At 30.1% G+C, this 57,671-nt stretch carries 66 protein-coding genes and 1 pseudogene (1 of these 67 running past the window's edge); 63 read left to right on the forward strand and 4 right to left on the reverse strand.

The window, feature by feature from the left end:
• Nucleotides 1–424 precede the first annotated feature (424 nt).
• The 31 genes from C7U55_RS09415 to C7U55_RS09560 all read left to right on the forward strand — a co-directional run bounded on the left by C7U55_RS09415 (nt 425) and on the right by C7U55_RS09560 (nt 27,533).
• Nucleotides 425–649 (forward strand): hypothetical protein, encoded by a 225-nt coding sequence (locus C7U55_RS09415; RefSeq protein WP_106988356.1) that lies wholly within the window; start codon nt 425–427, stop codon nt 647–649.
• Nucleotides 650–654: 5 nt separating this feature from the next.
• On the forward strand, nt 655–807 hold the full coding sequence (locus C7U55_RS13580; protein ID WP_155522386.1) for a hypothetical protein: 153 nt from the start codon (nt 655–657) through the stop codon (nt 805–807).
• A gap of 178 nt (nt 808–985) precedes the next feature.
• Nucleotides 986–1,819 carry a phosphate ABC transporter substrate-binding protein gene (locus C7U55_RS09420; protein WP_106988357.1) on the forward strand — a complete coding sequence of 278 codons (834 nt, stop codon included), beginning with the start codon at nt 986–988 and terminating at the stop codon, nt 1,817–1,819.
• A gap of 19 nt (nt 1,820–1,838) precedes the next feature.
• Entirely contained in the window at nt 1,839–2,768 is a 930-nt protein-coding gene (pstC, locus tag C7U55_RS09425; protein ID WP_106988358.1) for a phosphate ABC transporter permease subunit PstC, read from the forward strand.
• Complete coding sequence (gene pstA, locus C7U55_RS09430; protein WP_106988359.1) at nt 2,761–3,627, forward strand: phosphate ABC transporter permease PstA; 867 nt, start codon at nt 2,761–2,763, stop codon at nt 3,625–3,627. The genes pstC and pstA overlap by 8 nt, the downstream gene beginning before the upstream one ends.
• Before the next feature lies 1 nt (nt 3,628).
• Entirely contained in the window at nt 3,629–4,384 is a 756-nt protein-coding gene (gene pstB / locus C7U55_RS09435; RefSeq protein WP_106988360.1) for a phosphate ABC transporter ATP-binding protein PstB, read from the forward strand.
• A gap of 12 nt (nt 4,385–4,396) precedes the next feature.
• Nucleotides 4,397–5,056 carry a phosphate signaling complex protein PhoU gene (phoU, locus tag C7U55_RS09440; protein ID WP_106988361.1) on the forward strand — a complete coding sequence of 220 codons (660 nt, stop codon included), beginning with the start codon at nt 4,397–4,399 and terminating at the stop codon, nt 5,054–5,056.
• Nucleotides 5,057–5,152: 96 nt separating this feature from the next.
• Nucleotides 5,153–5,719, forward strand: a complete 567-nt coding sequence (locus C7U55_RS09445) for a hypothetical protein (protein ID WP_106988362.1) — start codon at nt 5,153–5,155, stop codon at nt 5,717–5,719.
• Between the two features lie 446 nt (nt 5,720–6,165).
• Complete coding sequence (locus tag C7U55_RS09450) at nt 6,166–8,148, forward strand: penicillin-binding transpeptidase domain-containing protein (protein WP_239985189.1); 1,983 nt, start codon at nt 6,166–6,168, stop codon at nt 8,146–8,148.
• A 152-nt stretch (nt 8,149–8,300) separates the two neighbouring features.
• Nucleotides 8,301–8,867 (forward strand): hypothetical protein, encoded by a 567-nt coding sequence (locus C7U55_RS09455; RefSeq protein ID WP_106988364.1) that lies wholly within the window; start codon nt 8,301–8,303, stop codon nt 8,865–8,867.
• Between the two features lie 59 nt (nt 8,868–8,926).
• Nucleotides 8,927–9,619 carry a LytR/AlgR family response regulator transcription factor gene (locus tag C7U55_RS09460; protein WP_106988365.1) on the forward strand — a complete coding sequence of 231 codons (693 nt, stop codon included), beginning with the start codon at nt 8,927–8,929 and terminating at the stop codon, nt 9,617–9,619.
• Nucleotides 9,616–10,788, forward strand: coding sequence for a hypothetical protein (locus C7U55_RS09465; protein WP_106988366.1), 1,173 nt, complete (start codon nt 9,616–9,618; stop codon nt 10,786–10,788). Before C7U55_RS09460 ends, C7U55_RS09465 begins: the two co-directional genes overlap by 4 nt.
• Before the next feature lie 112 nt (nt 10,789–10,900).
• A complete protein-coding gene (locus tag C7U55_RS09470; RefSeq protein WP_106988367.1) occupies nt 10,901–11,581 on the forward strand; it encodes a response regulator transcription factor in 681 nt (226 codons plus the stop codon).
• Nucleotides 11,582–11,583: 2 nt separating this feature from the next.
• Entirely contained in the window at nt 11,584–13,275 is a 1,692-nt protein-coding gene (locus tag C7U55_RS09475) for a sensor histidine kinase (protein ID WP_239985190.1), read from the forward strand.
• Between the two features lie 138 nt (nt 13,276–13,413).
• Nucleotides 13,414–14,178 (forward strand): DeoR/GlpR family DNA-binding transcription regulator, encoded by a 765-nt coding sequence (locus C7U55_RS09480; protein ID WP_106988369.1) that lies wholly within the window; start codon nt 13,414–13,416, stop codon nt 14,176–14,178.
• 104 nt (nt 14,179–14,282) lie between these two features.
• Complete coding sequence (locus C7U55_RS09485) at nt 14,283–16,616, forward strand: glycyl radical protein (protein WP_106988370.1); 2,334 nt, start codon at nt 14,283–14,285, stop codon at nt 16,614–16,616.
• Nucleotides 16,579–17,508 (forward strand): glycyl-radical enzyme activating protein, encoded by a 930-nt coding sequence (locus C7U55_RS09490; RefSeq protein ID WP_164488717.1) that lies wholly within the window; start codon nt 16,579–16,581, stop codon nt 17,506–17,508. The genes C7U55_RS09485 and C7U55_RS09490 overlap by 38 nt, the downstream gene beginning before the upstream one ends.
• A gap of 15 nt (nt 17,509–17,523) precedes the next feature.
• On the forward strand, nt 17,524–18,204 hold the full coding sequence (locus C7U55_RS09495) for a fructose-6-phosphate aldolase (protein ID WP_106988371.1): 681 nt from the start codon (nt 17,524–17,526) through the stop codon (nt 18,202–18,204).
• Nucleotides 18,205–18,320: 116 nt separating this feature from the next.
• Entirely contained in the window at nt 18,321–19,337 is a 1,017-nt protein-coding gene (locus C7U55_RS09500) for an alpha-hydroxy-acid oxidizing protein (RefSeq protein WP_106988372.1), read from the forward strand.
• Nucleotides 19,338–19,464: 127 nt separating this feature from the next.
• Nucleotides 19,465–20,127, forward strand: coding sequence for a helix-turn-helix transcriptional regulator (locus C7U55_RS09505; RefSeq protein ID WP_106988373.1), 663 nt, complete (start codon nt 19,465–19,467; stop codon nt 20,125–20,127).
• A gap of 12 nt (nt 20,128–20,139) precedes the next feature.
• The gene (locus C7U55_RS09510) at nt 20,140–21,780 is read left to right on the forward strand and encodes a putative manganese-dependent inorganic diphosphatase (RefSeq protein ID WP_106988374.1); all 1,641 of its coding nucleotides are present in this window, start codon (nt 20,140–20,142) and stop codon (nt 21,778–21,780) included.
• A gap of 1 nt (nt 21,781) precedes the next feature.
• Entirely contained in the window at nt 21,782–22,051 is a 270-nt protein-coding gene (locus C7U55_RS09515; RefSeq protein WP_106988375.1) for an RNA-binding S4 domain-containing protein, read from the forward strand.
• 87 nt (nt 22,052–22,138) lie between these two features.
• The gene (locus tag C7U55_RS09520) at nt 22,139–22,333 is read left to right on the forward strand and encodes a hypothetical protein (protein WP_106988376.1); all 195 of its coding nucleotides are present in this window, start codon (nt 22,139–22,141) and stop codon (nt 22,331–22,333) included.
• Between the two features lie 38 nt (nt 22,334–22,371).
• Nucleotides 22,372–23,073 (forward strand): PD-(D/E)XK nuclease family transposase, encoded by a 702-nt coding sequence (locus tag C7U55_RS09525; RefSeq protein WP_238046899.1) that lies wholly within the window; start codon nt 22,372–22,374, stop codon nt 23,071–23,073.
• A 78-nt stretch (nt 23,074–23,151) separates the two neighbouring features.
• Entirely contained in the window at nt 23,152–23,445 is a 294-nt protein-coding gene (gene yabP / locus C7U55_RS09530) for a sporulation protein YabP (protein ID WP_048924712.1), read from the forward strand.
• Complete coding sequence (gene yabQ, locus C7U55_RS14255; RefSeq protein WP_106988378.1) at nt 23,445–23,846, forward strand: spore cortex biosynthesis protein YabQ; 402 nt, start codon at nt 23,445–23,447, stop codon at nt 23,844–23,846. The genes yabP and yabQ overlap by 1 nt, the downstream gene beginning before the upstream one ends.
• Nucleotides 23,828–24,121: a septum formation initiator family protein gene (locus C7U55_RS09540; RefSeq protein ID WP_048924710.1), complete on the forward strand. Its 294-nt coding sequence runs from the start codon at nt 23,828–23,830 to the stop codon at nt 24,119–24,121. Before yabQ ends, C7U55_RS09540 begins: the two co-directional genes overlap by 19 nt.
• 34 nt (nt 24,122–24,155) lie before the next feature.
• Nucleotides 24,156–24,911, forward strand: a complete 756-nt coding sequence (locus C7U55_RS09545) for an alpha/beta hydrolase (protein WP_106988379.1) — start codon at nt 24,156–24,158, stop codon at nt 24,909–24,911.
• A gap of 1 nt (nt 24,912) precedes the next feature.
• Nucleotides 24,913–25,740: a Cof-type HAD-IIB family hydrolase gene (locus tag C7U55_RS09550; protein WP_106988380.1), complete on the forward strand. Its 828-nt coding sequence runs from the start codon at nt 24,913–24,915 to the stop codon at nt 25,738–25,740.
• The gene (locus C7U55_RS09555; RefSeq protein WP_106988381.1) at nt 25,733–26,392 is read left to right on the forward strand and encodes a uracil-DNA glycosylase; all 660 of its coding nucleotides are present in this window, start codon (nt 25,733–25,735) and stop codon (nt 26,390–26,392) included. The genes C7U55_RS09550 and C7U55_RS09555 overlap by 8 nt, the downstream gene beginning before the upstream one ends.
• Complete coding sequence (locus C7U55_RS09560) at nt 26,385–27,533, forward strand: bifunctional folylpolyglutamate synthase/dihydrofolate synthase (RefSeq protein ID WP_106988382.1); 1,149 nt, start codon at nt 26,385–26,387, stop codon at nt 27,531–27,533. The genes C7U55_RS09555 and C7U55_RS09560 overlap by 8 nt, the downstream gene beginning before the upstream one ends.
• A 4-nt stretch (nt 27,534–27,537) precedes the next feature.
• Here the strand turns inward: C7U55_RS09560 and C7U55_RS09565 are convergent, their stop codons facing one another.
• Nucleotides 27,538–27,870, reverse strand: coding sequence for a spore coat protein GerQ (locus C7U55_RS09565; protein WP_106988383.1), 333 nt, complete (start codon nt 27,868–27,870; stop codon nt 27,538–27,540).
• Between the two features lie 9 nt (nt 27,871–27,879).
• Nucleotides 27,880–28,299, reverse strand: coding sequence for a cell wall hydrolase (locus tag C7U55_RS09570; protein ID WP_106988384.1), 420 nt, complete (start codon nt 28,297–28,299; stop codon nt 27,880–27,882).
• 189 nt (nt 28,300–28,488) lie between these two features.
• Between C7U55_RS09570 and C7U55_RS09575 the strand changes: the two genes are divergently transcribed.
• From C7U55_RS09575 to C7U55_RS09665, 20 genes are all read left to right on the forward strand, one after another.
• Nucleotides 28,489–29,616: a glucose-1-phosphate adenylyltransferase gene (locus C7U55_RS09575; protein WP_048924705.1), complete on the forward strand. Its 1,128-nt coding sequence runs from the start codon at nt 28,489–28,491 to the stop codon at nt 29,614–29,616.
• Nucleotides 29,617–29,630: 14 nt separating this feature from the next.
• Complete coding sequence (gene glgD / locus C7U55_RS09580) at nt 29,631–30,743, forward strand: glucose-1-phosphate adenylyltransferase subunit GlgD (protein WP_048924704.1); 1,113 nt, start codon at nt 29,631–29,633, stop codon at nt 30,741–30,743.
• Nucleotides 30,743–32,170, forward strand: a complete 1,428-nt coding sequence (gene glgA, locus C7U55_RS09585) for a glycogen synthase GlgA (RefSeq protein ID WP_106988385.1) — start codon at nt 30,743–30,745, stop codon at nt 32,168–32,170. Before glgD ends, glgA begins: the two co-directional genes overlap by 1 nt.
• 84 nt (nt 32,171–32,254) lie before the next feature.
• A complete protein-coding gene (locus C7U55_RS13980) occupies nt 32,255–32,377 on the forward strand; it encodes a type IV pilin protein (protein WP_164488719.1) in 123 nt (40 codons plus the stop codon).
• Nucleotides 32,374–32,700, forward strand: a complete 327-nt coding sequence (locus C7U55_RS09590; RefSeq protein ID WP_164488718.1) for a hypothetical protein — start codon at nt 32,374–32,376, stop codon at nt 32,698–32,700. Before C7U55_RS13980 ends, C7U55_RS09590 begins: the two co-directional genes overlap by 4 nt.
• A complete protein-coding gene (locus C7U55_RS09595; protein ID WP_106988386.1) occupies nt 32,666–32,899 on the forward strand; it encodes a hypothetical protein in 234 nt (77 codons plus the stop codon). Before C7U55_RS09590 ends, C7U55_RS09595 begins: the two co-directional genes overlap by 35 nt.
• Nucleotides 32,900–33,002: 103 nt before the next feature.
• The gene (locus tag C7U55_RS09600) at nt 33,003–33,524 is read left to right on the forward strand and encodes a hypothetical protein (protein ID WP_146139617.1); all 522 of its coding nucleotides are present in this window, start codon (nt 33,003–33,005) and stop codon (nt 33,522–33,524) included.
• A 252-nt stretch (nt 33,525–33,776) separates the two neighbouring features.
• Nucleotides 33,777–35,114, forward strand: a complete 1,338-nt coding sequence (cysS, locus tag C7U55_RS09605; RefSeq protein WP_106988388.1) for a cysteine--tRNA ligase — start codon at nt 33,777–33,779, stop codon at nt 35,112–35,114.
• Nucleotides 35,114–35,503, forward strand: coding sequence for a Mini-ribonuclease 3 (locus C7U55_RS09610; RefSeq protein WP_106988389.1), 390 nt, complete (start codon nt 35,114–35,116; stop codon nt 35,501–35,503). The genes cysS and C7U55_RS09610 overlap by 1 nt, the downstream gene beginning before the upstream one ends.
• Before the next feature lie 31 nt (nt 35,504–35,534).
• Nucleotides 35,535–36,257 carry a 23S rRNA (guanosine(2251)-2'-O)-methyltransferase RlmB gene (rlmB, locus tag C7U55_RS09615; RefSeq protein WP_106988390.1) on the forward strand — a complete coding sequence of 241 codons (723 nt, stop codon included), beginning with the start codon at nt 35,535–35,537 and terminating at the stop codon, nt 36,255–36,257.
• Nucleotides 36,258–36,275: 18 nt separating this feature from the next.
• Nucleotides 36,276–36,866, forward strand: a complete 591-nt coding sequence (locus tag C7U55_RS09620; RefSeq protein WP_106988391.1) for a sigma-70 family RNA polymerase sigma factor — start codon at nt 36,276–36,278, stop codon at nt 36,864–36,866.
• A gap of 58 nt (nt 36,867–36,924) precedes the next feature.
• Nucleotides 36,925–37,074 (forward strand): 50S ribosomal protein L33, encoded by a 150-nt coding sequence (rpmG, locus tag C7U55_RS09625; protein ID WP_048924696.1) that lies wholly within the window; start codon nt 36,925–36,927, stop codon nt 37,072–37,074.
• A gap of 12 nt (nt 37,075–37,086) precedes the next feature.
• Nucleotides 37,087–37,326, forward strand: coding sequence for a preprotein translocase subunit SecE (secE, locus tag C7U55_RS09630; protein WP_048924695.1), 240 nt, complete (start codon nt 37,087–37,089; stop codon nt 37,324–37,326).
• 3 nt (nt 37,327–37,329) lie between these two features.
• On the forward strand, nt 37,330–37,884 hold the full coding sequence (nusG, locus tag C7U55_RS09635; RefSeq protein WP_048924694.1) for a transcription termination/antitermination protein NusG: 555 nt from the start codon (nt 37,330–37,332) through the stop codon (nt 37,882–37,884).
• Between the two features lie 43 nt (nt 37,885–37,927).
• Nucleotides 37,928–38,719 carry an HAD family hydrolase gene (locus C7U55_RS09640; RefSeq protein ID WP_106988392.1) on the forward strand — a complete coding sequence of 264 codons (792 nt, stop codon included), beginning with the start codon at nt 37,928–37,930 and terminating at the stop codon, nt 38,717–38,719.
• Nucleotides 38,720–38,776: 57 nt separating this feature from the next.
• Nucleotides 38,777–38,944, forward strand: a complete 168-nt coding sequence (locus tag C7U55_RS09645) for a hypothetical protein (protein WP_106988393.1) — start codon at nt 38,777–38,779, stop codon at nt 38,942–38,944.
• Between the two features lie 51 nt (nt 38,945–38,995).
• Nucleotides 38,996–39,226: a hypothetical protein gene (locus C7U55_RS09650; RefSeq protein WP_106988394.1), complete on the forward strand. Its 231-nt coding sequence runs from the start codon at nt 38,996–38,998 to the stop codon at nt 39,224–39,226.
• 86 nt (nt 39,227–39,312) lie between these two features.
• Nucleotides 39,313–40,008: a glycerophosphodiester phosphodiesterase family protein gene (locus C7U55_RS09655; protein WP_106988395.1), complete on the forward strand. Its 696-nt coding sequence runs from the start codon at nt 39,313–39,315 to the stop codon at nt 40,006–40,008.
• Between the two features lie 119 nt (nt 40,009–40,127).
• The gene (gene adhE, locus C7U55_RS09660; RefSeq protein ID WP_106988396.1) at nt 40,128–42,773 is read left to right on the forward strand and encodes a bifunctional acetaldehyde-CoA/alcohol dehydrogenase; all 2,646 of its coding nucleotides are present in this window, start codon (nt 40,128–40,130) and stop codon (nt 42,771–42,773) included.
• Nucleotides 42,774–43,074: 301 nt separating this feature from the next.
• The gene (locus C7U55_RS09665) at nt 43,075–44,679 is read left to right on the forward strand and encodes a CTP synthase (RefSeq protein WP_106988397.1); all 1,605 of its coding nucleotides are present in this window, start codon (nt 43,075–43,077) and stop codon (nt 44,677–44,679) included.
• 74 nt (nt 44,680–44,753) lie between these two features.
• Here C7U55_RS09665 and C7U55_RS09670 read toward each other — a convergent pair whose 3' ends face one another.
• Nucleotides 44,754–46,424, reverse strand: a complete 1,671-nt coding sequence (locus tag C7U55_RS09670; protein WP_106988398.1) for a glutamine--tRNA ligase/YqeY domain fusion protein — start codon at nt 46,422–46,424, stop codon at nt 44,754–44,756.
• A 118-nt stretch (nt 46,425–46,542) separates the two neighbouring features.
• On the opposite strand from C7U55_RS09670, the gene ispF reads away from it, so the two are divergent.
• From ispF to C7U55_RS09695, 5 genes are all read left to right on the forward strand, one after another.
• A complete protein-coding gene (ispF, locus tag C7U55_RS09675; RefSeq protein WP_106988399.1) occupies nt 46,543–47,025 on the forward strand; it encodes a 2-C-methyl-D-erythritol 2,4-cyclodiphosphate synthase in 483 nt (160 codons plus the stop codon).
• A gap of 2 nt (nt 47,026–47,027) precedes the next feature.
• Nucleotides 47,028–48,452, forward strand: coding sequence for a glutamate--tRNA ligase (gene gltX, locus C7U55_RS09680; protein WP_106988400.1), 1,425 nt, complete (start codon nt 47,028–47,030; stop codon nt 48,450–48,452).
• A 154-nt stretch (nt 48,453–48,606) separates the two neighbouring features.
• Nucleotides 48,607–49,422 carry an immunoglobulin-like domain-containing protein gene (locus C7U55_RS09685; RefSeq protein WP_106988401.1) on the forward strand — a complete coding sequence of 272 codons (816 nt, stop codon included), beginning with the start codon at nt 48,607–48,609 and terminating at the stop codon, nt 49,420–49,422.
• Complete coding sequence (locus C7U55_RS09690; RefSeq protein ID WP_227213781.1) at nt 49,419–50,003, forward strand: rhomboid family intramembrane serine protease; 585 nt, start codon at nt 49,419–49,421, stop codon at nt 50,001–50,003. The genes C7U55_RS09685 and C7U55_RS09690 overlap by 4 nt, the downstream gene beginning before the upstream one ends.
• Entirely contained in the window at nt 49,991–50,449 is a 459-nt protein-coding gene (locus tag C7U55_RS09695; RefSeq protein WP_106988402.1) for a DUF188 domain-containing protein, read from the forward strand. The genes C7U55_RS09690 and C7U55_RS09695 overlap by 13 nt, the downstream gene beginning before the upstream one ends.
• A 10-nt stretch (nt 50,450–50,459) precedes the next feature.
• On the opposite strand, the gene asnB is transcribed toward C7U55_RS09695, so the two are convergent.
• Nucleotides 50,460–52,046, reverse strand: coding sequence for an asparagine synthase B (gene asnB, locus C7U55_RS09700; protein WP_106988403.1), 1,587 nt, complete (start codon nt 52,044–52,046; stop codon nt 50,460–50,462).
• Nucleotides 52,047–52,502: 456 nt separating this feature from the next.
• Here asnB and C7U55_RS09705 point away from each other — a divergent pair, with 456 nt between their 5' ends.
• The 7 genes and pseudogenes from C7U55_RS09705 to C7U55_RS09730 all read left to right on the forward strand — a co-directional run.
• Entirely contained in the window at nt 52,503–52,679 is a 177-nt protein-coding gene (locus C7U55_RS09705) for a DUF4250 domain-containing protein (protein ID WP_083991827.1), read from the forward strand.
• Nucleotides 52,680–52,735: 56 nt separating this feature from the next.
• Nucleotides 52,736–53,938 carry a threonine ammonia-lyase gene (gene ilvA, locus C7U55_RS09710; protein WP_106988404.1) on the forward strand — a complete coding sequence of 401 codons (1,203 nt, stop codon included), beginning with the start codon at nt 52,736–52,738 and terminating at the stop codon, nt 53,936–53,938.
• A 154-nt stretch (nt 53,939–54,092) separates the two neighbouring features.
• A pseudogene (gene tnpA, locus C7U55_RS09715) lies at nt 54,093–54,552 on the forward strand (IS200/IS605 family transposase).
• Nucleotides 54,553–54,698: 146 nt separating this feature from the next.
• Nucleotides 54,699–54,875: a hypothetical protein gene (locus tag C7U55_RS13585; protein ID WP_155522387.1), complete on the forward strand. Its 177-nt coding sequence runs from the start codon at nt 54,699–54,701 to the stop codon at nt 54,873–54,875.
• A gap of 105 nt (nt 54,876–54,980) precedes the next feature.
• Nucleotides 54,981–55,196: a hypothetical protein gene (locus C7U55_RS09720; RefSeq protein WP_106988405.1), complete on the forward strand. Its 216-nt coding sequence runs from the start codon at nt 54,981–54,983 to the stop codon at nt 55,194–55,196.
• A 747-nt stretch (nt 55,197–55,943) separates the two neighbouring features.
• Entirely contained in the window at nt 55,944–57,233 is a 1,290-nt protein-coding gene (locus C7U55_RS09725; protein WP_106988406.1) for a hypothetical protein, read from the forward strand.
• A gap of 333 nt (nt 57,234–57,566) precedes the next feature.
• Nucleotides 57,567–57,671, forward strand: the 5' portion of a protein-coding gene (locus C7U55_RS09730; RefSeq protein WP_106988407.1) for a SpaA isopeptide-forming pilin-related protein. Its footprint extends 4,815 nt past the window's final position; only the first 105 of its 4,920 coding nucleotides appear in the window; the start codon lies at nt 57,567–57,569; the stop codon falls past the right edge of the window.

Below are 57,671 nucleotides of genomic sequence, written 5' to 3' on the forward strand. Positions count from 1 at the left end.
ATCGTCATCAAAAAGTCCAAGATTTCTGATTGTACGATGTTTAACCTTTCCATCTTCACGATAAGATTCAACAATTGAGATAAAAGAGGTATTTGGACGACCTCTATTATTTTTTACAACTTTTACAAACATAACATCACCATCCTATACTACAAATATATAATAAATATATTTAAATTAAAAGTAATAAGATTATATACCCTATACTACATAAAAAGAAATATGAGATACTATTATAAAAAAAGGATAAAAATAAAAAGACATGAACCTAAGATTATATCTTAAGTTCATGCCATTGGTGGGACGTAGTTCTCACTTTTTTGTATAACTGATAGTTATAGTGGTATGAGATATCAATAATGTACTTTTATGGGAGTATGGATAAAATAATATTAGATAGAAATTTGATTAAAGGAGCCAGGTTATGAATGAGTCTTCAAAAGTAAATGATATTTTAAAGAATCCGTTATTTAAAGGTATAGGACAATTTTTATTTCCTGCAGATTTTTATTCGATTACAAATAATATGACCCTAAAAGATGTAGACTATTTACTTCCTTATCATAGTCATATTGAAGTAAGTACAACTTTAGAAGTATTAGAATATTTAGAAAAGCAAAAACAAAAAAGAGATATGAAAAAATTCTAACCCTTATGGAACCTAAAGAGTGGTATAAAGCAAGTGAACTTATAAAAGATTTAGATATTAAAGAAAGAAGAACAAGAGAACTTTTAAATGAACTTGAAGAAAAAGGAATGTTTGAAGAAAAAGGAGTTACTAAGGGTAAACGTTATAGGAAAAAATAATAAAAAGTGAGTTCGTGTTTATAAACATGGACTTTTTTCATTTTACATAAACTTAACATAAACCATACGTTCTTTTGATTTTTGAAAGTGTTGAAAAACACTATGATAGGAGTGTCTTAAGAAAAGGAAACAAAAATAAATAATATCTTAAGAGAAAACAAAGGAAGGTAAATAAAAAATGAAAAAGAAAGTATTAAGTGTTTTAATAGTTTTCATGATGTGTCTTGGTTTAGCCGGATGTGGCGGAGGATCAAATAGTGCATCAGATGACATTAGTGGAAAGGTAAGTTTAAACGGATCAACTTCAATGGAAAAATTCGTTAATGCCTTATCAGAAGGAATTAAAGAAAAATATCCAAACTTACAATTAGAAGCACAATTTACAGGATCTGGTGCAGGTCTAGAAGCAGTTGCTTCAAAAACAACAGATATCGGAGATTCTTCTCGTTCTTTAACAGATGAAGAAAAAGAAAAAGGAATAGAAGAAAATATTGTTGCTATCGATGGTATTGCAACAATTACAAACAAATCTAATAAAGTAACAAACTTAACAAAAGATCAATTAGCAAAAATCTATACAGGACAAATTACTAACTGGAAAGATTTAGGTGGACAAGATGAAGCAATCGTAGTTATTGGACGTGAAGCTGGTTCTGGTACGCGTGGAGCATTTGAAGAATTATTAGGAATTGAAGAACAATGTCAATATGCTCAAGAATTAAATGAAACTGGTGCTGTTCTTGCTAAAGTTGCTAAAACTTCTGGATCAATCGGCTATGTTTCATTAGATGTATTAGATGATACAGTTTCTCCTCTTCAATTAGATGGTGTTGAACCAAGTGAAAAAACTGTAAAAGATGGAAGTTATGCTTTACAAAGACCATTCGTAATGGCTACAAATGGAAAAATTAGTGAACAATCTAAACAAGTTCAAGCAGTATTTGATTTCATCAACAGTGATGATGGACAAAAAATCATTGAAAAAGTTGGATTAGTAACACCAAATAAATAAAAATAAAGAGGGAAGTATTATGGAAAAAAAGTTATCAATTATTACCCATAAGAAAGCAAAATCCCTAGTAGAAAAAACAGCCGCGATGATCTTTCGTGGCTGTGCTATTATCTCTGTTTTAGCAGTTGTTACTATTACAGGATACATGATTATTTCAGGGACACCTGCCATTTTTAAAGAAGGAATTACAGGTATTTTGTTTTCTACAACATGGGCGCCAACAGCAGCTCATCCTCAATATGGGATTGCCTATGTTATTTTAACTTCTATCGTAGGGGTTTTCCTAGCAATCTGTATAGGAGTACCTATTGGTTTATTTACAGCAATCAACCTTGCTGAAATTGCACCAGTAAAACTTAGAAAAATATTAAAATCAGCAATTGAATTACTTGCAGGGATTCCGTCTGTTGTCTATGGATTATTAGGAATTCTTATTGTTAATCCAATGATGTATAAATTAGAATTAATGATTTATCATGGTTCTAAAACACATCAATTTACGGGTGGAGCCAATTTATTATCTGCCATTATCGTACTAGCAATTATGATTTTACCTACACTTATTAATATTTCAGAAACTGCTTTAAAGGCAGTCCCTGATGATTATCGTAAAAGCTCATTAGCTCTAGGTGCAAGTAAAATGCAAACAATTTTTAAAGTTGTTGTACCAAGTGCTAAATCAGGTATTATGTCAGCGATAGTACTTGGCGTAGGACGTGCTATTGGAGAAGCGATGGCTATTTTGTTAGTAGCCGGAAATGCAGTATCTCTTCCACTTCCATTTAATTCGGTACGTTTTTTAACAACAGCCATCGTTTCAGAAATGGGATATGCCAGTGGTACACATAGACAAGTTTTATTCACAATTGGACTTGTACTGTTTATCTTTATCATGGTTATTAACTTAGTCTTAACATATGTTTTAAAAAGAGGTGACTTAGATGAATAATACAATCTTAGAAAAAAAGAAACGTGTCAGTGATCAAGTTCTTTATGCACTTATTCAATTAAGTTCATTTCTTTCAATATTTATTTTATTAGTTATTATTGGTTATATTCTCTATCGAGGAGTACCAGCCTTTGATTTTTCTTATTTAGTAAATACAACAAGTATTATTAATGATACAGTAGGTATTTTACCAAATATTATTAATACTCTTTATATTGTTATTGTGACACTTCTTGTTGCTTGTCCAATTGGTATCGGTGGAGCAATCTATCTAAATGAATATACAAAAAATAAAAAAATCGTCAGTATCATTTCATTTACAACAGAAGTCTTAGCAGGTATTCCTTCAATTATCTATGGATTATTTGGAATGTTGTTCTTTGGGTCTGTTTGTCATTTAGGGTTCTCAATTTTGACAGGTTCACTTACACTTGCCATTATGATTTTACCAATCATTTCAAGAAATACCCAAACAGCTTTAGAATGTGTTCCTAAAAGCTATCGTGAAGCTGCTTTAGGAATTGGAGCAACAAAATGGTATATGATTCGTACAGTTCTTTTACCAAGTGCGATTCCTGGAATTTTAACAGGAGTTATTCTTGCAATGGGACGTATCGTTGCTGAATCCGCTGCCTTATTATTTACAGCTGGTTCTGTCGCAATCTTACCAACAAATATTTTTGGACATTTGTTAAGTAGTGGGGGAACTCTTACTATTCAATTATATTTAGAAATGGCTAAAGGAAATTATGAGGTTTCATTTGTGATTGCTCTTGTTTTAGTAGTTATTGTTTTAGGTTTAAATATGTTAGCTAAATGGATCAGTCGCAGATTTGATGTAAATAAAGGGGATAATTAAGATGGAAAATAAAATAGAAGCAAGACATCTGAATTTGTATTATGGACAAAAACATGCTTTAAAAGATGTCAGTTTAGATATTAAAGAAAATAAAATTACTGCGTTTATTGGCCCTTCAGGGTGTGGTAAATCAACATTTTTAAAAACGTTGAATCGTATGAATGATTATGTTGATAACGTTAAAATTGAAGGGGATGTTATCTTAGATGGTGAAGATATTTATGACAGCCGTGTTGATACAACTTTACTTAGAAAAAAAGTTGGGATGGTTTTTCAACAACCAAATCCATTCCCTATGTCAATTTATGATAATGTCGCTTATGGGCCACGTATTCATGGTATTAAAAATAAAAAACAACTTGATAAAATCGTTGAAGATAGTTTAAAAGCAGCAGCACTTTATGATGAAGTTTCAGATCGTTTACATTCAAGTGCTTTAGGACTATCTGGTGGACAACAACAAAGATTATGTATTGCCCGTGCTTTAGCGGTGCAACCAGAAGTTATCTTATTAGATGAACCAACAAGTGCCTTAGATCCAATTTCAACACTTAAAATCGAAGAACTTTTATTACAATTAAAAGATCAATATACAATTGCAATTGTTACTCACAATATGCAACAAGCAAGTCGTATTGCTGATTATACTGCCTTCTTCTTAGTTGGAGAAATGGTAGAATATGGACCAACAAAAGATGTCTTTGGTATGCCAAAAGATAAAAGAACTGAAGATTATATTACTGGTAGATTTGGATAGGAGGAAAGAAGGATGCCAAGAAGTCAATTTGATCAAGAACTTAATAAGATGCATGTTGATTTAGATAGAATGTGTCATCTTGTTGTTTTAGCTATTGAAAACTGTGTTACAGCATTTAAGGAACAAGATTATGAACTTGCTCGAGATATTATTCATGGAGATAAACAAATTAATGATGTGGAAAGATCGATTGAAGCAAAATGTTTATCTTTGATTTTAAAACAACAACCAGTTGCTTCTGATTTGAGAGATGTTTCTACTGCTTTAAAAGTAGTTACTGATTTAGAAAGAATTGGGGATCAAAGTGCAGATATTGCTGAATTGATTTTAGAAATGAAAGAAATGGACAGTTTCTTAATGATTGGACATATTCAAGATATGGCAAAAATTGCGACTAAAATGGTTAAAGAATCCTTGGATGCATTCCATCAACATGATTTAAACCATGCTTTAGAAGTAAAGAAGATGGATATTAAAATGGATGAATTATTTGATCAAGTAAAAAAAGATATTATTCAAATGATTAAAGAATCAAATGATAAAGGTGATTTAACAATCAATTTCTTAATGATTGCAAAGTATTTTGAAAGAATTGGTGATCATGTTGTTAATATCTGTGAATGGATTGAGTTCAACCAAACAGGAAAACTTAACAATACGCGATTAATTTAGACCTCTTTTAGAGAGGTTTTTTCTTTTGGACTATATAAGTATTTATTTAAAAGAAGGATTGCTTCCTATATAATAAAAATATAAGGAGGTATTATTATGCTAGGTCAAATTCGTAGACATATAGCTAAAAAGAATGAGAAGCTATTTTATATTTTTGTTCTTTTTATCGTTGCCTTTGGTATAAGTATTGTTCATTATATGTTTTTAGAAAAAGATGCTGTTTTATCTTTAAAACAAGATGATGTATCTTCAACTTATTATGCAAAATATCATTACTTATCAAAAAATGTCAATAATATAACATTTTATTTTCAATATGAAAAAGATGGTGAAATTATTCAAGATGTTTTAGGCAGTTACGAAATCAATAACCATTTTGATATAAAAAATATATTTAAAGGTTATAGTGCTGATGAAGGAAAAATAACTGTGAAATTAATCGATGAAGATACATGTATTTATCTTGATTGTTCTAGCAATATAAATACCTCAAAACCAAAAACAATATCTAAAATTAATTTATTAGAAAATGAGGATTTTTCTAATTATAAATGTTATTTTATTTCAGAAAAAAGGTTAAAAGATAAAAATGTTTATACATTGATGGAAGGAGAAAGTTTGAAAAGTAATTCAAAAATAAAATTGCACTTAACTTACGAATAAAATTAATAATAATTAGGTAAGAAAAGATGTAAAGAAATTTAATATTTTGAGTGGTTTTCTTTGATTTTTACTTGTTTTTCTTAAATTATTAAGAAAAATTTGAAATCTAAATTCATATTTTGTATCAGTTATACATTTATCGTCATGAAAAAATTATAGTTTGCTATAAATACTTCTATATATAACGAAAATAATACAAAAAAAAGCTACCTTACACGGTTTTGGCGAACATCGAGGTAGCTATTTTTTCTCAAATAAAATCCAAGGTTAGTCGTTTATGACTATTCCTTTTTCATTTATATTATAGTTTATGATAGTTTCTAAATCGATACAACAAAAAGATTGTTTAAAAAGTTGTTTATGCAAATAAAGAGCTTTTTGTGCAGAAAGCATATAATTGCTATTTGACAGAATGTATAATTATGACAATTAGGGAGGATTATCATATGAATAGGAAAAGAAATGTTTTTATTGGTTTAATAACTTGTGCGTTGTTAATTACAACGGTGTTTTTTGTTTTTAACCAAGGTAAGAGTAATGAACAAGTTGTAAAAGAATATTTTGGATTTTTAAATGACAGAAATTATAAACAAATGTATCAAATGTTGGATCAAAAGACTGTCTATACTCCTACACAAAAATATTTTGTTAAAAAACATAAAGAAATTTATGATGTTATTGATGCAAAAAATATTCAAATAAAAGTATTAAATGAAAAGGATAATATAATTAAATATCAAATATCTATGGATACCATAGCAGGAAAAATCAAATATAAGAATAAAATAGGAATCAAAGATGAAAAGATTCAATTCAATAAGGAACTTATTTTTGATGAATTTTCTGATAAGAACAAAATTAAAGTAACAACTATACAGCCTTTTAGAGGATACATTTTAGATAGAAATGGTAAATATCTAGCTAAACAAGGCAATGGATATTCAGTTGGGCTTGTCAGAGGAAAACTTAATGGTGAAAATGATTATTCAAAAATAGCAGAATATTTAGAAACAGACATTGAAACCATTCAAAATAAAATGAATGCATCTTGGATCAATGATGATTCTTTTGTGCCTATCAAAAATATTTCAGAACAGAGAAAAGATAAGCTCATTCAGCATGGAATTTTAAAAATAGGTGGAGTTAAAATTAATAGCATTTCCTCAAGAATATATCCGTATGATAAAATAACGTCTCATTTAGTTGGTTATGTACAAAATGTAAATTCAAAAGACTTAAAAAAACATAAAAATGAAGGTTATACAAGTAGTTCAGTTATTGGGAAAAGTGGTATAGAAGCTGCTTATGAAAGACAATTACGAGGAGAAGTAGGTGCAAGAATTGATATTGTTGATGAAAATAATAACATCGTTAAAACAGTTGCAGAAAGAGAAGCGAAAGATGGAAAAGATATTCGTTTAACAATCGATATTGATTTACAACAAAGTCTTTATAATGAGTATCAAAATGATAAAAGTGCATCTGTTGCTCTCAATCCAAAAACAGGAGAAGTCTTAGCACTTGTTTCAACACCATCGTATTCAAGTAATGATTTTGTTTTAGGACTATCAACAGATAAATGGAATGAATTAAATAATGATGTCAACCAACCATTGATGAGTTGTTATAAACAAACATATACGCCTGGATCGACTATGAAGCCTATTACAGCAGCTATTGGGTTAGAAACAAAGACGATTGATCCAAATAAGGATTTACGGGCTAAAGACAAATGGCAAAAGGATTCAAGTTGGGGTAATTATTATGTGACAACATTACATGCACCTTCCCCTAATAATTTAAAGAATGCGATTACGTATTCAGATAATGTTTACTTTGCTAGAAGTGCATTGAATATTGGGAAAGAGAATTTATTTAATTACTATAAAAACTTAAAGATTGGTGAAAAGATTCCTTTTGAACTTGCTTTAAATAAAAGTCAGTATATCAATAAAAATCAAAAAGTAAGTGATCAATTAATTGCAGATAGTGGTTATGGACAAGGACAAATTTTGATGAATCCACTTCAACTTGCAAGTATCTATAGTGCTTTTGTTAATAATGGATCAATCTATCAGCCACATATAGTTCAAGGGCAAACAAAAACATGGATTAAAAATGTTTTTTCAAAAGAAACAACAAAAATAATAAAAGAAGATCTTATTAATGCCATTGCGGATGAAAATGGAACAGGACATAGCATTTATCATGATAGTGTGACTCTTGCTGGAAAAACAGGAACAGCAGAAATCAAACAAAATCAAAGTGATACAACAGGAACAGAACTTGGCTGGTTTACAGTAATGACTACAGATAGTCAACAATCTATTTTAATGACAACTGTTGTGGAAGATGTCAAAAATCGTGGTGGCAGTGGTTATGTTGTTGAACATACAAAAAAACCATTAGATTTATATCTTTCTAAATAGGAGAAAATTATGAAGAATAAGGTAGTTTTAAGTTATCGATTAATTATTTTGGCGTACTATTTATTAGCTTTTTTGATTGTAATTATGAATATTAATCATTTAGAAAGAGTAGTAATATATGCTTTGCTTTTAATTTTTTTTTTGGAATAGTGATGAATATTTATATAATAAATATTCCAAAGCTATTATTGAAAAGTGAAAATATAGAAAAGAATTTATTTACAGTAAAAGAAGCAATAGATAAAATTCATAATAAATCTATTAATGATTGTTTAATGACGATATATATTTATCTTTTAGAAATTTCAAATTATAAAGAAGAATATCAAAATTTTGTAGAACAAAATAGTGAAGTGATATTTGACGAAAAACAAAGTAGACATTGGTACACTGTAAAATTACAATATTATTACAACTTAAATAAAAAAGATGAATATTTGAAATTATATAATCCTAAACTGGATAACAAAGTCAAAAATCCACTTTTTAAAATAATGTATTTAGTTTTAAATGAAAAATATGAAGAAGCCTTTGAATTGTCAAAGAAGGCTACAATTCAGCAAAAAGACATAAGGTATATTATGTGTCTTTATTATAGAATTATCTGTCTAGAACATTTGAAAAAAGAAAATGAATTAAGTAACTGTGTTAATGAAATGTTAGAATTCAATGATCAAATACATTATGTCAAGGAAATTAAAGATAAGTACCACAAATAATAATGATATGCTATACTTTCTTTCATAGTTGTATTTTAGAGGAAAGAGGGGGGATATAGATGTTAATAAAGATAGTGGATGATGATCAAACTTTTGCAAAAAAGATAAAAGATATTGTTTATGATGCTTTTAAAAATATTTTTATCGATTATTCCATAGAATGCATATCAAGTAATTTTGAATATCAATATTTTGAAGAAGGAGATATTTTCTTTTTGGATATTGATTTAAAAGAGGAAAACGGAATAAAGATTGCTGAAAAAATTAGAGAGAATAACTTTAACGCAATTATTATATTTGTTTCAGCGTTGAATGATATGGTTTTTGATTCCTTAATTGTACAACCTTTTTACTTTATTAGAAAAGATAATTTTGATAGAGATATAAAAATTACATGTAGTTTAATTCAAAACTATATTAATAAAAATCATAGAATTATTACTTTTGATTTTAATGATAGAAAAACATCTATTAAATTATCAGATATCATTTATTTAGAATCATTTTTACATGAAATTACGATTCATACATCATTTGATGATTATAAATATTCAAGTTCTTTTAATAAAATGATGTTATTTATAAATTCTACCAATATTGTAAGAATTCATAAATCATATGTGGTCAATTTGTTTTGGGTCAAAGAGATTTACAAAGAAGAAATGATATTGAATAATGGCATTACTTTAAAGATTGGAAAAAAATATCGACAAGATGTATTAAAAAAATATAAGGAGTATTTATTAAAATGATGTATTTATTTTTTGATTATTTAGAAGTATTATTAGGCGCAATTTTCATAGGTGTTTTTTGTGATGTTGAACAAAAAAACAGATATTGTTTGATTTCATCGATAATTAGTTTCTTTGTTATGGAAATTATGCAAACTTACGATTTGTTTGGCAATGAGATGGCATATGTACTAGCAATTACTAATTTTGTAATTGCTTCTATTGTAAAAAAGGAAGTTAAATTTTATAATTTTATTCCTTGTATATTATTTACATGGATATCTGTTTTTACTTCAACTATAGTTTTATTTTTCTTTAAAATAATAACAAACTATGATATGACCAAGATTCTAAAACTATATAGATTACCTATTATTTTTTTAGCAAGAATTATTTTCTTGGTTCTTATTGTTGTATTGAATTATTTCAAAACTAAAATAAAAGATACAATTATTGAAAAAAATAAATATTTATTAACAATTACAATGGTATTGATTTTTGGAATATACTTTATTTTGTTGAATGATATAGGACATATGCAAATAACTATTGATGATATCTATGTGGTTTTATTATTATTGCTAGTTTTATTTTTTGTGGTATGTATTTTATTTATACATATGACACGACTATATAATGAAAAAACAGAATATGTGTTAAAAAATAAAGAATTGGAATACATAGAAAAAAATAAGTCTTTAGTTCATTATCTTCATGATAATGTTATGAAAATACAGCATTCTTTAAGATATGGATTGATTTTGATAGAAAATAATATAGATGATCAAAAATATGAAGATGCAAAAAGTCAGGTAGAGCATTTTTATGATTTGTTAGATGAGAAAACAAATATCATGACAAATAATTATATATTTGATACATTATTGAATGATTATATTTTCCTAATAAAATCTCAATTTGATACAAAAGTAAAATTATTGATAAATATCGGAAATGATTCGTTTTTTAAAGATTTTAATAATTGTGATAAAATAATTAATACTATTTCCAATTTTTTTGAACAATCAGATAAAACATATTTAGAAATAAAATTGATTGAACATGAAGCATATGTTCAATTAGATTTATTTGTAGAAAATAAAGAAAATAACATTGATAAAATAAATCAAGATATGAATGTTGAATATTTTGAAGATTATGCACATCTAAAAGTGATTTTTGACAAATAACCGTTTGAGCTTATACATCGTATAAGTTCTTTTATTTCTAATCAACTTTTAACCTAAACTTAACATAACTACTTATTTACTATGTTAAGATAATGTAAAGGATGTGAATAGGATGAAAGAATGTATATATGTTATAGAAGATGATGAAAATATTAGAGAAATTATTGATTTGGCTTTGACGAGTGCAGGGTATAATGTTAAACAATTTTCTAATGCTTTAGATGCTTTAAAAAGTATGGAAAATGATCAAGTGGATTTAGCGGTTTTTGATTTAATGTTGCCGGGTATTTCAGGAATTGATGCCATCAAGAAAATTAGAGAAACAGATCAAGAAATGCCCATACTTATTTTAAGTGCAAAAGATCGAGAAATTGATAAAGTCAATGGATTAGATAGTGGTAGTGATGATTATATGACAAAACCTTTTGGAGTTTTAGAATTACAAGCAAGAGTGCGTTCTTTGCTTAGAAGACACACGCCAAAAACAACACCAATACTTGAAAGTGATACATTGAAAATTGATAAACAAACAAGAATGGTAACTCATAATGGACAAGTCATGGAACTTACTAATAAGGAATATCAATTACTTCTTTATTTAATTGAAAATCATAGTCGTGTAGTAGAAAGAGACGAAATTTTAAATCATATTTGGGGTTATGATTTTATTGGGGAATCAAGAGTTTTAGATGTTCATATTCGTGCTTTAAGAGCAAAATTAGATGATGATGGAAATAAATATATTAAGACAATCAGGGGCGTAGGATACCGATTCGTTGAGGAAGTGAAATAAAAATGAATAAAGCGTTATTTAAATATTTTGCGACAGTTTTAATTGTAACATTATTATTTTCTTCAAGTGTATCGATGGTTATTTTATCAGATCAAATGATGCAAACAACAAGAAAAGATATGTACTATACGGTAAAGCTTGTAGAAAATCAAATTGATTATCAAAAACCTTTAGATAATCAAGTAGAAAAACTTAATGATTTAGCTTATACAGAAGATACCCGACTTACGATTATTGATAAAGATGGAAATGTATTAGCGGATAGTGATAAAGAGGGGATTCAAGAAAATCATAGCGGACGTAGTGAATTTAAAGAAGCTTTAAGTGATCAGTTTGGCTATGCGACACGTTATTCTTCAACTGTTAAAAAGAATATGATGTATGTGGCTTATTATCATCGTGGTTATGTTGTTCGTATTGCGATTCCTTATAATGGTATCTTTGATAATATAGGACCACTTTTAGAACCATTATTTATTAGTGCTGCTTTATCATTATGTGTTGCTTTAGCTCTTTCTTATCGTTTTTCTAGAACACTTACTAAACCATTAGAAGAAATTAGTGAAGAGGTTTCTAAAATCAATGATAATCGTTATTTAAGTTTTGATCATTATCAATATGATGAATTTAATGTTATTGCGACAAAACTTAAAGAACAAGCAGATACAATAAGAAAAACACTAAAAACTTTGAAAAATGAAAGATTAAAAATAAATAGTATTCTTGATAAAATGAATGAAGGGTTCGTTTTATTAGATACAAATTATGAAATACTTATGGTCAATAAAAAAGCTAAACAACTTTTTAGTGATAAAATGGAAGTGAATCAACCTATCCAAGATTTTATCTTCGATCACCAAATTATAGATCAATTAGAAAATATCGGTGTAGAACCTAAAATCGTTACTCTAAAAAAAGATGAAGAAGTCTATGATTGCCATCTTGCTAAAGTAGAATATGGAGTGACTTTACTTTTTGTCAATATCACAGATTCAGTTAATGCTACAAAAATGCGTCAAGAATTTTTTTCAAATGTTTCTCATGAATTAAAAACACCAATGACATCTATTCGTGGTTATAGTGAACTTCTTCAAACGGGAATGATTGATGATCCAAAAGCAAGAAAACAAGCATTGGATAAAATTCAAAAAGAAGTTGATCAGATGTCAAGCCTTATCAGTGATATCTTAATGATTTCAAGACTTGAAAATAAAGATATTGAAGTTATACAACATCCTGTTCATCTTCAACCAATTGTCGATGATATTTTAGAATCATTAAAAGTTGAAATTGAAAAAAAAGAAATTAAAGTTACATGTGATTTAACACCACAAACATATCTCGCAAATCATCAGCATGTCCAACAATTAATGAATAACCTGATCAATAATGCAGTAAAATACAATAAACAAAAAGGAAGTTTAAATATTCATTCTTATCTTGTTGATCAAGACTACATTATTGAAGTAAGTGATACAGGTCGTGGTATTTCACTTATTGATCAAGGGCGTGTCTTTGAACGTTTCTTTAGATGTGATGCAGGACGTGATAAGGAAACAGGTGGTACAGGTCTTGGACTTGCAATTGTAAAACACATTGTTCAATATTATAAAGGAACAATTCATTTAGAAAGTGAATTAGGTAAAGGTACAACCTTTAAGATTGTCTTGCCAATAAATAAGGACTCGTTGTAGTCCTTGTTTTTTTATGAAAAAGAGTTATAACTTGATAAAAAATGTATTTTTGCATATTTTATCAAGTTGAAGGGTGTTGTTACTCATTTTCAAGATATTTTGAATATGTTAAAATGTCATAAAAGAGAGGTAGAAAAAATGCTTCAACAAGAAAGACATGAACAAATACTGGCAAGATTAAATACAGAGGGAAAAGTAAAAGTTAAAGAACTCGCAAATGATTTCGAAGTCACAGAAGATTGTATTCGTAAAGATTTAACGGCTCTAGAAAAAGAAGGACTTTTAAAACGTATTCATGGAGGAGCCATGCAAGTAAGAAAGAATCTCCATGCATACCATGTAGATGAACGTATGAGTGTACGTTTATCACAAAAGAAAATCATTGCGAAAAAAGCAGTTGAATTGATTGAAGAAAATACGGTGATTTTTTTAGGAATCTCTACAGTGAATTTAGAACTTGCCAAGTGTATTTATCAAAAAAATATATCACTTACAATTATTACAAATATGATTGATATTATGCAATTATTTAGACATGGGGAACATAAAGTAAATCTTATTTTCATTGGAGGACATTTTAATCGAGCTAAAGATGGTTTTATTGGAACTCTTGCAATTGAACAAATTCACAATTATCGTTTTGATCTTTCTTTTATCGGTACAGTAGGAATGAATATTCATGATGGAAAAGTAACCACATATGATGTTGAAGATGGTCTTACGAAAAAAGAAGTCATGGATGCAAGTAAAAAATGTTATCTTGTGGCAGAAAATGAAAAGTTCAATTTGGATGGGAATTATGTTTTTGGGCATTTAAGTGAATTTACTGGATATATTGGTGAACAAGAGTTAGGAAGTCCTTTTAAGGAAAAAATAATGGAGTATGGATTAGAAATCATTTAATGATTTCTTTTTTTTACAAAATCAATAAAACAATTATTGAATACTATTGTTTTATAACTTATAATGACCTTGTAATAATAAAAATCAATAAAAGGAGGCATGTTATGAATTGTTTATATCAATCAAAAAGAATTTCTGATTTAAAAGAAAAGATGTTAAGTAGTAAACGTTATGCTTCTATTGAACAAGCACGCATCATTACACGTGTTTATCAAGAAAATGAAGATGTATCTATTCCTAAAAAACGAGCTTTATCTTTAAAAGCAGCATTAGAAGAATTAGAGATTTCTGTAGAGGATGAAGAATTGATTGTAGGAAATCGTACCAAAGGTGTACGTTATGGTGTGGTCTTTCCTGAAAGTGGATGTTCTTGGGTCAACCAAGAATTTGAAACATTACCAACAAGACCGCAAGATCAGTTTTTAGTAAAAGAAGAAGATATCAAAGAATTTAGAGAAAAGATTTATCCTTATTGGAAAGGAAAATCTCTAGAAGATGCCATTAAAGGGACTTATGGAAAAGAAATTAACGAAATAAGTAAAGTAGTAAAAATTAATCAAAAAGATCATGCTCAAGGGCATATTTGCCCAGATAGTGCTTTATGGTTAAAACTAGGTCCACAAGGATTAATGGAAAAGGCAAAAGATAAGTTAAAGAATTGTAGGGAAGAGCAAAAGGAATTTTATGAATGTACGATTCTTGTTTTAGAAGGGGCAATTCATTTTATGCAAAGATATCATGATTTGATTATTCAAGAAAATCATGAAGAACTTCAAGAAGTAGGAAAAATTTGTCTTAATCTTTCTAAAAGACCTCCTGAAACATTTCATGAGGCCGTGCAATCTCTTTGGTTTTTATTTGTGATATTACATATGGAATCGAATGCATCTTCTTTTTCACCGGGAAGATTAGATCAATATCTTTATCCTTACTATCAAAGAGATATAGAAAATGGAATTTTAGATCAACAAAAAGCATTAGAAATATTGGAATGCTTATGGTTGAAATTCAATCAAATTGTTTATTTAAGAAATCAAAACAGTGCTAAGTATTTTGCGGGATTTCCAATAGGATTTAATATTGCAATAGGAGGCGTGGACGAAAAGGGAAATGATATATATAATGATCTTTCTTTACTTTGTTTAAAAGCACAAGAGCATTTAGGATTACCACAACCAAATCTCTCTGTTAGATTGAATAAAAATACATCTCATGAATTGATGCAAGCAGCTATTAAAGTCGTTTCACTTGGTAGTGGAATGCCACAATTTTTCAATGATGAAGCAATTATTCATTCAATGATTGATGATTTAGGAATTGAAGAAAAAGATGCACGAAACTATGCCATTGTTGGTTGTGTTGAACTAACAACTCATGGGAATAATTTAGGATGGTCTGATGCTGCAATGTTTAATTTTAATAAGGTATTAGAACTAACACTTAATCATGGAAGATGCTTACTTACAAACCAACAAATAGGTCTTGATTTAGGAAGTTTAGAAACCTATGAAACATATCAAGATTTAGAAAATGCTTTTCAAAAACAAATTGATTATTTTATTGATAAAATGATGGATGCTGAAAAAGTAGTTGAAAAAGCTCATCAAGATTATTTACCAACAGCATTTCTATCAATAGTTATTGATGATTGTTTAGAAAAAGGTTTAGATGTTACGCGTGGAGGTGCTAAGTATAATCTATCAGGAATCCAAATGATTCAAGTGGCTAATCTAGCAGATTCTTTAGCGGCTATCAAAGAACTTGTTTATCAAGAAAAAATGATTTCTAAACATGATTTATTGGAAGCACTTAAGGCAGACTTTAAAGGATATGAAATTATTCAAACCATGCTTTTAAATAAAGTACCTAAATATGGCAATGATGTAGCATGGGTCGATGAACTTGGAAGTAAGTGGACAAAATACTTTAGAGATAAGATGAAACATTATACAAACTATCGTGGTGGTCGCTATCATACGGGAATGTATACCGTATCAGCTCATGTTCCTATGGGAGAAAACGTAGGAGCTTCACCTGATGGCAGAAATGCCTTAAAACCACTGGCAGATGGGGGAATGTCACCTGTTTATGGAAGAGATAAACAAGGACCAACAGCGGTTTTAAAATCCGTTTCAAGATTAAATAATTCATGTACAACCAATGGTGGATTACTTAATATGAAATTCTTGCCGGAATTTTTTAAAACAGAAACAGGATGTTTGAAATTTGAAAATTTCTTACGCGCTTTTGTTGATTTAAAAGTTCCTCATATTCAATTTAATGTTGTCCGTAAAGAAGAATTATTAGATGCAAAAGTCCATCCAGAAAACCATCAATCACTAACGATTCGTGTGGCAGGTTATACCGCTTATTTTGTTGAATTGGCAGGTAAATTACAAGATGAAATCATTGAAAGAACAACCTATGAAAGCATCTAAAGCGCTCGTATTTGATATTAAAAGATTTGCGGTACATGACGGTCATGGTTTAAGAACAACGGTTTTCTTTAAAGGATGCCCCCTTCGTTGTCGATGGTGCCAAAATCCAGAAGGTTTAGAGACAACAAGACAAGTGCTTTATTTTAAAACAAAATGTATTCATTGTAGATATTGCCAACAATTTAATGAACATATTGATTATCGTGACCGTCCTTATTTCAAAGAAAATCAAAATGATTTTACGGATGTTATTAAAGCGTGTCCTAGTGGTGCGATTCAATATGATAGTAAAGAATACGATTTAGATGATTTACTTTCCAAAATAAAAGAAGATGAAGTCTTTTATAAACATGGCGGTGGTGTGACTTTTTCAGGAGGTGAACCCTTTATGCAAGGGAATTTCCTTATTGAAATCCTAAAAAGATGTAAAGAAGAAAAGATACATACAGCTATTGAAACCTCTTTTTATACATCTTTAGAGCTCATCAAAAAGGCTTTGCCTTATTTAGATTTAATTTATATCGATTTAAAACTTTTCGATGAAAAAAAACATCAAAAATATACTGGTGTTTCCTCAAAAATCATTAAAGAAAACATTCGTTATGTTTTACAAAGTGAACATAAAAAGAAAGTGATTATCAGAACACCGCTTATTCCACAAATAACAGCAACAGATGAAAATATTGAAGCAATCGTACGTTACTTAGTCGAGCTTGATCCTAATGTAAACTATGAACTATTAAACTATAATCCCTTAGCTTCATCAAAGTATGAACTTATCGGTAAAGAATATGGGATAAATAAAAATTATAAAATGTTTGATGAAAAACAAATGCAACATTTTTATGATGTTGCCTTGCAGGCAAATTTAAAAAATTTAATAAGAGAATAAAAGGAGAAAAGAAAAATGGAATTTATAATTGATACAGTAAATTTAGAAGATATAAAAGAAGCAGTAGAATATATGCCAATCGTAGGAGTAACAAGCAATCCTTCAATTGTGAAAAAAACAAGTCCAAAAGATTTCTTTAAACATATGAAAGAAGTAAGAGAAATCATTGGAAAAGAAAGAAGTCTTCATATTCAAGTGATTTCAAAAGAATGTGATGAAATCGTTAAAGAAGCTCATCGTATTCTAGAAGAAATCGATGATCAAGTCTATATCAAAGTACCTGTATCTTATGAAGGAGTTAAAGCTATTAAAAAACTAAAAGCAGAAGGAGTCAATGTCACAGCAACAGCTGTCTATGATTTAATGCAAGCCTATATGGCATTAGCGGCAGGGGCAGATTATATTGCACCTTATGTCAATAGAATAGGAAACCTAGGAAATGATCCAATGGAACTCATCAATGAACTCTCTAATAGAATTGTACAAGATGGATATGATTGTAAGATATTAGCAGCAAGCTTTAAAGGAGTGCAACAAGTAAGAGATGCTTTCAATTATGGAAGTCAAGCAATAACAGCACCCGTAGAAGTCTTAAAACAAATCTTTGCAAATCCAAGTATTGAAAAAGCGGTAAATGATTTCAATAGTGATTGGTATGATGTTTATGGGGAAGGTAAAGGTATTTGTGATTTATAATAATGATTAACTTGTTTGTACAAATTGTACAAACAAGTTTTTTTATAAAAATCTTGATTTCAATGAAAGCTCAGGTGTAAGCTTTAAGATGGAAAAATAAAGGATGAGGAAAAAGTATGAATGTAAATGAAATAAGAGAAAAAAGTAGAAGTGTGATAGGGCCTTATTGTAAATCATGTATGATGTGTAATGGAAAAGCTTGCTCTAATAAAATACCTGGACCAGGGGCTAAAGGTACAGGGACAGTAGCTATTAAAAACTATGATGCTTGGCAAAAGCTAGAAGTGAAAATGGATACCATTGCATCTAATAATGAAATAGATACTTCTTTTGAATTGTTTGGAAAAACATTTAAGTATCCTGTTTTTGCAGGACCAGTAGGTGCGGTTAGTCAACATTATAGTGATCTATATAATGATAATAGTTTTAATGAAGTGTACGTAAATGCTTGTGCAAAAAGTGGAATTGCGGCTTTTACTGGAGATGGTTTAAATGAAGAAATCATGATTCAAGCGACACGAGTGATTAAAGAAAATGAAGGTGTTGGTGTCCCAACGATTAAACCTTGGGATAAAGAAACATGTTTTGAAAAATTAAAACTTGCGAATGAATCCAATGCTTTTGCGATTGCGATGGATATTGATGCAGCAGGGCTTCCTTTTTTACAAGGAAGAATACCACCAGCTGGAAGAAAAAGTGAAGCAGAATTAAAAGAAATTATTGATTATGCCAAAGCGCCTTTTATTGTTAAAGGAATTATGTCAGTTGAAGGAGCACAAAAAGCCATCAATGCAGGTGCCCAAGGAATTGTTGTTTCAAATCATGGAGGAAGAGTTTTAGATGGAACTCCTGCAACAGCTGCTGTTTTAGAAGAAATTGCAGACAAATTCAAAGGACAAGTAAAAATCTTTGTTGATGGAGGAATCCGTAGTGGTTTAGATGTTTTTAAGGCTTTAGCTTTAGGAGCGGATGCAGTTATTATTACACGACCATTTGTCAACATGATTTACGGTGCTGGAAAAGAAGGTGTTGAAGCTTATGTTCAACAACTTGGACAAGAATTAGAAAATGTTATGATGATGACGGGTGTTTCTTCTTTAAAAGAAGTTTCTAAAAAGAATATTTATAAATAGAGTTCTTTGTGAAAAACAAAGATGCTCTTTTTTATTATAATAATAATTGTTGTTTATGAATTATTATCGTGATAATATATAGATATGAATTATTATCATAATAATAAGGAAATGAGGAAGAAAAAATATGTACAAAAGTTTAGAACCTTATGCAAAGCTTGTTGATTTTTTAAGTGCTGCACTAGGAGATAATTGCGAAGTAGCTTTACATGATTTAACATCAAAAGATCAAGAGATCGTAGCTATTTCAAATAATCCAATTTCAGGAAGAGAAGTTGGTGCGAAGTTGTCAAATTTATCATTACATTATTTAGAAGAAAAACAATATTTAGATCATGATTATGTTATGAACTATAAAACAGTAGGAAATGATGGTAAATTAATGAGAGCTGCGACTTATTTTATTAAAGAAGAAGGTCGTGAAATGCCTGTTGGTATGTTATGTATTAATGTCAATATTTCTGATTTAGAATATTTAACATCAACAATTAAAAAAATCTTAGGAATTAAAGAAGAAAAAGATATTGAATTTAAAATGGATAACCCAGTTGAAATCTTATCATCACCATTAGATGAAATGATTGATATGTATATTAAAGAATGTTTAGAAAAAATGGGATTCCCAAGTTATTTCTTAGCGGAAAGATTAAATGTTGATGAAAAAATAAAAGTTGTAAAATATTTACAAGAAAAAGGGACATTTAAGGTAAAAGGTGCTATTGTTTTAGTGGCAGAAAAACTTGCAGTATCGGAACCAACAGTGTATCGTTACTTAAAGAAAAATGTATAAAGGAGAAATTAAATGAGTGAAATTGTTTATGTAAGTGGACATAAAAATCCAGATACAGATAGTATTTGTTCAGCAATTGCATATAGTTATTTATTAAATGCGACAAATAAATATAATGCAGTTCCTGTACGTTTAGGGGAAGTCAATCGTGAGACAGAATATGTTTTAAAACGTTTTGGAGTAGAACATCCAGTTTTATTAAAAACTGTAAAACAAAAAGTAGAAGATTTAAATTATGATAAAGTGACTGTTTTTTCTAAAGATTTAACTTTAAAAACAGCATGGTTTTTATTAAAACAACAAAATTTAAAATCTGCACCTATTTTAGATGAACATGGTCAATTATTAGGTCTTTTATCTACTTCTAATATTATTGAAGGATATATGGATCAATGGGATAGTGAAGTATTAAAGAAAGCTAAAACTCCAGTTGAAAATGTTATTGATACATTAGAAGCAAATGTTATTTATTTAAATGAAGCTTTAAAAGTAATTAATGGAGATATTCACATTGCAGCAATGTCAGGAAATGAAGCTAAAAAACGTATTCATGAAAATGATGTTGTGATTGTAGGTGGAGATAGAAGTGATGATTTAGAAGAACTTATTTCAGTTAAGCCATCATTAATCATTTTAACTGGTTCTTTAACTTCAAATGAACACGTTGTAAATAAATGTAAGGAACAAGGAATTTCAATTGTTTCAACACCATTTAACACATATCAAACATCTCAACAAATTGTTCAAGCAGTTCCAGTTGAATATGTGATGATTAAAGGAGATATTAAAACATTCTCAACAGATGATACTTTAGATTACATGAAAGAAGTTATGTCTGAAACAAGATATCGTGGATATCCAGTTATCGATTTAAATAATCGTTGTGTAGGAAGTATCTCACGTTTTGCTTTATTAAAAGGATTAAGAAAAAAAGTTATTTTAGTAGACCACAATGAAAGAGGTCAATCTATTCCTGGTATCGAAGAAGCTGATATCTTAGAAATCGTCGATCACCACAGAGTTGCTGATATTCAAACAGTTGGACCATTATTATTTAGAGGGGAACCTTTAGGTTCAACAGCAACAATTGTGACTAGAATGTTTGAAGAACAAGATGTTGAAATGCCAAGCCATATTGCTGGATTATTATTAGGGGCGGTTGTTTCCGATACATTATTATTCAAATCACCAACATGTACACCAGTAGATACAAAAATTGCGAAAAAATTAGCTGAAATTGCTGGTGTGGATATTCAAGAATTTGCAATGGAAATGTTTAAAGCGGGAACTTCTTTAGTAGGTAAAACTGTAGATGAAATTTTTAATCAAGACTTCAAAAAATTCAGCTTTGATAACTTACAAGTTGGGGTTGCACAAGTAAACTCAATGGATATCGAAGGATTCTTACCATACAAAAAAGATATGTTAGACTATATGAATAAATTTGCGGAAGATAATAACTTAGAATTTACGTTATTATTACTTACAGATATTATCAACGCTAACAGTGAAATCTTTGTTGGTGGACCACGTCCAGAATTAGTAGAAAAAGCATTTAATGTTCAATTAACAGATCGTCAAGGAACATTAGAAGGTGTTATTTCTCGTAAAAAACAAGTCGTTCCAGCAATTACAGCTGTTATGAGTGAGTAAGATGAGATTAGATAAATTTTTAAAAGTATCAAGAATTATTAAAAGACGTACTTTATCAAAAGAAATTTCACAAAGTGAACGTGTTAAAGTCAATGGTAAAGTAGCTAAACCTTCAACAAAGTTAAAGGTTGGCGATATTATTGAAATTGAATTTGGTAGAACAATTCTTACAGTAAAAGTAAATCTTTTAAAAGAACATGTTTTAAAAGATGAAAGTACGATGCTTTATGAAATTGTTGATGAAAAAAGAAAAGAAACAAATGAACTTTAAAAAAGATAGATTATTTTCTATCTTTTTTTCATTTTTTGAAGAAAAAATGAAGAAGGGTGACGAATATACTTATAGGAGGAAAAGAAAATGAATGAAGAAATTAATATACCATTTTATAATGATCTATTATTCAAGTATTTCGTCTACAACAATGAAGATCAAGATTGCATGTATTTATTAAAAACCATCATTGAAACTGTGACACCAATAAGATGTAAAGAACTTCATGTGGTGAATTCTGAATTAATACCAAGTCGTTATGGAGAGAAAAATCAATTTTAGATGTAAGAGTACAAACAGAAGAAGGAGAGTTTATCAACATTGAAGTTCAATCACAAGGAATCTTTGAAAGCTTGCATAAAAGACTTCAATTCTATGTCTTTAAAAACATTGCTTCACAAATAGAAAGTGGAGATGATTATCGAAAACTGCAACCTGTTTATCAAATTGCCTTATTTAATGATGAAGAACAAGAACATCATGAATTGATAAGAGAATACGCTTCATTAGATAAAAAATATCATGATGATAAAGGAAGTCTATATCATGTCTATTATATATTTTTAAAGGAAATTGATCGAATCATTGAGGAAAAAGGGAAAGACAATTTAGATGATTTAGAAGAGTTAAGTTATCTGATTGAAAAAGGAAGTAAGTGTAATAGAATAAACCTAACAAAGGTGGGACGAATCATGAAAAATAAATATGATAAGTTTATGGAAGATATGAATCTAAGAGAAGAAGCTTGGGTCTATGAAAAAGCAGAGTTTGATAAGAAAGCACATTATTATGATGGAGAAGCAAAAGGATTGGTTCGTGGAAGGGTTGAAGGAAAGGCAGAACAAGTCGTAAAATTTTCTCAAAAGAAATACCCAAATGAAGATACAAGTTGGTTAGAAAGTCTTACCGAAAAACAATATGATGAAATCTTTGATAAGTTGTTAAATGATGAGAATTTAGACGAAATAAAACATAGAATAGATGAGATGAAAAAAGTTGTTAGTTTCTTTATGAAAATATAAGGAAATGAACACAAAAATGATTAAAAGAGTGAGTGTTAAATATTCTCTTTTTTCATATACTTTAGGGGAGGGAGATATATGGATAATCAAATACATTTTGAACAAACACCTTATCATCATGTTTATTTAAAGGATCGTAAAACATTGGAACTTACAGGTATTAAAAAAATAGAAAGTTTTGATTCATTAGAATTTCTAATTGAAACATCATTAGGTTACTTAAATATTAAAGGAACAGATTTAGCGTTGGTACGCTTTGATCAAGAAAAAAAGGAAGTAAGTATTAAAGGAAATATTGATGGTCTTTCTTATTTATCTAATAAAAAGATGACAAAAGGAAAAGATACAATGTTGAATAAACTCTTGAAATAATGGATTTAGTTACACAAATACAGGGAATAGGCTATTCATTTGTCTACGGGATTGTCTTTACCTTTATGTATCATCTTATTTATAGTAATCTCGTCAAGATTAAGTTCAAGTATCTACGTTACTTTCTGCAGATTTGTTGTGGGATTTTATTTGCTGGTATCTATTTTACGGGTCTATTTTTTATAAATGAAGGTGTTTTGCGTTTTTATTTTTTAGTAGCTTTATTATTTGGTTTAATTATTTATCAAAATTATATGCACCAACAAATGATGATTGTCATTTATTATATAAACAAAGCAATAGATTATGTATTTTTTCCTATCCGCTTTGTTTTTTTGAGGTTTAATGCTATAATGAGGTCTATAAAGAAGAGGGTGAAAAGATGTCAAAAAAAAGATTAAGAAAAACATATAAACCAACAGCTTATATCTTAATTGGATGCTTTTTAATGTACATCTTATTATCACAAGCAATGGCCGCTTTTTCTCGTCAAGATGATATAAAAAAACTCGAAAATGAAGTAGCTGCGGTCAAAAAAGAGAAAAAAGAACTTGAAAACGAAGTTGAACTTTTAAATGATGATGATTATGTAACACGATATGCACGAGAAAATTATGTTTTTACAAGAGATGGTGAACAAGTTGTCATCTTACCAGATATAGATCAAGAAAAATAAGCGAATTGCTTATTTTTTTATTAGGAGAAGTTGTATGATTATAAAAGAAAAAATAGAAATGAAATCTTTGAAAAGAGAAAGAGATATTATTATTTATGTACCCGATGATTATCTAACATCTAAAAAAAGATATCCTGTTTTATTTATTAATGATGGACAAAATGCGTTCTTTGATGAAGAAGCTTATATTGGTAAAAGTTGGGGATTTCTTGAAAGTATAAAAAAATTACAAATTGATGTTATTTTAGTGGCAATTTATTGTAACTTTGAACCTTTAAAAAGAGAAGATGAATATGGACCATGGGTCATGTCACAAGATCTGTCACAAGAATTTCAATCAAATCGTTTAGTAGGTGGAGAAGGAAAAGCTTATGTTCATTTTCTAACGACTGAATTGAAACCATACATAGATCAAAGATTTCCTACAAAAATAGATGATTATGGAATTGTTGGAAGCTCCATGGGAGCACTTATTTCGTTTTATGCCTTTTTAAGATATCCAACGATTATTAAAAAGTGCGCTATACTTTCAAGTGCTTTTTGGATTTATGAACAAGAATTCGTAAATTTATTGAAAGTCACAGCAATAAGTCATAATATGTTGTATATGGATGTCGGTGGACAAGAAGATGATGAAAGATATGTTTCAAGTAATGAACATATTAAAAAATGTGTAGAGGGGAAATTGAAGGATTTTCAATATCGTTATTTTCCTGAAGGAAAACACAGTGAATATCATTGGTCTCAAAGAGTACCGATCTTTTTAAAAATGTTTTATGGAGGAAAGTAATATGTATCGTATCATGTTTTCGGATTTAGATGAAACTTTATTAGTAAATCATCATGTACCAAAAGTGAATCAAGAAGCTATTTTCAAAGCAAGAGAAAAGGGATTAAAGTTTGTTCCTTGTACAGGAAGAGCTTTTAATATGATTCCTGAGATTTTAAAGGAAATTGGAACCTATGATCAAGAGGAAGAATATTCTCTATGCTTTAATGGCGGATTGATTGTAGAAAATAAAAATAATAAAATACTTCATTTTAAAGGACTTGAATTTGATATAGCTAAAAAAATATTTGAAAATGCTAGAAATTTAGATGTATGTGTACTTGTTTTTACATTGGATTGTTGTTATATCTTCCATGCGGATGAAAATGAAATTGAAAGAAAAATAGCTCAAAAAGCAAAGTTTGAAGTAATTGAAGATTATAATTTAGATTTTTTAAAGGATGAAAAGATTGCGAAGATTCTTTATGAAAAAAGAGATATGGACTTTTTAAAAAGTTTAGAAACAAAATTACCACAAAGCATAAAAGAAACATGTAGTGTAGCTTTTTCAAGTGGTCGTTATATGGAAATGAATACTAAGGGTGTCGATAAAGGCTATGGAATGCGTTGGCTTGTAAATTATCTAGGCTATGATATGGATGAAACCATTGGTATTGGTGATAATTATAATGATGTTGAAATGATTAAAACTGCAAAACTTGGTTGTGCTGTGGCTTGTGCAAATGATGATATTAAAGAACTTGCTCAATATGTTACTGAAAAAGATTATGATGAAGGGGCAGTAAGTGAAGTTGTTGAAAAATTTATTTTAGGAGAAAATCATGAATAGATTTAAAACGATTGTAGAAATTGAATCACAAAAAGAATATTATCAAAAATTACATAAAATTATTGATCAAGAATATCAAACAAAAACAATTTATCCACCAAAACAACAGATTTTTAGAGCATTAAATCTTTGCAATTTTGATGACGTCAAAGTTGTGATTTTAGGACAAGATCCTTATCATGAACCTCATCAAGCTAATGGACTTGCTTTTTCTGTTACCAAAGATGTGCGTATTCCGCCAAGTCTTGTCAATATTTATAAAGAGATTCATGATGATTTAGGATTGCCTATTCCAAATCATGGTGATTTGACATATTGGGCAAAACAAGGTGTTTTATTACTTAACAATGTTTTAACGGTAGAAAAAGGAAAAGCAAATTCACATAAAGGACTTGGTTGGGAAACCTTTACTTTAAATGTCGTGCATTATTTAAATGAAAGAGAAAAACCACTGGTCTTTATTCTTTGGGGAAAGAATGCGATTGAAAAGAAAAAATACATTGATTCAAGACATCTTGTTTTAACAAGCGTTCATCCTTCTCCGTTATCGGCTTATCGTGGTTTCTTTGGTTCACGTCCTTTTTCTAAAACAAATGAGTTTTTAATTAAAAATGGGATGACACCAATTGATTGGAGTATCCCTAATGTTTAAGACAATTAAAGAAGCTTTATCTTTTATTGAATCACAAAGAGTAAAACGTTCTTTTGAAGACTTTCAAAAGATTGTAGATCGCTATCATTTTAATGTGAATTTAAAAAATGTGATTCATGTTGCAGGAACAAATGGAAAAGGATCGACTGTAACTTTTATTAAAGACTTATTAATGACACAAGGTTATCATGTAGGAACTTTTACCTCACCTTATATTATTAAACATAATGAAAGAATAGCGGTTGATGGAAAACCAATCAGTGATTTGGATTTATTAAGACTTATTAATCAACTTTATCCAATCATAGAAAAAGAACATCTTTCAATGTTTGAAATAGATACCCTTATTATGCTTTCTTATTTCAATGAGCTTGATTTAGATTATCATGTTATTGAATGTGGAATAGGTGGACTTAATGATAAAACGAATGTAATTCAAAGCAAGATTGCGGTAATCACAAATATTGGCTATGATCATCAATTTATGTTAGGAAATACCCTATTAGACATAGCTTGTCATAAAGCAGGAATTATCAAAGAAAGAGTTCCTTTATTTACAACAGAGAAAAATCAAGAGATTTTAACTTATTTTCAAAAAGTGTGTAAAGAAAAACAAAGTACTTTTTATCATGTAGAAATTCCGGATAGTCATCACTATCCTTATCCTATTTCTTTTAAAGAAAATGATTATCTTCTTTACTTACCATCTTATCAAGTGGATAATCTTTTACTTGCTTTACATGTTGTTTCTTCTTTAATAGAGTTAAAAAGAGGAGATATTGAAAGCGTTATTGAGCATTTTATATGGCCTTGTCGTTTTGAACGATTTGGTTCTCTTTATTTAGATGGCGCACATAATATTAATGGTATTATGGCTCTGATTCAAACAATTAAGGAAAGAAATTTAGAAGATGTAGGGATCGTTTTTAGTTCTTTAATAGATAAAGATGGAACGAAAATGTTGGAGTTATTAAAGAATTATGATGTAATGCTTGCTGATTTTGAAGATGAAAGAAGTCAAGGAGGACATATTTCTTATCAAGAAGCAATTTCAATAATGAAAGAAAAACATAAAAATGTTGTTGTGACAGGATCACTTCATTTTGTTTCAACAGTTCGTCAATATGTAATAAGTGCGTAAGCACTTATTTTACTTTATGTTGATAATCTAAAGGTTCACCAAATTCGGCCCAAAGTAAGTAGACAAGAAGCAACATAATTGTTTGTCCCGTTTCAGTTACAATAATAAAATGATCCCTTCCTGCTTGTTGAATGGTTCCAGTATAGATTTTATCATTCCATGCTTTAGAACCTGTATAACTAAAATAAAAAGTTCCTTTTTTACCAACATTAACTCTTAAAATATTTTCGACATAAGTTTGTTCAGCAGGTTGAGCAGGTGGCGTGGGTGTTTCTTGTCGAGTTGGCATTTCTTCCTCTTTAACTAGATAAGGATTTAAGTCATCAAAATAATCCATAGAAGCCTCCTATAAATCACAATTATCTTTTAAACCTAGATTGTAAAAACAATGTTTTTTATATCTTCCTGAAAATCTTCCAAAGAAGGTTTCAGGACACTCAACATTGGTTCCAGGATTTTTAAACCATAAGGCGTTCGTGGCAGGTTCATTTCGATAGCCATTGATACAACGTAAGGCAATGGCTTTTTCACTTTGGTTAACGGGTTCATTAAAAAGGGGTTGTCCTACGCCAGCAAATTGATTTGTTTGATAAATTACTTCACTTAACGTTCTTACGTTTCTAAAAATATCACAATTTGCGACAACACGATTGACAACGACATTTCCTACAAGTAACATCCCTTCTTCGCCCTCCCCTAAAGCTTCAGATTTTATCAATCTCGCTAAAAGTTCGACTTCTTTTTCGGTATATGAAATTCTAGCCATGTTTTCACCTCAAAATAATTTATGATAATTCTTTCAATTTATGCTTAAAAAGGAGTACAATTAAATTAGCCTAAAAATTTAGTCTATATTTATGAAAATCTTTAATAATTCCGTGAATTATATAGGAATTTATGATAAGATAATTATATAGATTAAAGCGCTTACATTTTTGTATAGGAGGAGTTAAAAATGGGAAAAGAAATTGTCGCTATGATTTTAGCTGGAGGGCGTGGAACACGTTTAAAAGAACTAACAGCAAAAGTCGCAAAACCGGCAGTTCACTTTGGGGGAAAATATAGAATTATTGACTTCCCTCTTAGTAACTGTGCAAATTCAGGAATTGATATTGTAGGTGTACTTACACAATATGAATCTGTATTACTTGGAACTTATGTAGGAGCAGGTACAAAATGGGGATTGGATGGAGCAAACTCACTTGCTGCAATCTTACCTGCACGTGAAAGAGATGAAGTTGGAGCTACATGGTATGCTGGTACTGCCGATGCCATCTATCAAAACTTAGATTTCTTAGATCGCTATGACCCAGAATATGTGTTAATTTTATCAGGAGACCATATTTATAAAATGGAATATGATCAAATGTTAGAAGCACATAAACAACGTGGTGCAGATGCTACTATTGCAGTATTAAATGTATCACTTAAAGAAGCAAGTCGTTTTGGTATTATGAATGCTCATGATGATGGAACTATCTATGAATTCGAAGAAAAACCAGAACATCCAAAATCAACTTTAGCATCAATGGGTATTTATATCTTTACTTACAAACAATTACGTAAATACTTAGTTGCTGATGCAAAAGATAAAGATAGTAAACATGACTTTGGTATGAATATCATCCCAGCAATGTTGAATGACAATAAAAAACTTTATGCTTGGGAATTTGATGGATATTGGAAAGATGTTGGTACTGTAGATAGTTTATGGGAAGCAAACATGGACTTACTTAAAGACAAAGATTTAGATTTATATAATATCAAAAAAGATTGGAAAATCTATACTGAAGATACTTTAGGAAAACCTCAAATTATCGGTGAAAAGGCTGATGTTAAAAATTCTCTTGTAACTCAAGGGTGTATGGTAAATGGAACAGTAGAAGGATCTGTTTTATTTAATAATGTCAATGTTGGTGAAGGAGCAAAAGTTGTTGATTCTGTATTAATGCCAGGTGTTCTTGTAGAAGAAGGTGCAGAAATATATAAAGCCATTATTGATGAAAATGTAGTTGTTAAAGCTGGTACTGTCATTAATTCAGAAGCTAAAGAAGTTGAATTAGTGAGCGATAATAGTAGATAGAGGGGGAAGTAAAGATGGCAAAAGTTATTGGTTTAGTAAACTTACATTCAGATATAGAATTTGCAGGATTGACAGAAAGAAGACCAGTGGCCTCTGTAAGCTTCCTTGGTCGTTATGGAATTATTGACTTTGTTTTATCAAATATGTCAAATTCAAAAATTGATGCAGTAGGGGTTATGATTCAACAAAAACCTCGTTCATTATTTAAACATTTAGGAAATGGTAATTCATGGAACTTCAACCAAAAAGCTGGGGGTGTTTCATTACTTTATAATGAAAAATATGCTAACGATCCTAAATACAATCATGATATCAACAATTTAGTTGAAAATATTCATTTCTTAGAAACAAGTAATTCAGACTATGTAGTAATTGCTCCAGCGCATATTATTACAACAATGGATTACAATGATGTTATCACAGCTCATGAAAAATCAGGAGCATCTATTACAATGGTTTATCGTAAAGCAAAAGATGCTGATGTTGCTTGGGTTGGTTGTGATGTTTTAGACATCGATAAAGATGGTTTATTAACTGGTAAAACAATTAATAAAGGAACAAGAAAAAGACAAAATATTTCATTAGAAACTTATGTCATTAATACAAAAGAGTTATTAGAAATCATGAAAAAAGCACATAAGATTTCTGCATTCTATGATTTAAAAGATATTTTAGGATATTTATGTGACGAAAAACAAATTCACACTTATGAATACAAAGGATATGCACGTTGTTTAGATTCTACAGCTGCTTATTTCAAATATTCACTAGAAATGTTGGATATCGATATTTCTTCACGCGTCTTTAAATCAAATTGGCCAATTTATACAAATACAAATGATACACCACCAACTAAATACTTAGAAAATGCAAAAGTGAAAAAATCATTCGTTGCTAATGGTACAGTTATTGATGGTACAATTGAAAATAGTATTATTGGTCGTGAAGTTATTATTGGAAAAGGTGCAGTTATCAAAAACTGTGTTATTTTCTCAGGGTCTAAGATTGCGCCAAATGCAGTATTAGAAAACGTTATTATTGATAAACGTGCAAAAGTTGAAAAAAAATTAGAATTAAAAGGAACAGAAAATAATCCACTTTACATTAAAGAAGGAGATCGTGTTTAATGAGAGTTATGTATGTTGCCAGTGAAGCTACTCCTTTTATTAAATCCGGTGGCTTAGCTGACGTTATTGGTTCATTACCAAAGGAAACAGCAAAGAAAGATGTTGAAAGTATTGTTGTTATTCCTAAATACCAAGATATGAAATTTGTTGATCAAATTGAATACGTAACAAATTTTGATATCTATATGGGATGGCGTAAACGTTATTGTGGTATTTTCAAAGCTGAAGTTGATGGTGTCACTTTCTACTTCATTGATAATGAACAATATTTTGGTAGACCTGGTTTATATGGATACGATGATGATTATGAAAGATTTGCTTTCTTTGATTTTGCAGTCTTAGAATTAATTAGTCATTTAAATATTAAACCTGATGTTTTACAATTAAATGATTGGCAAACAGCAATGATTGCGATGCTTTATAAGGAAAGATATTGTTATTATGATTATTATCAAAATATTAAACTTGTATTCACAATTCACAATATTTTATACCAAGGTAAAGCTGATCCACATATTTTAGAAGAGTTTTTCGCACTTGATAGCTATCTTTATTATAACGGTAACTGTCGTAATGATGGATGTTTAAATATGATGAAAGCGGCAATTTTCTATAGTGATGTTATTACGACAGTTTCCCCTACTTATGCAAGGGAAATATTGACAGATCAATATGGTGAAGGTTTACAATCGATTCTTGAAATGAGAAAACATGATCTTTATGGTATTTTAAATGGTGTTGATTATGATGTGATCAATCCAAGTAAAGATCAAACAATTGTGAAAAAATATTCACCACGTTCTGTAAAAACAGGTAAATTAGAAAATAAACTTGCTTTACAAAGACAAGTTGGATTACCTGAAGATTCTAAAGTTGCTTTAATCGGTATTGTTACAAGACTTACAGAACAAAAAGGACTTGATTTGATTATTAATCAATTTGAAGCAATGTGTCAAAGACGAGTTCAAATTATTATCTTAGGATCAGGAGATCGTATGTATGAAGATGCTTTAAAAGGTGTTGCTTGGGAACACAAAGATAAAGTTTCTTTCCAATGTAAATATGACTTTGTTTTATCAAATCGTATTTATGCTGGATGCGACATGTTCTTAATGCCTTCACTGTTTGAACCATGTGGTTTATCACAAATGATGTCATTAAAATATGGAACAATTCCTATTGTAAGAGAAACAGGTGGCTTGGCTGACAGTGTTCAACCATATAATGAATTTGAAGGAACAGGAACAGGATTTAGTTTCTATAACTACAATGCTCATGAAATGATGGATACAATAGATTATGCATTGCATACATTCTATGATTGCCCAGAAGCATGGGATGCCATGGTTCAAAGAGCAATGGCAGAAAAACTTGATTGGGATGCTAGTGCAGAACAATATATTCGTTTATTTGCTTCGTTGCTTTAAGATAAAAAGTGTCGGTAAAACCGATACTTTTTTCTTGAATGAAAATCAATAATAAGCTATGATACATGTAAAATATAAGGAGGCATTTATGAAAAAAATAAAAGAGGATTTACATTAGTGGAAATTATTGTTGTACTTGTCATACTTGCTATCCTTGCAGCCATAGCCGTTCCAACAACGTTTGGTTATGTAGATGAAAAGAAGTGAGAGAACTAGCAAAGTTAAGAGAATCGTTAATTGCATCACAGGTGACATTTGTAAAATCAGCGGCTTTTGGTGAAATTGGGAAGGATGTCACCAATGAAACAGGTAGTACGAATTACTACCTTACTGATAATCAAAATAAAAGTATTCAAAAATACTTAGATACAAAGCCTTATGTTTTGATTTATGGAATTGGTGCACCGAGTTATTATGGTGGAACCTCTAAAGAGGCAAGTAATGTTTACTGTATAATTTATCAAAAAGATAATAATAGTAAACCATGGTGCTACGATGAAAAAATGGTCACATCGATATTTGTGGAATAAAGATGGTGCAAAACCTGGTGAAGATGTAACACGTGCTATGTATACTATAGATGGATATAACAGAATGAGAAATGTAAAAGATAGCAAGAATGAAGATGCTCGTGTTGCAATGTGTTATGGTTATGTTTATGGTAACCTTTGTCAAAATAGTGGAAGTTATTCAGAAATATGGAATGTTATTAAAAAACTTAGTGAATAAGTCAGCTTATAAAGGCTGATTTTTTCTTTTGGAACAAATTGGGCTTGGACTGGTGTTGTCAAAGGAGAAAAACTTGTGTAAAATGTTAAAAAGAGGTGATGACATGAAAAACATAATAAAAGTAATGATGGTATTTATTTGTGTTGTTTCATTAGTTGCTTGTGGGAAAAAGGATGAAACGGTTTCTACAAATAAAGATGGTACGTTATATGAAGCAGGGGTAGGTGTTTCGTTTTATTATCCTAATGATTTTCAATTATCCGAAACAGATAAAAGTGATGGAGTAATACGCTTTGTAAAGGAAAATCAAGTTTTGTTTTATAAAGTTGAAAAGAACGAGTATGATAATGATACAACTCAACTTTCAGAACTTTATAAAGGAGAATTAGAATCTTCAGGTGTTTCTTCTTTAGAAGTGAAGACACCGGCTTTAGAAAGTGGCTTAAAATGTTATGAGTATAAAGGAAATTATGTGGAAAATGGTTTGAAGTTTATTCATTTAGTGTATTTTGATGAGCAAAGTACCTATATTTATGGATATGAAGCGAACAGTAAAGATTTTAAAAAGAATTATAAGAGAATGATTGTTTATTTAGAGTCTTTTACGAAGACATCAGGATTGTAAAATTGTTATTTTGTGATAGAATGAAGTCAATAAAAATAAATTATAGGTAAGAGAAGTATATAGAGGATATTTTTTAGAGAGGACATGAGGGTGGAAATTGTCTAAATGAATTTATAGAAATGCACTTACTTGAGTCTTTTGAAAAGAAAGAACGTTGATTGCGTTAAGATCGTCATAAAGCATCATCTATCTGGTGGAAGAACACGTTAGTGTCTAGATAGTGAATGCTTTTTTTGTTAGAAGGAGGAGCTTATGAAATTATTTAATACACTAACAAATAAAAAAGAAGAGTTTAAACCTTTAAAAGAAGGTGAAGTAAGTATTTATGTATGTGGACCAACAGTATATAACTATGTTCATATTGGAAATACAAGACCAATGATTGTTTTTGATGTTTTAAGAAGAACGTTTGAATATCAAGGAAATAAAGTAACATTTGTTTCTAACTTTACTGATGTTGATGATAAAATCATTAAAGCCGCAAAACAAGAAGGAATCAGTGAAAAAGAATTAACAGATAAATATATCAAAGCTTATGAAGATGTAAGAAGAGATTTGAACTTAGAATTTCCTACTTATGCACCACGTGTTACAGAAACAATGGATCAAATTATTGCATTTATTGAAAAACTTGTAGAAAAAGGATATGCCTATGAAGTTGAGGGAGATGTTTATTTTAGGGTTTCTAAAGTAAAAGAATACGGTGAACTTTCAGGAATTAAAATTGAAGATCTTGTAGCTGGGGCAAGTGAACGTGTAGAAGATAAGGGTGTTAAAGAAGAATCTACAGATTTCGCCTTATGGAAAAAGACTGATGAAGGTATTCAATTTGATAGTCCTTGGTCAAAAGGTAGACCAGGATGGCATACAGAATGTGTTGTTATGATCAATGATATTTTTGAAAATGGTAGGATTGATATTCATGGTGGAGGACAAGATTTAAAATTTCCACATCATGAAAATGAAATTGCACAATCAAGAGCGCTTAACGGTCATCCAATTGCGGATACATGGATGCATAATCAAATGATTAATATTAATAATGAAAAGATGTCTAAATCTTTAGGTAATGTTATTTGGGCTAAAGATTTAATTAAAGAACTTGGTTGTAATGTGTATAAATGGTTTATGTTATCAAGTCATTATCGTAATCCTTTAAATATGACGAATGAAATTATTGAAGGAGTTAAAAAAGAAGTCGCTAAGGTAGAAAATGTTTTAAAACAAACTTCTCTTTATTTACAAATTAATCATCTAAAAGAAAGTGATTATAATAAGGAAACAGTAGATCGTATGGTGAACGCTTTATCTGATGATTTAAACACTTCTTTAGCATTAACTGAAATCTTAAATCAAGTTAAAGTATTAAATCAAGTAATGCGTGTTAAAGAAAAAGATGCAACTGTTATTTCAAAAGAATATCAAACTTTATTAAAAATGTGTGATGTGATTGGTTTTGTTTTCAAACCAAAACAATTAGATGATGAAGAATTAGCTACTTATAAAAAATGGTTAGATGCAAAAGTTGAAAAAGACTTTGGAAAAGCAGATCAATATCGTGATATTTTAATTAAGAAAGGAATTATTTAATGAATCCAGACTTTATAAATCCGCTTGTTCTTGCTTATTTAGGTGATAGTGTTTTAGAACTTTTGGTAAGAGAGTATCTTATTAACAATGATCTACAAAAAGTAAATGAGCTCTATCAAAAAGCAACACACTATGTAAGTAGTAAAGCTCATGAAGATTTTATCTTGTATATTTTAGAACAAAACTTTCTAACAGAAAAAGAAGTTGGTATTTTTAAAAGGGGAAGAAATACAAAAACCAATAAAAGAGATTCGAAAGAACATCGTTATTCAACAGGATTTGAATGTCTAATTGGTTATTTATATTTAAATAATCAACAAGAGAGAATCTACGAAATCTTTGATGAGTTTAAAAAACGTGTGAATGAACTCGAAAATGAAGAAATTTGACACAAATTTGAGACAAAAAATGGAGAAAAATATGAAACAATATATATATGGAAAAAATCCTATCATGGAAGCATTAAAGGGTGCGAGTGTTTATAAGATTTATATGTTGAATGGGCATAAAGATCAAAAGATTTTTGACTTATGTAAACGAAATCAAATTCCTTTAGAGTTTGTGGATAAAAAAGAATTTGATAAAAAAGTTGGAAAAGTTGTTCATCAAGGGGTAATGGCTTATATTGAAAATTATCGTTATTACTCAATAGATGAAATCTTAAATTCTATTCAACCAGAGAAACAACCATTATTATTAATGCTTGATGGTTTAGAAGATCCACACAATTTAGGTGCAATATTAAGAACATGTGATGCTATTGGTGTTGATGGTGTCATTATTGGAAAAAATCGAAGCGTAGGTTTAAATGCAACGGTTGCTAAAGTATCTACAGGGGCGATTCATCATGTCAAAGTGGCACAAGTCACAAATCTTACAAGGACTTTAGAAGATTTAAAGAAAAAGTCATTCTGGATCGTAGGTTGTGAACTTGAAAACAGCCAAGATTATCGTAGTGTGGATTACAATATGCCAACTGTTTTAGTCATTGGTTCGGAAGGTTTTGGTATGTCACGTCTTGTTAAGAAAAGTTGTGATATCAATGTTGTTTTACCAATGGAAGGACATGTTAATTCCTTGAATGCTTCAGTGGCAGCATCTGTTCTTCTCTATCAAGTATATAATTCAAGACACCCTTTATAAAAAGAAAGGGGATAAACTATGATAGCGTACAATGAACAAGAATTAATTTATTTATATCATTTGGGTTCAATGAGGGCCTATGAAATATTATTAAGTGAATATCGAAAATTTATTTATGCTTATGCAAATCGCTATGATAGTGGTATTGAATATTCAGAAGATTCGCTTCAAGAAATGATGATTTCACTTTCTCACGCTTTTGAAGCTTATCGCATTGACAAAAATACTTCTATGCGTACTTACTTTTTCTATGTAATTAAATCCTCATTAAGTACAAAAAAAAGAATGGTTTATCGGAAAATTCGTTATCTTGATGATAAAAAGAAAATTTCTTTAGATCAAAATATCTATGGAACAAGTATAAAAGTAGAAAACGTCATTGCAGATACCAAAAAAACGTATCGACCAGAATGTCAATTAGAGATTCAAAATCGAGAGCAAATATCTTTAGATGTTTTAGAAAAGAAAGCTTCGCCTTTAGAAAAAGAGGTTGTTTATTATTTACAACTAGGCTATAAGTTTAAAGAAATAGCAGAAATACTTGGTGTCGATATTAAATGTATTTATAATGCGCATTATCGCTTGCGAAAAAAAGTACGTTGTAAATAAGATTGACTATGAATTTCTTTTATGCTAAATTATAGTAGCATAGAAATGAGTTGATATTATGAAGGAAAAAGTCATTTTAGTGTGTAGTGAATGTTTATCAAGAAACTATACAATGACAAAAAATAAAAGATTAAATGTAAACAGATTAGAATTAAATAAATATTGTAAACGATGTGGTAAACATACTTTACATAAAGAAACGAAATAAGGAGGTTGACTCGTGTTTGGTAAAAAAGCTGAGACAGAAGTAGTTGAAGAAGTAGAACATGAATTACGTTTTAAAGAATGGTTTAATTTAAAAGGTATTCGTGAAGAAATTAAAAAAGTTCATTGGTTAACAAAAAAAGAATTATTTAATAATTCAGTAGTTGTATTAGTATTTACTTTTGTAATGGGATTATTCTTCTTCGGGGGAGATGCCGTTATTGCATTTATTTTAAAAGCATTGGGGATGGATTAGATTATGGCAGGAATGAATGATGAAGGTAGACAATGGTATGTCGTTTGTACATACAATGGTCATGAAAATAAAGTAAAAGAAAACTTAGAAAAACGTATTGAATCAATGGGATTACAAGATTGTTTATATAATATTATTATCCCAGAACATGTTGAAACAATTATTAAAGATGGTAAAAAAATTAATAAAGTAACAAATATGTTCCCAGGATATGTTCTTGTAGAAATGGTTATGACTGATGAAGCGTGGTACGTTGTACGTAATACATCAGGAGTATCTGGATTTATTGGTTCTTCAGGTGGTGGAGCAAAACCTTTCCCGCTTCAAAAACATGAATTAGATCCTATTTTAAAGAAAATGGGTATTTCTACATCAGCTGTTGAAATTGATTATGCTGTTGGTGATGAAGTTAATGTTATTTCAGGACCTTTTGCTGGTAAAAGTGGAACAGTTGAATCAATTGATTTTGAAAAAGAAAATGCAAAAGTTCTTATTGATTTTTTAGGTAATCAAACACCTATGGAAATTGAATTAGTTGCATTAGAAAAAGCATTCTAGGACAAATGTTTTATACATTTGTCTTTTTGTTAGGAGGAAGAAAATGACTAAATTATTTTTCTTTGATATTGATGGAACATTAATTGAATGTAATAAAGGTCTTTATGAAATATCAAAAACAAATAGACAATCGTTTGATGTCTTAAAAGAAAAAGGACATGATGTCTTTTTGGCAACGGGAAGATGTAAATGTTTTATAACAGATGGAGTTATGAATTATCCGTTTAGTGGCTATGTCACATGTAATGGGGGTTATGTAGAATATAAAGGAAAAGCTCTTTATAAAGCAATTGTTCCAGCAAAAGCAATTGAAGAAACTATTAAATTATCAAAAGAACATCATTTTAGTTTTTATTTTGAAAGCAATGATTTTATTTATGTTTTAGATCGAAATGAACCAAGACATGTTGAATTTGCGAAAAATTGGGGAATGAAAGATGAAACAATCATTGATGATTTTGATCCACAAGAAATAGAAGCTTATATTGGTATGATTGTTATCAATTCTAAAGAGGATATTCCGGTTTTAGTAGAAACGTTATCACCTTATTTTGATATCCAAAGACATCAAACAGGTTATTCTTTTGATTTGACTTTAAAAGGTGTTTCAAAAGCGGTAGGAATTAAAAAACTTGTAGAAGCTTTAAATAAAGATATGCAAGATACAATTGCTTTTGGTGATGGAAGAAATGACTTAGAAATGTTAGAAGAGGTAAATACCGGTGTTGCTATGGGAAATGCAGTTCCAGAAGCAAAAGCAGTAGCAAATGAAGTATGCCAAGATGTTATCAATGATGGAATTACACTATGGTTGAAGGAACACGACTTTATTTAAAGTGTTCTTTTTTTTGTTATAATGGATGCGGTGATGATATGAAAGAAAAAATTTGTAATGAAAGACATTGTGGAAATGGCTGGTGTTGGAAAAACTATAGTTTCTTGTTATTTTAATGAAGACTATGTTAAAGATTTTGAAGAAATTGATAATGGTTTTGATATCTATGCAGCTCACTCTTTCTTGGATGAAAAAGGAAGAAGAATACTCATTGGTTGGATGTGACTTCCTGATGTCGATTATACGATTCCAACAGTAGAAAATACTATTTTTGAATTGCACATTTCAAAAATCCAAGATCAATTTTCTTTAAAACTAAGAAGTGATTTTACTTTAGAAAACGAAAATAGTCTTTTAATGAAAGTAGGATATGGACGTAAACAAAGACATTTAAAAGTTGATCATTTAGATTATATAGTGATTTTTAGTGAATGGAGTTCTTTAGAGTGTGATCAAGAAGTTGAACTTTATTATTTAGACTCTTTTAAAATAATGTGTGAAAAGTAGGCTTAACAAAAGTCTGCTTTTTATATAACAAATTTTTGGTGTATTCTTAACAATAAAAGAGTAAAATGTTTTTAGGAGGTGAGACTATGTTGTTGTTTGGACATAGGGGCTATAGTGATCAATATCCTGAAAATACAATGTTGGCTTTTGAAAAGGCTATCGAAAATGGTTTTGATGGAATTGAAACAGATGTTCATAAAACAAAAGATGGCGTTCTTGTTTTATGTCATGATGAAAAAATAAATCGAACTAGTAATGGAAAAGGTTATATCAAAGATATGACTTATGATGAACTTTGTACTTATAATTTTGGAACAAAGGAAAATCCTCAAAGAATTCCTGCATTGAAAGATCTCTTGGAATTATGTAAAGGCAAAAAAATAAAAATTAATTTAGAAATTAAAACAAATAAGATCCAATATTCAGGAATAGAATTAGAAAGCTATCAAATGATTAAAGAGATGGGAATGTTAGATCAAGTATTGTTTTCGAGTTTTTCTATTGAATCTCTTTATAAATTAAGAGCGATTGATTCATCTTTATATTTAGGATATCTTTTTGAAGATGATTATGAAAAGAATAAACAATTATGTTTAACACAAAAATTACATGTCCATGTACGAGAAGATTATTTAGATGAAGATGAAATTGCACTTTATTTAAAACATGGATTAGATATTAATACATGGGGTGTAACAAATCGTTTTCGTTATGGTTATTTTAAGGAAAAAGGTGTAAATATTGTCATAGCAAACAAAAATTTCAAGAAGCTAAAAATGTAATCGCTTACGTTGTTTTTTTTACCCATCAAACGTGCGATAATACTTGTTTTTTGCATGTTTTTCATGTAAGATGTTGGTGTACAAATGAAAAATTTCACAATAAATATGGAGGAAATAAAATGGCAGAAAAAAAACCTGTACAACAAGCTGTCCCAACTGAAGCAGAAACTGATGCTCATGTTGATGACCTTGTAAACAAAGCTTTAAAAGCTTTAGAAGAATTTGAAGATTTTACACAAGAACAAGTAGACTACATCGTTGCTAAATGTTCTGTAGCTGGGTTAGACCATCATGGTATTTTAGCTGAAGCTGCAGTTAACGAAACAGGACGTGGAGTATTTGAAGATAAAGCTGTTAAAAACTTATTTGCATGTGAATATGTTACTAATAATTTACGTCATTTAAAAACAGTAGGAATCATCAATGAAGATCCATTAACTGGAATTACTGAAATTGCAGAACCAGTAGGTGTTGTTTGTGGTATCGTTCCAACAACTAACCCAACTTCAACAGTAATTTTCAAATCATTAATCGCTTTAAAAACAAGAAACCCAATCATTTTCTCGTTCCACCCAAGCGCTCATGAAAGTTCAAAACAAGCTGCAATCGTTATTAGAGATGCTGCTATTGCTGCTGGTGCACCAGAAAACTGTATTCAATGGTTATCTATTAAATCTATGTATGCAACTAATGCATTAATGAATCACCCAGGTGTTGCAACTATTTTAGCAACTGGTGGTAACGCAATGGTTAAAGCTGCATATTCATGTGGTAAACCTGCTTTAGGTGTAGGTGCTGGTAACGTACCTGCATATGTTGAAAAAACATGTGTATTACCAAGAGCTGTAAATGATATCGTATTATCAAAATCTTTCGACAATGGTATGATTTGTGCTTCTGAACAAGCTGCAATCGTAGACCAAGAAATCTACAGTGATTTCATGAAAGAAATTAAAAGATTCCATGTTTACTTTGTAAACAAAGAAGAAAAAGCTAAACTTGAAAAATTCATGTTTGGTGCAGAAGCTTATTCAGACAATGTTGCTCAAGCTAAATTAAATCCTAATGTTGTAGGTAAACCTGCTGAATGGATTGCTGAACAAGCTGGATTTAAAGTTCCTGCTGAAACACAAATTATCTGTGCAGAATGTAAAGAAGTAGGACCAAATGAACCATTAACTAGAGAAAAATTATCTCCAGTATTAGCTATCTTAAAAGCTAAAAGCACTGATGATGGTATCGCTAAAGCAGCTGCAATGGTTGAATTTAACGGTTTAGGTCACTCTGCTGCAATTCATACAGAAGATCATGAAATTTCTAAAAAATTCGGACATGCATGTAAAGCAATCCGTATCATTGAAAACGCTCCATCAACATTCGGTGGTATTGGATCAGTATATAATGCATTCATTCCATCGTTAACATTAGGTTGTGGTTCTTACGGACATAACTCAGTATCTAACAACGTAAGTGCTGTTAACTTAATCAATATTAAGAGAATAGGGAGACGTAATAACAATATGCAATGGGTTAAACTTCCTCCAAAAGTATACTTTGAAAAGAATTCAATTAGATACTTAAGAGATATGAAACATATGGAAAAAGCCATGATCGTTACTGATAGAAGTATGGTAAATCTTGGTTATGTTGAAAAAATCGAAGACGTTATTAGAAGAAGACGTAATCATGTAGATATCGAATTATTCTTTGATGTTGAACCAGATCCAAGTATTGATACTGTAAGAGAAGGGGTAGAATTAATGAGAAAATTCGAACCTGATTGTATCATCGCTTTAGGTGGGGGATCATCAATGGATGCTGCTAAAGTTATGTGGTTAATGTATGAAAACCCAGAAGTTAACTTTGATGATATCAAACAAAAATTCATGGATATCAGAAAACGTGCTTTCAAATTCCCTGAATTAGGTAAAAAAGCAAAAATGATCTGTATCCCAACTACATCAGGAACTGGATCAGAAGTTACTCCTTTCGCAGTTATCACTGATAAGAAAGAAAACAAAAAATATCCATTAACTGACTATGCTTTAACTCCAACTATCGCTATCGTTGACCCTGAATTCGTAATGTCATTACCAGGAGCAATCGCTGCTGATACAGGTATCGACGTATTAACTCATGCAGTTGAAGCTTATGTTTCAATCTTAGCATCTGACTTTACTGATGGATGGGCTAAACAAGCTGTTAAATTAGTATTTGAATACTTAGAAGAATCAGTTAAGAAAGGTACTCCAATTGCAAGAGAAAAAATGCATAACGCTGCAACTATCGCAGGTATGGCATTCGCTAATGCGTTCTTAGGAATGAACCACTCATTAGCTCATAAAATTGGTGGGGAATGGCATATTCCACATGGTAGAACAAATGGTATCTTATTACCACACGTAATTAGATATAACGGAACTATTCCAACTAAATTAAATATCTGGCCAAAAATTGAAAACTATAAAGCTGATGTTAAATTCATGGAATTAGCTCAATTAATTGGATTAAATCCTAAGACTCCAGCTGAAGGTGTTGAAATGTTCGCTGATGCTTGTGAAGAATTATGTCACAAAGTAGGTGTTGTATCTAACGTAGAATCTCAAGGTATCTCAAGAGAAGCTTGGGAAGAATCAGTTCATAGAATTGCTATGAATGCTTACGAAGATCAATGTACACCAGCTAACCCTAGAATGCCTATGGTTAAAGATATGGAAGATATCTTACGTAAAATTTACGATTACAAAAACAAATTTGATAAATAATGATAAAGGTAGGCATGTCCTACCTTTTCTTTTATGTTAAGATAAAGTTCATAATTAATTCATATAGAATTGTTATATTAATCATGTCAGATGAAGACAATATAATAAACAAGTATAAGTGACCCCTCTCCCAAAAATTCACTTATACGCAAAAGAGGAACGCGTGTTCCTTTTTTTGTTTAAAAATGATAAATTTATTATTGCAATAAATATTTAATATTGATAAAATAAGAAAGGGCAATACAGTGTCTTCCATAGGAAGGCACTTTTTATTTTTATAGATACTAGAGGAGGATAGAAAATGGCTAAATACATATTTGTAACTGGTGGAGTTGTTTCAGGTCTTGGTAAAGGTTTAACAGCTGCATCTTTAGGAAGAATTTTAAAACAAAGAGGACAAAAAGTCTTCATGCAAAAATTAGATCCATATATTAACGTTGATCCAGGAACAATGTCACCTTATCAACATGGGGAAGTCTTTGTAACTGCAGATGGGGCAGAAACAGACTTGGATTTAGGACACTATGAAAGATTTATTGATGAACAATTAAATAAAAACTCATCAATTACAACAGGTAGAATTTATAGTAACGTTATTTCAAAAGAAAGACGTGGAGATTATTTAGGAGCTACTGTACAAGTTGTTCCTCATATTACAAATGAAATTAAAGAAAGAATTTATGCAGCTGCACGTAGTTCTAAAGCAGATATCGTTATTACTGAAATTGGTGGAACTACAGGAGATATCGAAAGTTTACCTTTCATCGAAGCTATCCGCCAAGTAAGATTAGATTTAGGGTATGAAAATACCGTTTATATTCATACAACTTTACTTCCATACATTGGGGCAAGTCATGAAGTAAAAACAAAACCAACACAACATAGTGTTAAAGAATTAAGAGGTTTAGGTATTCAACCAGATTTTATTGTTTGTCGTAGTGAACATCATATTGAAAAAGAATTAAAAGATAAGATTTCTTTATTTTGTAATGTACCAACACAAAATGTTATTTCAAACTATGATGTAGAAAATTTATATGAATTACCACGCATGTTGCTAGATCAAAAAATGGATGATTTAGTATTACAACATCTTCAAATCAATGCACCAGCAGCGCATATGGATGAATGGGATGCTTTAGTTAACCGTGTTAAAAACTTAAACCAAGAATTAAATATTGCGTTAGTTGGAAAATATGTTCAATTGCCTGATGCATATTTATCAGTTAACGAAGCTTTAAGACATGCAGGATATTATGTGAACAGTGTTGTTAATATTGATTTTATTAATTCAGAAGAATTAAATAAAGAAAATGTAGCAGAAAGATTAAAAGATGCCGATGGTATCATTGTTCCAGGTGGATTTGGTGATCGTGGTATTGCTGGTATGATTGATGCTATTGAATATGCACGTACAAATAATGTACCACTTTTAGGTATTTGTTTAGGTATGCAATTAATTACCATTGAATATGCTAGAAATGTATGTGGTATTAAAGATGCTAACTCATTAGAATTTGATGAATTATGTAAGAATCCAGTGATCAATTTAATGTCTGACCAATCTTTAGAAGATATGGGAGGTACACAAAGATTAGGTGATTATGAATGTCAATTAAATCCAGGGACACAAGCAGCACGTCTTTATGGAAAAGAATTAATTAAAGAAAGACATCGTCATAGATATGAATTTAATAATAACTATAAAGATGTTTTAGTTGAAAATGGTTTAAAAGTTGCGGGATTTAACCCGGAAAGAAATCTTGTAGAAATTGTTGAAATTGAAGATCATCCTTACTATGTAGGATGTCAATTCCATCCAGAATTTACTTCAAGACCGAACCGTGCACAACCTTTATTCCAAGGTTTAATTTCAGCGGCACATGATCGTAAATATAATAAATAATAAAAAGAAAGCAATATCGAAAGATATTGCTTTTTATACAAAAAAGGAGATTGTTTTTACAATCTCCACTTTTTTTATTTCTTAGGTAATTTAAATGAACTCTTTAATGAAACGATTCTATTAAATACAAAATGATCCTCTGTAGAATCTTTTGTATCAATACAGAAATAACCATTTCTTACAAATTGGAACGAATCACCACGTTTGTATTTTTCGATAGCTGGTTCAACATAACAATCATCAATAACAGTTAATGAATTAGGATTTAAGTTTAAAGATCCATCTTCATTATAAACACCTTTTTCTTCATCGACTAAGTTTTCATATAAACGTGCTGTTACTTTCTTACAATGATGAACAGGAACCCAATGAATTGTACCTTTTACTTTTCTACCAGTAAATCCTGTACCGTTTTTAGTAATAGGATCATAAGTACAATGAACAACAGTTACTTTTCCGTTTTCATCTTTTTCGAAATCAACACATTTAACGAAATAAGCATTCATTAAACGAACTTCATTTCCTGGGAACAATCTAAAATATTTTTTAGGTGGTTCTTCCATAAAGTCATCACGATCAATCCATAATTCTCTTTCAAATGGAACTTTTTCATAACCTAAATCAGGATTTTCCATGTTGACCATCGCATCTAAATATTCAACTTGTCCTTCAGGATAGTTATCAATAACTAATTTAATAGGATCTAAAACAGCCATCACACGAGGTGCTTTTGGTTTTAAATCATTACGAATACAATATTCTAACATCGCATAATCATTTGAAGAATTACTTTTTGTAACACCAACTAATTCCATAAAAGATTTAATTGATTCAGGTGTAAATCCTCTACGTCTTAAAGCGGCAATTGTGACTAATCGAGGATCATCCCAGCCATCAACAATACCTTCATCAACTAAACGTTTAATATAACGTTTTCCTGTAATAACATTTGTTAAATAAAGTTTGGCGAATTCAATTTGTTTTGGTGGATGTTCATAACCAATTTCTTGAACGACCCAATCGTATAAAGGACGATGATCTTCAAATTCAAGAGTACATATTGAATGAGTAATTCCTTCAATAGCATCTTCAATTGGATGAGCAAAGTCATACATTGGATAAATACACCATTTATCTCCTGTGTTATGATGTGTCATTCTGGCGACACGATAAATAATAGGATCACGCATATTGATATTTGATGAAGCCATATCAATTTTAGCTCTTAATACTTTTGAACCATCTTCAAATTCACCATTTTTCATTCTTTCGAATAAATCTAAGTTTTCTTCGATTGAACGATTACGATATGGAGAATCTTTACCAGGTTCTGTTAAAGTACCACGGTATTCTCTAATTTGTTCAGGACTTAAATCACAAACATAAGCTTTTCCTTTCTTGATTAAAAGCACAGCTGCTTCATACATTTGATCAAAATAGTTCGATGCAAATTTGATATCACCATCATATTTAGCTCCTAACCATTCTACGTCTGAAACAATACTTTCTACGAATTCTGTTTTTTCTTTCATTGGATTTGTATCATCGAAACGTAAATTGAATGTTCCATTATATTTTTTAGCTAATCCATAATTTAATAAGATTGATTTAGCATGCCCAATGTGTAAATAACCATTTGGTTCAGGAGGAAAACGTGTCGCAATTTTTGCATATTTTCCTTCCTCTAAATCTTGATCTATAATTTTTTCAATAAAATTTTTACTTACTACTTCTTCTTTATCCATAGGAAGTCCTCCCATAATTTTTATATGTTTTAGTTTACCATATTTTCCTTGATTATAAAACATCCAATACTTCATAAATTAGAAAATATGTGCTAGAATGTTTGCGGAAGGTGATAACATGTTTAGAATAGGACAATCAATTGATATTCATCAATTAGTAGAAGGAAGAGATTTATATATTGGTGGTGTAAAAATTGATCATGATAAAGGGTTGTTAGGACATAGTGATGCAGATGTCTTATTACACGCTATTATTGAAAGTATTATTGGGGCGTTAGGTCTTGGTGATATTGGAAAACATTTTCCTGATACGGATCCTCAATATAAAGGAATTTCTTCAATGGTTTTATTGGAACATTGTTATCAACTGATGAACCAAGAAGGTTATGAGATCAATAACCTTGATAGTATTATTATGTGTGAGGCACCTAAGATGGCACCTCATATTCAAAAAATGAGAGAAAATGTTGCAAGTAAATTACATTGTGATGTCAGTCAAATCAATATCAAAGCAACGCGTGGAGAAAAGCTAGGGTTTGTTGGAAGACAAGAAGGTATGGTAGCTCAAGCGGTTGTTTTATTAAGAAAAAAAGGAGTATAGAAATGGCAAAAGTAAGAACAAGATTTGCACCAAGTCCAACAGGATATATGCATATCGGTAACTTAAGAACAGCGTTATATGAATATTTAATCGCTAAACATGATCATGGAGATTTTATTTTAAGAATTGAAGATACTGATCAAGAAAGAGAAGTTGAAGGTGCTGTTGATATGATCTATAAAGTTATGGATCAAACAGGATTAGGTTATGATGAAGGACCTAATAAGCCAGGAAATGTGGGACCTTATGTTCAATCTGAAAGATTAGCTATTTATAAAGAATATGCTGATAAATTAGTTGAATTAGGGGGAGCTCATTATTGTTTCTGTGATGAAGAAACAATCAATAAAGCAAAAGAAGAATCTGATAATGAAGAATTAGGATACATTGATCCATGTAAACATCTTTCTTTAGAAGAAGCAAAACAAAGAATCGCTAATGGCGAAAAATATGTAGTAAGACAAACAATTCCAAGTACAGGAATTACTTCTTTTGAAGATGAAGTTTATGGACATATTGAAGTAGAAAACGCGGGACTTGCTGAAGGTGTTTTATTAAAAAGTGATGGTTATCCAACATATAACTTCGCAAATATCGTAGACGATCATTTAATGAACATCACTCATGTTGTAAGAGGAAATGAATATTTATCTTCAACACCTAAATATAATTTAATCTACCAAGCATTTGGATGGAATGTACCATCGTATATCCATTGTCCACCTGTTATGAAAGATGAAAAACATAAATTATCGAAACGTAATGGGGATGCATCTTATCAAGATTTAATTAATAAAGGTTTCTTAAATGAAGCAATCTTAAATTACATTGCTTTACTTGGATGGTCACCTGAAGGTGAACAAGAAATCTTCTCATTAGATGAATTAATTGAAGCATTTGATGTAAAACGTATTTCTAAGTCTGGGGCTATTTTTGATATAAATAAATTAAAATGGATCAATAGCCAATATATTAAAAAATTAGATACAAAACAATTAACAAAATTATGTTTGCCATTTTTACAAGAAGCTTATGATTTAAGCGATAAAAGTGAAGAATGGATTGAAAAATTAGTAGAAGTGCATAGAGATCATATTTCTTGTGGTGAAGAAATTGTTGAACAAGTTAAACTATTCTTTGAAGATGAAATTCATTTAGAAGAAGAAGCAGTTGAATTTATGAAAGATGAAGCTATTCCAAATACATTAGCTGTATTTAAATCTAAGGTTGAAGAATTAGCTGAAGAAAATTTTAAACAGGATCAAATCTTTGCTTGTATTAAAGCAACTCAAAAAGAAGCAAAAGCAAGAGGAAAAATGTTATATATGCCTTTACGTATTGCGACAACTGGTATTATGCATGGTCCAGATTTAGCAGCTTCTATGGAATTATTAGGAAAAGATAAAGTATTAAAACGATTAGGATAAGCAAATTTCTTATCCTTTTTTGTATTTTTTTACCTGATAAGCGTTTGCTATTGCTTTTTTTTTAATGAAGGAATAAGATATTTTACAAAAGTATGGTACTTTTCACAAAAATGTCACAATTAGATGATATAATGATAGGGAAAGGAGTGAGATAATGACACAAATAATGAAAAAGAAAATCATCAGTGTTGTTTTAGGTTTTTTTGTTGTTGCCAGCACTCTTTTTACAATTCTTGCTTTAAATATCACACCAGTGACATTGAAAAGAGATATATTTGAATATGAATATGGATCTGTTATCTCGAACAATCCCGCGGATTATGTCAATGCCAATGAAAGTGTTATTAATGAAGTAAAACTTAATTTCTCTAATTTAAAAAATGAAATTGGTTTGTATAAAGTATCAGCAACTTATGCAGGTGTTGAACTTCCATTTTATATTAAAATAAAAGATACTACAAAACCGGTTTTTACGTTGAAACAAGTTGTTTTTAATATCAATGTCAATGAAAAGATTGCAGCATTGAATTTAATTGATAAAGTAGAAGACCAATCAGATACGATAGCTTATTTCTTACAAGAAGATGGAAGTAAAACAGAAACACTACAATTTAATAAAAAAGGTTCTTATATTGTTGATATTGTTGTAGAGGATGTTGTAGGAAACCAAGCATCGAAATTACGCGCAAAAATTGTGGTTGGACATTTAGGAAATCATCCGACTTTAGAAGGAATTAATGATGTTGAGGTTGTTCAAGGAACGCGCTTTGATATCATGGAAGGTGTCAGTGCCAGTGATGGTAATGGAAATGATATTACGCATCAAATTAAGATTTTAAAGAACACGGTGAATACCGATGAAGTTGGTACATATGAAGTGATTTATTCTATTACAAATAGTCAAGGAAATAATATTCAAAGAACTAGAAAAGTTGAAGTTATAAAAAATGAAAGTGAGAAGAAATCGTGATAATTACTATAGGAATGTTATTAATATGCATTGGAATTTATGTTGTAATCAATTTTATTGATCAAAGTGATGATAAAAGTAGTTTAGCTATTAAATATGGGGCGTTTTATCCAGCAAAGATTGAATATAAACAAGAATATTGGCGTTTTTTAACTGCAAATTTTGTACATGTTGATTTTATTCATCTTTTTATGAATTGTTATGCACTGTATTATTTAGGCGGTACTTTTTTTGAAAGACTTTTAGGGCCATTTCCTTATATTTATTTAATTCTGGTTTCGGGAATTGCTTCTTATATTGTGACTTATCTTTACAGTAAAAAAGATGTACGTTATCAAAATACAATTACTTTAGGAGCAAGTGGTATTTTCTATGGCTTTTTAGGGTCGATTGTAACACTTGGCGTGGTTTTTAAAGGACCTTATCTTATGATTTTAAAAAACTTTATGGCTGTTATAGCAATTAATGTTGTCTTTACTCTTGTAGATAAAAGTGTATCTAAAACAGGACATTTAGGAGGCTTCATTGGTGGTGTTTTGGCGATGCTTGTCCTCATTGGAAGTGGCGTATGCGGTTATTAATTGATGGTGATGCTTGCCCAAATCGAAAAGAAGTTATTGAACTTGCTTTACATTATGAAATAGAAACATTTTTATTTATTGATTTTGCTCATGATATTGAAGATGAACGCATTTGCATTGTAAGATGTGAAGTAGGGAAAGATAGTGTGGATCAAATGATTTTATCTTACATACAAGCTGGTGATTTGTTGATTAGTCAAGATTATGGATTAGCAAGTCTTGCTTTATTAAAAGAAGCTCTTGTATTACATGTTTCAGGTAAAAGAATTAGTGAAGATAATATCAATAATCTATTGATGTCTCGTTATTTAGGACATATTTCAAGAAAACAAAATAACCATGTTAAAGGACCAAAAAAAAGAAATCAAAAAACATCACATTATTTTTTAAGAGAACTCGAAAAAATATTTATAGAATATAAAAATGGGATTAGTCAAGAAGACTAATCCATTCTTTTTATTTTCCAGAATCTCCATAGTTTTTTAGAACACGGGCACTTGGATCATCCACATCACAGTTTTCCCATCCTTTATTTGGCATCCAAAAATCTTTGATCCATTTTCCTTGTTGTGGGAAGAATGATTCAAAAATATCACGGTACATTAATGATTCTTTTGTAAATGGTGTACAGTATGAGTATTTTTCTTTTGCCTTTAAAACATCTTCATCATTGTATTTTTCATCGGCTAAATCCTTTAGGTAATCAACCATTGAATGACCTACGGCATCTGAGAAGGCAGCTTTTTCTCTAAAGAGAATATCGTGTGGTAAATAATCTGTTTCTTCAAAAGCATGACGTAATAAGTATTTACCTTTATTGTAAACATTCATTTTTTTTGCAGGGTCAATAGACATAGAATAATCAACAAAGTCTACATCTGCAAAAGGAACGCGTCCTTCTAAAGCGTGGGCAGAGATACAACGATCTGCTCTTAAAACATCATACATATAAAGTTCTTTAATTCTTTTGCTTGCTTCTTCTTGAAATGCTTTTGGATTTGGTGCAAAGTCTGTATATTTATATCCGAAAAGTTCATCAGAAACTTCGCCAGTCATGATAACTTTAATATCTGTATTTTGATGAATATATTTACATAAAATATACATAGCCATACTTGCACGAATGGTTGTGATATCAAATGTTTCAAGATGGTAAATAACTTCTTTTAAATGTTGATATAAATCTTCTTTGTTCATAATGACTTCAGTATGTTCAGTTCCTAAATAATCAGCAACTTGTTTAGCATATTTTAAATCAATTGGATCGCTTTCCATTCCAATAGCGAAAGTACGGATTGGTTGGTTAGATAATCTTTGTCCAATGGCACAAACAAGAGAAGAGTCAAGGCCACCACTTAATAAATAACCAATTGGAGCATCTGACATAAATCTTTTTTCAACGGCTTTTTCAAGTTTTGTTTTTAAGTTTTTCGCAATTGTTTCTAAATCATCATCAACAATTGTTTTAGGATCACTTAAATCGTTATAACAAATAAATTGTCCATCTAAATAATAATGTCCTGGTGGAAAAGGCATAATATCATCACATAGATCAAATAAAACTTTTGCTTCTGAAGCAAAACAAATTTGATGTTCTTTTTTACTATAACCATAGAACATTGGACGAATTCCCATTGGATCTCTTGCGGCTATAAGCTGTTTTGTTTTGGTATCATAAAGAACCATCGCAAATTCTGCATCTAAATATTTACATAAGATTTCAATTCCATATTGATCATAAAGAGGAATTAAAACTTCGCAGTCACTTCCTGATTTAAAAGTGTACTCTTTTGATAATTTATTTTTTAATTCTGGATAGTTATATATTTCTCCATTACATACTAAAGTACAATCTTTGTAAACAAAAGGTTGATTTCCATTTGTTGATAAATCCATAATTGACAAACGGTTAAATCCCCAAGTAATCCCGTTACTTACAGAGATATGTTGATGATCAGGACCACGATAAGCGGCTTTATCCAAAGCATCATTAAATTCCTGTAATTTAAATTCTTCACTTCCTACGACTAAAAAACCACACATTTTTAATATCCCCCTTATAATTAAAAAATCGCACAGAATGTGCGAGTATCGTGTAACATATAAATCCAAAAGATATACATGGTACGGAAAATACTTCTAAGAGTACTCGATACCCGCTAGTTGTAACATAACTAGAAACGTTCTAGCCTACTTGCTTTTGCTTTCGGTAGACAGCTCAAAGGTGTTCTTCATATTTTTGTTCACTACTAGACTCACACCATCTTCTAGCTCGCTTAAGTTTCGTAAAAATACTACTCTCCTTATCATTGCTTTTGACTTGGTTACAGTATAGTATAATTTATAAATAAAATCAATAATAAATATTTAATATGATAAAAAATAATCGACTTTATACAATAAAAAAGAGGAAAATGAAACAAATTTGAGACAAAAAAAGAAATAAAATGATGTATAATGGTAACATCTAAAAGTAGATGAAGTACAAGGAGTGGAAAAATGACAAAAGATATTCATATGTTAGTAAGTATGATCAATATGAAATTAAGAGACGATGACATGAAATTAGTACATGTTCTTTCTATTTATGATTTAAAAGAAGATGAGTTCTTAAAAAGATTAGATGAAAATGATTATTTTTATGATGAAATGACAAACCAAATTAAAACAAAATAATTGTTTTATCGAAGATAAATGATATAATGGGAATACTAATACGGAGGGAATTTAAAATGTTAAAATTAGAAGATTTTCAAGCGGCTAAAAAAAGAGTTGATGAAGTCATCTTACCAACTCATTTAATACATAGTGAAGCATTTTCTGAAGAAAGCGGTAATGATGTATATATCAAACCTGAAAACTTACAAAAAACAGGAGCATTCAAAATTAGAGGTGCCTACAATAAAATTATGAAATTAGATGATGAAGCAAAGAAAAAAGGGTTGATTGCTTCTTCGGCTGGAAATCATGCACAAGGTGTAGCTTATGCAGCAAAAAAATTAGGGGTCAAAGCAACAATTTGTATGCCAGCACATACACCTTTAATTAAAGTGGATGCAACAAAAGCACATGGAGCTGATGTTGTTTTATATGGTGAAGCTTATGATGAAGCTTATGAAAAAGCAGTAGAATTACAAAAATCTGAAGGTTATACTTTTGTTCATCCTTTTGATGATGAAGATGTTATGGAAGGACAAGGAACAATTGCTTTAGAAATTATGGAAGAACTTCCAGATGTTGATTATATTCTTGTACCTATTGGTGGTGGAGGATTGATTTCTGGTATTGCTTGTGCAGCAAAACAAATTAATCCATCTGTTAAAATTGTAGGGGTTGAACCAGAAGGAGCTGCAAGTGCGTTAGCGGCAGTTGAAGATGATCAACTTGTTAAGTTAAGTGAAGTAAGTACAATTGCTGATGGGACAGCGGTTAAACAAATTGGAGAAACACCATTTGAGTATATTAAAAAATATGTTGATGAAATTGTTACGGTAAGTGATTATGAACTAATGGAAGCGTTCTTGATACTTGTTGAAAAACATAAATTAATTGCTGAAGGATCTGGTATTTTATCACTTGCAGCATTAAAGAAATTACATTGTAAACGTAAAAAAGTTGTATCACTTATTTCTGGTGGAAATATGGATGTAATGACAATTTCTTCAATGATCAATAAAGGACTTATTTCAAGGGGGAGAATCTTAACATTCTCTGTACAATTACCTGATATTCCAGGACAATTAGAAATTGTATCTCGATTATTAAATGAATGTAATGCAAATGTTATTGGTGTTGAACATAACCAATTTAAAAACTTTGCACGTTTTTCAGAAGTAGAATTAAGGGTTACTTGTGAAACAAATGGTGAAGCGCATATTCAAATGATTGTTGATAAATTCAAAGAAAATGGATATACAATTGTAAAAATTAACTAAGCAGTCGAAAGATTGCTTTTTTTGTATACTCTAAAACCCCTAGATAGTCTAGGGGTTCCGTGAAGCTTTAGCGATGAATAAAGAAATTCCTTGTATTATAATAAGATTGCGGCCTGACAAACTGCAAAAAAATTTAATACAAGGAGAAAAGGAAATGAATCAAATAAATGATAACAATTCCATACATACTTTATCACATACGACATGGAATTGTAAGTACCACATTGTTTTCGCACCAAAGTATAGAAGACAAGTGTTTTATGGAGAAAAAAGGCAAGAGATAGGAAAAATACTAAGACAGTTGTGTGAATGGAAAGGAGTAAAGCTTTTGAATGCAGAAGCGTGTCCAGATCATGTGCACATGTTAGTAGAGATACCACCGAACAAGCTTCATGGGATTTCTAAAAGGAAAGAGTAGCGTCATAATATATCAAAAATGGGGTAATATGAAATATCAGTATAGAAGCAGATCATTTTGGTGTAGAGGATACTATGTAGATACAGTAGGAAAAAATACAAAAAAGATCAATGAGTATATAACGAATCAAATACAAGAAGATAGGATGTCTGAACAAATGCGAATGGAATTTAATGACCCTTTTAAGGGTAGATAAGCAACAGTAAGCAAGTGTCAGGCCAGCAGAGGCCTAGGGGGCTTAAGCGAGATGCTGAGCCCTATGGGCGATGAAAGCAAAACCACCAGATTTTCTGGTGGATTACTTTATATCTATTCATTATTTAAAATGAAGAGGATTACATTTTGAAAAGAAAAATAGAAGAATTTTTCAAGCGGTTTATAGTTTTAAAAACAAGAAAAAAATTAAGAATTATTATAGTGGTTGGTTTGGTTGTAGGAGCTGTAAAGCTAATATTTTGTGATTTTCAACAAAGTAAATTAATACTTAAATTTGATACAATCAATGTTGAATTGGGGTAAACTGTATCGGCTAATATAGATAGCTATTTAGATAAAAATAAGCTAAGTAATAAAGTTGTTAAAAAAATCATTAAAGAAACTGAGGAAAAGGATAATTTAAAGTATGTGAAGGTTATCAATAAAGATGAAAATGGAAATAAGAAAATTGTTATCACTAAAAAATCTAACAATCAAGTTTCTAAAACTGATGCAATAGCGTCTACATCACCTGTATCTAATACAGGAACTGTTAAGAGTGATACGGCTAACACAAAACCAACAACAAACACTGGAAGTAGTACACTTGCTCCTAGCAACAATTCATCTGGATCAAGCAATTAAATTCTATCAATAGTGGAAACAGTTCAAGCAATACGAACACCTCTAATACAAATAGCGATTCAAACAATACAGCTAAAGCATCAACACCAGCCCATGATGAAACGGTTACTACAGGCTATAAATGTTCTTGTGGTGCAATGAAATAAATTTTTTAAACAATCAAAACAATTTATATTGGCATTATTTAAACTATTTGAATTCTGACAATATTAGGATTATCCCCAGATATTTCATCAGAATTGTCTTTTACGGTTTGATTTTTAACAAAAGATAACAAATATTTAATTATGAAAATCCTAATCAAAAAAGATGGAATATGGCTGCACTTTCATCTTTTTCTTATGAAAATAGTTCTAATAGAATTACACAAAAAAGTCAATAGATTTTAAAAATAGACGTGTTAAAATGATAGTATAGAATTGTAGTTGAGAGGTGGAACTTGTTCCATCATTACAGCTAAGGAATATAATTCAGGTGTTAATTGGTGTCATTAAAAAATACTCCCTTCCGATAGAAAGATGATAGAATTGTATCTGATTATGTAAGTCCTGATTAAAAAACATAGGCACTAATCAATATGGAATGTTATTGTCGATATTAAGTTTATTATCCTTCAGGACAAATATTTAAAACAGTAGCATTTATAATTTTCCTACATATAGATTATGTAAGTCCTATTCATTTAGAAAAGAGCGATGGAACTAGTTCCATCTTAGAAATAGATTAAAAATTCAAAGGAGTGGAAATATGGAAACAAAAAAACAAAATTTAATTGAAAAATATTTAGATACAAACCAGAAAAAAATAGTAGCTGGTTGTTTAGCAGGTGTTTTAGTTATTGGAGCTGCTGGTGCAGTCATTCTAAATAACAACGGTTCTAAAAATCTAGTCTTAACATCAAATGAAGTGGATGCTGAACTTGGTCAAAAAGTTTCAACTAATGTTGCTGATTATTTGGATGCAAATAAAATTGATAATCTAGATAAGATCATTAAAGATACAAAAGAAAAAGACAATCTTAAGTACGTTACTGTAACAAATAAGGATGAACAAGGAAATGTCGTATCCAAAGAAGAAAAAGACTATCCAAAAGTTGGTAACTATGAAATTAACTTTACCTATGGCAAAGAAAAAGCTACTGTAAAAGTAACTGTAAAAGATACAAAAGCACCTGAAATAACAGCACCTGACAGTATTGATGTCATTCAATATACTGATCTTTCTGCTTTTAATTTCAGTGAGCTTTTAAAAGCTACCGATTACAGTGATGTCAAAGACTGGAAGATTGATACATCTAAAGTTGATGTCAACACGATTGGAACTTATGATCTAAAAGTATCAATTCTAGACAAATATAAAAATAAAGCTTCAAAGAAATTAAAAGTCAATGTTGTTGAAGCCCCTGCTGTTTCCGATGGCGAAGTTGCTGTTACTGAAGTAGTAACTGATGAAAATGGGAATAAGAAGACTGTTGTTACAAAAAAAGCAAGTGATCAAGTTTCCAAAACTGATGCAGTAGCATCTACATCACCTGTTTCAAATAAAGGAACGGTCAAGAATGATGCGACAAATACAAAACCAGCATCAAACAGTGGAACAAGCACACCTGCTTCATCAAGCAGTTCTAGTGGTTCATCTAATTCTAATACCAATACATCAAACAACGGTGGAAACAGTTCAAACAATACATCTAAACCATCAGCTCATACGCATAACTACATTATTCCTATCACAAAGACAGTTCGTCATGACGCTGAAACAAAGACGGTACATCATGATGCTGTTGTAGAAAATAAACCTGTTTACGAAGAACATATTGTATGTAAAGTATGCGGGAAAGACTTTGGAAAATATGGTGGAGAAAGTGCAGATATTCATAGTTCAGAGTTTGGACATTCTTATGAATCTAAAGATGTCTTCGTTGGGACTAAACAAGTTACTGTTAGGGAAGCCTACGATGAAACTGTTGTAGTCAGACAAGCTTATGATGAAACGGTCACTACGGGATATAAATGCTCATGCGGTGCAGTCAAATAAAAAATGAATAAAGACAAGGATAATCGGATGATTGCCCTTTTTACATAGATGGAACATGTTCCATCTTTTATTTTTGAAGGGAGAAAGTTCAATGATAAAAGTTCATATTTATAAATGGGTATTCTACCCATAAGACAATCGAAAGATTGTCTTTTTTAATGTTCAAAGGTCGATTGCTTTATCAATCATAAAAACCTGCTTAGAGAAGTAACACTGATATTGAAACTTGTATCAGTAAAATATCGATATTTTTATCGTATCTAGCCATACACTCCTTCAGTGTGGCAGATACGATAAGATGTAAATTTATTTATGAAGGAGGAAACTATTCTGATGAATAGAAGAAGAGTATTTAATAAACTTGGAAAAATATTCATGGTTATGACAATGATCCTTTCTATGTGTTTTTCTGCAGGAAACACAAAGGTCAATGCTTGG

The sequence above is a fragment of the Faecalibacillus faecis genome, from assembly GCF_003024675.1.
GTDB lineage: Bacteria > Bacillota_I > Bacilli_A > Erysipelotrichales > Coprobacillaceae > Faecalibacillus > Faecalibacillus faecis.

Bases quoted from the DNA above. Each gene is read 5' to 3' on its own strand.
- C7U55_RS09415 (WP_106988356.1), top strand. From the start codon at position 425: ATGAATGAGTCTTCAAAAGTAAATGATATTTTAAAGAATCCGTTATTT.
- C7U55_RS13580 (WP_155522386.1), top strand. From the start codon at position 655: ATGGAACCTAAAGAGTGGTATAAAGCAAGTGAACTTATAAAAGATTTA.
- C7U55_RS09420 (WP_106988357.1), top strand. From the start codon at position 986: ATGAAAAAGAAAGTATTAAGTGTTTTAATAGTTTTCATGATGTGTCTT.
- pstC (WP_106988358.1), top strand. From the start codon at position 1,839: ATGGAAAAAAAGTTATCAATTATTACCCATAAGAAAGCAAAATCCCTA.
- pstA (WP_106988359.1), top strand. From the start codon at position 2,761: ATGAATAATACAATCTTAGAAAAAAAGAAACGTGTCAGTGATCAAGTT.
- pstB (WP_106988360.1), top strand. From the start codon at position 3,629: ATGGAAAATAAAATAGAAGCAAGACATCTGAATTTGTATTATGGACAA.
- phoU (WP_106988361.1), top strand. From the start codon at position 4,397: ATGCCAAGAAGTCAATTTGATCAAGAACTTAATAAGATGCATGTTGAT.
- C7U55_RS09445 (WP_106988362.1), top strand. From the start codon at position 5,153: ATGCTAGGTCAAATTCGTAGACATATAGCTAAAAAGAATGAGAAGCTA.
- C7U55_RS09450 (WP_239985189.1), top strand. From the start codon at position 6,166: ATGAATAGGAAAAGAAATGTTTTTATTGGTTTAATAACTTGTGCGTTG.
- C7U55_RS09455 (WP_106988364.1), top strand. From the start codon at position 8,301: ATGAATATTTATATAATAAATATTCCAAAGCTATTATTGAAAAGTGAA.
- C7U55_RS09460 (WP_106988365.1), top strand. From the start codon at position 8,927: ATGTTAATAAAGATAGTGGATGATGATCAAACTTTTGCAAAAAAGATA.
- C7U55_RS09465 (WP_106988366.1), top strand. From the start codon at position 9,616: ATGATGTATTTATTTTTTGATTATTTAGAAGTATTATTAGGCGCAATT.
- C7U55_RS09470 (WP_106988367.1), top strand. From the start codon at position 10,901: ATGAAAGAATGTATATATGTTATAGAAGATGATGAAAATATTAGAGAA.
- C7U55_RS09475 (WP_239985190.1), top strand. From the start codon at position 11,584: ATGAATAAAGCGTTATTTAAATATTTTGCGACAGTTTTAATTGTAACA.
- C7U55_RS09480 (WP_106988369.1), top strand. From the start codon at position 13,414: ATGCTTCAACAAGAAAGACATGAACAAATACTGGCAAGATTAAATACA.
- C7U55_RS09485 (WP_106988370.1), top strand. From the start codon at position 14,283: ATGAATTGTTTATATCAATCAAAAAGAATTTCTGATTTAAAAGAAAAG.
- C7U55_RS09490 (WP_164488717.1), top strand. From the start codon at position 16,579: ATGAAATCATTGAAAGAACAACCTATGAAAGCATCTAAAGCGCTCGTA.
- C7U55_RS09495 (WP_106988371.1), top strand. From the start codon at position 17,524: ATGGAATTTATAATTGATACAGTAAATTTAGAAGATATAAAAGAAGCA.
- C7U55_RS09500 (WP_106988372.1), top strand. From the start codon at position 18,321: ATGAATGTAAATGAAATAAGAGAAAAAAGTAGAAGTGTGATAGGGCCT.
- C7U55_RS09505 (WP_106988373.1), top strand. From the start codon at position 19,465: ATGTACAAAAGTTTAGAACCTTATGCAAAGCTTGTTGATTTTTTAAGT.
- C7U55_RS09510 (WP_106988374.1), top strand. From the start codon at position 20,140: ATGAGTGAAATTGTTTATGTAAGTGGACATAAAAATCCAGATACAGAT.
- C7U55_RS09515 (WP_106988375.1), top strand. From the start codon at position 21,782: ATGAGATTAGATAAATTTTTAAAAGTATCAAGAATTATTAAAAGACGT.
- C7U55_RS09520 (WP_106988376.1), top strand. From the start codon at position 22,139: ATGAATGAAGAAATTAATATACCATTTTATAATGATCTATTATTCAAG.
- yabP (WP_048924712.1), top strand. From the start codon at position 23,152: ATGGATAATCAAATACATTTTGAACAAACACCTTATCATCATGTTTAT.
- yabQ (WP_106988378.1), top strand. From the start codon at position 23,445: ATGGATTTAGTTACACAAATACAGGGAATAGGCTATTCATTTGTCTAC.
- C7U55_RS09540 (WP_048924710.1), top strand. From the start codon at position 23,828: ATGTCAAAAAAAAGATTAAGAAAAACATATAAACCAACAGCTTATATC.
- C7U55_RS09545 (WP_106988379.1), top strand. From the start codon at position 24,156: ATGATTATAAAAGAAAAAATAGAAATGAAATCTTTGAAAAGAGAAAGA.
- C7U55_RS09550 (WP_106988380.1), top strand. From the start codon at position 24,913: ATGTATCGTATCATGTTTTCGGATTTAGATGAAACTTTATTAGTAAAT.
- C7U55_RS09555 (WP_106988381.1), top strand. From the start codon at position 25,733: ATGAATAGATTTAAAACGATTGTAGAAATTGAATCACAAAAAGAATAT.
- C7U55_RS09560 (WP_106988382.1), top strand. From the start codon at position 26,385: ATGTTTAAGACAATTAAAGAAGCTTTATCTTTTATTGAATCACAAAGA.
- C7U55_RS09565 (WP_106988383.1), bottom strand. From the start codon at position 27,870: ATGGATTATTTTGATGACTTAAATCCTTATCTAGTTAAAGAGGAAGAA.
- C7U55_RS09570 (WP_106988384.1), bottom strand. From the start codon at position 28,299: ATGGCTAGAATTTCATATACCGAAAAAGAAGTCGAACTTTTAGCGAGA.
- C7U55_RS09575 (WP_048924705.1), top strand. From the start codon at position 28,489: ATGGGAAAAGAAATTGTCGCTATGATTTTAGCTGGAGGGCGTGGAACA.
- glgD (WP_048924704.1), top strand. From the start codon at position 29,631: ATGGCAAAAGTTATTGGTTTAGTAAACTTACATTCAGATATAGAATTT.
- glgA (WP_106988385.1), top strand. From the start codon at position 30,743: ATGAGAGTTATGTATGTTGCCAGTGAAGCTACTCCTTTTATTAAATCC.
- C7U55_RS09595 (WP_106988386.1), top strand. From the start codon at position 32,666: ATGAAAAAATGGTCACATCGATATTTGTGGAATAAAGATGGTGCAAAA.
- C7U55_RS09600 (WP_146139617.1), top strand. From the start codon at position 33,003: ATGAAAAACATAATAAAAGTAATGATGGTATTTATTTGTGTTGTTTCA.
- cysS (WP_106988388.1), top strand. From the start codon at position 33,777: ATGAAATTATTTAATACACTAACAAATAAAAAAGAAGAGTTTAAACCT.
- C7U55_RS09610 (WP_106988389.1), top strand. From the start codon at position 35,114: ATGAATCCAGACTTTATAAATCCGCTTGTTCTTGCTTATTTAGGTGAT.
- rlmB (WP_106988390.1), top strand. From the start codon at position 35,535: ATGAAACAATATATATATGGAAAAAATCCTATCATGGAAGCATTAAAG.
- C7U55_RS09620 (WP_106988391.1), top strand. From the start codon at position 36,276: ATGATAGCGTACAATGAACAAGAATTAATTTATTTATATCATTTGGGT.
- rpmG (WP_048924696.1), top strand. From the start codon at position 36,925: ATGAAGGAAAAAGTCATTTTAGTGTGTAGTGAATGTTTATCAAGAAAC.
- nusG (WP_048924694.1), top strand. From the start codon at position 37,330: ATGGCAGGAATGAATGATGAAGGTAGACAATGGTATGTCGTTTGTACA.
- C7U55_RS09640 (WP_106988392.1), top strand. From the start codon at position 37,928: ATGACTAAATTATTTTTCTTTGATATTGATGGAACATTAATTGAATGT.
- C7U55_RS09645 (WP_106988393.1), top strand. From the start codon at position 38,777: ATGAAAGACATTGTGGAAATGGCTGGTGTTGGAAAAACTATAGTTTCT.
- C7U55_RS09655 (WP_106988395.1), top strand. From the start codon at position 39,313: ATGTTGTTGTTTGGACATAGGGGCTATAGTGATCAATATCCTGAAAAT.
- adhE (WP_106988396.1), top strand. From the start codon at position 40,128: ATGGCAGAAAAAAAACCTGTACAACAAGCTGTCCCAACTGAAGCAGAA.
- C7U55_RS09665 (WP_106988397.1), top strand. From the start codon at position 43,075: ATGGCTAAATACATATTTGTAACTGGTGGAGTTGTTTCAGGTCTTGGT.
- C7U55_RS09670 (WP_106988398.1), bottom strand. From the start codon at position 46,424: ATGGATAAAGAAGAAGTAGTAAGTAAAAATTTTATTGAAAAAATTATA.
- ispF (WP_106988399.1), top strand. From the start codon at position 46,543: ATGTTTAGAATAGGACAATCAATTGATATTCATCAATTAGTAGAAGGA.
- gltX (WP_106988400.1), top strand. From the start codon at position 47,028: ATGGCAAAAGTAAGAACAAGATTTGCACCAAGTCCAACAGGATATATG.
- C7U55_RS09685 (WP_106988401.1), top strand. From the start codon at position 48,607: ATGACACAAATAATGAAAAAGAAAATCATCAGTGTTGTTTTAGGTTTT.
- C7U55_RS09695 (WP_106988402.1), top strand. From the start codon at position 49,991: ATGCGGTTATTAATTGATGGTGATGCTTGCCCAAATCGAAAAGAAGTT.
- asnB (WP_106988403.1), bottom strand. From the start codon at position 52,046: ATGTGTGGTTTTTTAGTCGTAGGAAGTGAAGAATTTAAATTACAGGAA.
- C7U55_RS09705 (WP_083991827.1), top strand. From the start codon at position 52,503: ATGACAAAAGATATTCATATGTTAGTAAGTATGATCAATATGAAATTA.
- ilvA (WP_106988404.1), top strand. From the start codon at position 52,736: ATGTTAAAATTAGAAGATTTTCAAGCGGCTAAAAAAAGAGTTGATGAA.
- C7U55_RS09725 (WP_106988406.1), top strand. From the start codon at position 55,944: ATGGAAACAAAAAAACAAAATTTAATTGAAAAATATTTAGATACAAAC.